General features: G+C 71.0%; 47 protein-coding genes and 1 pseudogene. 23 read left to right on the plus strand and 25 right to left on the minus strand.

The window, feature by feature from the left end; genetic code table 11:
* Positions 1–38: 38 nt before the first annotated feature.
* Both ACX114_RS03130 and ACX114_RS03135 read left to right on the plus strand, forming a co-directional pair.
* On the plus strand, positions 39–458 hold the full coding sequence (locus tag ACX114_RS03130; RefSeq protein ID WP_459294550.1) for a hypothetical protein: 420 nt from the start codon (positions 39–41) through the stop codon (positions 456–458).
* A gap of 118 nt (positions 459–576) precedes the next feature.
* Positions 577–1,626: a chemotaxis protein CheB gene (locus tag ACX114_RS03135; RefSeq protein ID WP_459294552.1), complete on the plus strand. Its 1,050-nt coding sequence runs from the start codon at positions 577–579 to the stop codon at positions 1,624–1,626.
* Between the two features lie 12 nt (positions 1,627–1,638).
* On the opposite strand, the gene ACX114_RS03140 is transcribed toward ACX114_RS03135, so the two are convergent.
* On the minus strand, positions 1,639–2,898 hold the full coding sequence (locus tag ACX114_RS03140; protein ID WP_459294554.1) for a sensor histidine kinase: 1,260 nt from the start codon (positions 2,896–2,898) through the stop codon (positions 1,639–1,641).
* Positions 2,895–4,832, minus strand: coding sequence for a CheR family methyltransferase (locus ACX114_RS03145; RefSeq protein ID WP_459294556.1), 1,938 nt, complete (start codon positions 4,830–4,832; stop codon positions 2,895–2,897). The genes ACX114_RS03140 and ACX114_RS03145 overlap by 4 nt, the downstream gene beginning before the upstream one ends.
* A 234-nt stretch (positions 4,833–5,066) precedes the next feature.
* Here ACX114_RS03145 and ACX114_RS03150 point away from each other — a divergent pair, with 234 nt between their 5' ends.
* Positions 5,067–5,756, plus strand: a complete 690-nt coding sequence (locus tag ACX114_RS03150) for a response regulator transcription factor (protein ID WP_459294558.1) — start codon at positions 5,067–5,069, stop codon at positions 5,754–5,756.
* A 10-nt stretch (positions 5,757–5,766) separates the two neighbouring features.
* Here the strand turns inward: ACX114_RS03150 and ACX114_RS03155 are convergent, their stop codons facing one another.
* From ACX114_RS03155 to ACX114_RS03195, 9 genes are all read right to left on the minus strand, one after another.
* Complete coding sequence (locus tag ACX114_RS03155; protein WP_269012953.1) at positions 5,767–6,429, minus strand: dienelactone hydrolase family protein; 663 nt, start codon at positions 6,427–6,429, stop codon at positions 5,767–5,769.
* A 290-nt stretch (positions 6,430–6,719) separates the two neighbouring features.
* The gene (locus tag ACX114_RS03160) at positions 6,720–7,766 is read right to left on the minus strand and encodes a methyltransferase (protein WP_459294561.1); all 1,047 of its coding nucleotides are present in this window, start codon (positions 7,764–7,766) and stop codon (positions 6,720–6,722) included.
* Positions 7,763–8,902, minus strand: a complete 1,140-nt coding sequence (locus ACX114_RS03165; RefSeq protein ID WP_459294563.1) for an aminotransferase class V-fold PLP-dependent enzyme — start codon at positions 8,900–8,902, stop codon at positions 7,763–7,765. The genes ACX114_RS03160 and ACX114_RS03165 overlap by 4 nt, the downstream gene beginning before the upstream one ends.
* A gap of 2 nt (positions 8,903–8,904) precedes the next feature.
* A complete protein-coding gene (locus ACX114_RS03170) occupies positions 8,905–10,506 on the minus strand; it encodes a tryptophan 2,3-dioxygenase family protein (RefSeq protein WP_459294565.1) in 1,602 nt (533 codons plus the stop codon).
* 212 nt (positions 10,507–10,718) lie between these two features.
* Complete coding sequence (locus tag ACX114_RS03175; RefSeq protein WP_459294567.1) at positions 10,719–11,138, minus strand: response regulator; 420 nt, start codon at positions 11,136–11,138, stop codon at positions 10,719–10,721.
* Entirely contained in the window at positions 11,131–14,097 is a 2,967-nt protein-coding gene (locus ACX114_RS03180; RefSeq protein ID WP_459294569.1) for a response regulator, read from the minus strand. The genes ACX114_RS03175 and ACX114_RS03180 overlap by 8 nt, the downstream gene beginning before the upstream one ends.
* Before the next feature lie 12 nt (positions 14,098–14,109).
* Positions 14,110–15,273: an FIST signal transduction protein gene (locus ACX114_RS03185; RefSeq protein ID WP_459294571.1), complete on the minus strand. Its 1,164-nt coding sequence runs from the start codon at positions 15,271–15,273 to the stop codon at positions 14,110–14,112.
* Positions 15,274–15,300: 27 nt separating this feature from the next.
* Positions 15,301–17,172, minus strand: a complete 1,872-nt coding sequence (locus ACX114_RS03190) for a cytochrome c3 family protein (protein WP_459294573.1) — start codon at positions 17,170–17,172, stop codon at positions 15,301–15,303.
* Positions 17,173–17,440: 268 nt separating this feature from the next.
* Entirely contained in the window at positions 17,441–19,297 is a 1,857-nt protein-coding gene (locus ACX114_RS03195) for a sensor histidine kinase (RefSeq protein WP_459294575.1), read from the minus strand.
* Between the two features lie 340 nt (positions 19,298–19,637).
* On the opposite strand from ACX114_RS03195, the gene ACX114_RS03200 reads away from it, so the two are divergent.
* The 5 genes from ACX114_RS03200 (at position 19,638) to ACX114_RS03220 (ending at position 26,819) form a co-directional block, all read left to right on the plus strand.
* Entirely contained in the window at positions 19,638–22,694 is a 3,057-nt protein-coding gene (locus tag ACX114_RS03200; RefSeq protein WP_459294577.1) for a helicase-related protein, read from the plus strand.
* Positions 22,695–22,796: 102 nt separating this feature from the next.
* Positions 22,797–23,591, plus strand: coding sequence for a TadE/TadG family type IV pilus assembly protein (locus tag ACX114_RS03205; RefSeq protein WP_459294579.1), 795 nt, complete (start codon positions 22,797–22,799; stop codon positions 23,589–23,591).
* Positions 23,570–25,108, plus strand: coding sequence for a pilus assembly protein (locus ACX114_RS03210; RefSeq protein WP_459294581.1), 1,539 nt, complete (start codon positions 23,570–23,572; stop codon positions 25,106–25,108). Before ACX114_RS03205 ends, ACX114_RS03210 begins: the two co-directional genes overlap by 22 nt.
* Positions 25,108–26,094 carry a hypothetical protein gene (locus tag ACX114_RS03215; protein ID WP_459294583.1) on the plus strand — a complete coding sequence of 329 codons (987 nt, stop codon included), beginning with the start codon at positions 25,108–25,110 and terminating at the stop codon, positions 26,092–26,094. The genes ACX114_RS03210 and ACX114_RS03215 overlap by 1 nt, the downstream gene beginning before the upstream one ends.
* Positions 26,095–26,117: 23 nt before the next feature.
* A complete protein-coding gene (locus tag ACX114_RS03220) occupies positions 26,118–26,819 on the plus strand; it encodes a hypothetical protein (RefSeq protein WP_459294585.1) in 702 nt (233 codons plus the stop codon).
* A 58-nt stretch (positions 26,820–26,877) separates the two neighbouring features.
* On the opposite strand, the gene ACX114_RS03225 is transcribed toward ACX114_RS03220, so the two are convergent.
* Together ACX114_RS03225 and ACX114_RS03230 are read right to left on the minus strand one after the other, a co-directional pair.
* A complete protein-coding gene (locus ACX114_RS03225; RefSeq protein WP_459294587.1) occupies positions 26,878–27,432 on the minus strand; it encodes a hypothetical protein in 555 nt (184 codons plus the stop codon).
* 2 nt (positions 27,433–27,434) lie between these two features.
* Positions 27,435–28,196: a hypothetical protein gene (locus tag ACX114_RS03230; RefSeq protein ID WP_459294589.1), complete on the minus strand. Its 762-nt coding sequence runs from the start codon at positions 28,194–28,196 to the stop codon at positions 27,435–27,437.
* Positions 28,197–28,302: 106 nt separating this feature from the next.
* Between ACX114_RS03230 and ACX114_RS03235 the strand changes: the two genes are divergently transcribed.
* Positions 28,303–29,034, plus strand: a complete 732-nt coding sequence (locus tag ACX114_RS03235) for a hypothetical protein (protein WP_459294591.1) — start codon at positions 28,303–28,305, stop codon at positions 29,032–29,034.
* On the opposite strand, the gene ACX114_RS03240 is transcribed toward ACX114_RS03235, so the two are convergent.
* From ACX114_RS03240 to ACX114_RS03250, 3 genes are all read right to left on the minus strand, one after another.
* Entirely contained in the window at positions 29,003–29,935 is a 933-nt protein-coding gene (locus tag ACX114_RS03240; protein ID WP_459294593.1) for a hypothetical protein, read from the minus strand. The two genes, ACX114_RS03235 and ACX114_RS03240, sit on opposite strands and share 32 nt — an antisense overlap.
* A gap of 82 nt (positions 29,936–30,017) precedes the next feature.
* Positions 30,018–30,410 (minus strand): hypothetical protein, encoded by a 393-nt coding sequence (locus tag ACX114_RS03245; RefSeq protein ID WP_459294595.1) that lies wholly within the window; start codon positions 30,408–30,410, stop codon positions 30,018–30,020.
* Positions 30,411–30,536: 126 nt separating this feature from the next.
* Positions 30,537–32,300, minus strand: a complete 1,764-nt coding sequence (locus tag ACX114_RS03250; RefSeq protein WP_459294597.1) for an ABC transporter ATP-binding protein — start codon at positions 32,298–32,300, stop codon at positions 30,537–30,539.
* A gap of 158 nt (positions 32,301–32,458) precedes the next feature.
* Between ACX114_RS03250 and ACX114_RS03255 the strand changes: the two genes are divergently transcribed.
* From ACX114_RS03255 to ACX114_RS03270, 4 genes are all read left to right on the plus strand, one after another.
* Positions 32,459–32,899, plus strand: coding sequence for a hypothetical protein (locus ACX114_RS03255; RefSeq protein ID WP_014393482.1), 441 nt, complete (start codon positions 32,459–32,461; stop codon positions 32,897–32,899).
* A 126-nt stretch (positions 32,900–33,025) separates the two neighbouring features.
* A complete protein-coding gene (gene dnaJ, locus ACX114_RS03260; protein WP_014393483.1) occupies positions 33,026–34,147 on the plus strand; it encodes a molecular chaperone DnaJ in 1,122 nt (373 codons plus the stop codon).
* A 189-nt stretch (positions 34,148–34,336) separates the two neighbouring features.
* Positions 34,337–36,481, plus strand: a complete 2,145-nt coding sequence (locus ACX114_RS03265) for a penicillin-binding protein activator (RefSeq protein ID WP_459294599.1) — start codon at positions 34,337–34,339, stop codon at positions 36,479–36,481.
* Positions 36,478–38,118, plus strand: coding sequence for a WD40 repeat domain-containing protein (locus ACX114_RS03270; protein ID WP_459294601.1), 1,641 nt, complete (start codon positions 36,478–36,480; stop codon positions 38,116–38,118). The genes ACX114_RS03265 and ACX114_RS03270 overlap by 4 nt, the downstream gene beginning before the upstream one ends.
* On the opposite strand, the gene ACX114_RS03275 is transcribed toward ACX114_RS03270, so the two are convergent.
* On the minus strand, positions 38,112–38,804 hold the full coding sequence (locus tag ACX114_RS03275) for a ferredoxin reductase domain-containing protein (protein WP_459294603.1): 693 nt from the start codon (positions 38,802–38,804) through the stop codon (positions 38,112–38,114). The genes ACX114_RS03270 and ACX114_RS03275 overlap by 7 nt on opposite strands.
* 50 nt (positions 38,805–38,854) lie before the next feature.
* On the opposite strand from ACX114_RS03275, the gene ACX114_RS03280 reads away from it, so the two are divergent.
* A complete protein-coding gene (locus tag ACX114_RS03280; protein WP_459294605.1) occupies positions 38,855–39,646 on the plus strand; it encodes a transglycosylase domain-containing protein in 792 nt (263 codons plus the stop codon).
* Positions 39,647–39,653: 7 nt separating this feature from the next.
* Here the strand turns inward: ACX114_RS03280 and ACX114_RS03285 are convergent, their stop codons facing one another.
* The 5 genes from ACX114_RS03285 to ACX114_RS03305 all read right to left on the minus strand — a co-directional run bounded on the left by ACX114_RS03285 (position 39,654) and on the right by ACX114_RS03305 (position 46,618).
* Entirely contained in the window at positions 39,654–40,136 is a 483-nt protein-coding gene (locus tag ACX114_RS03285) for a hypothetical protein (protein WP_459294607.1), read from the minus strand.
* A gap of 8 nt (positions 40,137–40,144) precedes the next feature.
* Complete coding sequence (locus ACX114_RS03290; protein ID WP_459294609.1) at positions 40,145–41,866, minus strand: serine/threonine-protein kinase; 1,722 nt, start codon at positions 41,864–41,866, stop codon at positions 40,145–40,147.
* A gap of 562 nt (positions 41,867–42,428) precedes the next feature.
* Complete coding sequence (locus ACX114_RS03295) at positions 42,429–43,733, minus strand: hypothetical protein (protein ID WP_459294611.1); 1,305 nt, start codon at positions 43,731–43,733, stop codon at positions 42,429–42,431.
* Between the two features lie 14 nt (positions 43,734–43,747).
* Entirely contained in the window at positions 43,748–44,719 is a 972-nt protein-coding gene (locus ACX114_RS03300; RefSeq protein ID WP_459294613.1) for a hypothetical protein, read from the minus strand.
* Positions 44,720–44,899: 180 nt separating this feature from the next.
* The gene (locus tag ACX114_RS03305; protein ID WP_459294615.1) at positions 44,900–46,618 is read right to left on the minus strand and encodes a CpaF family protein; all 1,719 of its coding nucleotides are present in this window, start codon (positions 46,616–46,618) and stop codon (positions 44,900–44,902) included.
* 371 nt (positions 46,619–46,989) lie between these two features.
* On the opposite strand from ACX114_RS03305, the gene ACX114_RS03310 reads away from it, so the two are divergent.
* From ACX114_RS03310 to ACX114_RS03335, 6 genes and pseudogenes are all read left to right on the plus strand, one after another.
* On the plus strand, positions 46,990–47,556 hold the full coding sequence (locus tag ACX114_RS03310) for a hypothetical protein (RefSeq protein WP_459294617.1): 567 nt from the start codon (positions 46,990–46,992) through the stop codon (positions 47,554–47,556).
* Between the two features lie 57 nt (positions 47,557–47,613).
* Positions 47,614–48,293, plus strand: a pseudogene (gene ung, locus ACX114_RS03315) (uracil-DNA glycosylase).
* A 38-nt stretch (positions 48,294–48,331) separates the two neighbouring features.
* Positions 48,332–48,961 (plus strand): TPM domain-containing protein, encoded by a 630-nt coding sequence (locus tag ACX114_RS03320; RefSeq protein ID WP_459294619.1) that lies wholly within the window; start codon positions 48,332–48,334, stop codon positions 48,959–48,961.
* A complete protein-coding gene (locus ACX114_RS03325; protein WP_459294621.1) occupies positions 48,958–50,586 on the plus strand; it encodes a TIM44-like domain-containing protein in 1,629 nt (542 codons plus the stop codon). The genes ACX114_RS03320 and ACX114_RS03325 overlap by 4 nt, the downstream gene beginning before the upstream one ends.
* A gap of 3 nt (positions 50,587–50,589) precedes the next feature.
* The gene (locus ACX114_RS03330) at positions 50,590–51,804 is read left to right on the plus strand and encodes a hypothetical protein (RefSeq protein WP_459294623.1); all 1,215 of its coding nucleotides are present in this window, start codon (positions 50,590–50,592) and stop codon (positions 51,802–51,804) included.
* A gap of 19 nt (positions 51,805–51,823) precedes the next feature.
* Positions 51,824–52,627, plus strand: coding sequence for an acyl-CoA thioesterase (locus tag ACX114_RS03335; RefSeq protein ID WP_459294625.1), 804 nt, complete (start codon positions 51,824–51,826; stop codon positions 52,625–52,627).
* Here the strand turns inward: ACX114_RS03335 and ACX114_RS03340 are convergent, their stop codons facing one another.
* From ACX114_RS03340 to ACX114_RS03350, 3 genes are all read right to left on the minus strand, one after another.
* Positions 52,628–53,353, minus strand: a complete 726-nt coding sequence (locus ACX114_RS03340) for an endonuclease/exonuclease/phosphatase family protein (protein ID WP_459294627.1) — start codon at positions 53,351–53,353, stop codon at positions 52,628–52,630. It abuts the gene before it with no gap.
* Positions 53,354–53,356: 3 nt separating this feature from the next.
* Positions 53,357–53,716, minus strand: a complete 360-nt coding sequence (locus ACX114_RS03345) for a response regulator (RefSeq protein WP_459294629.1) — start codon at positions 53,714–53,716, stop codon at positions 53,357–53,359.
* A gap of 147 nt (positions 53,717–53,863) precedes the next feature.
* A complete protein-coding gene (locus tag ACX114_RS03350; protein WP_459294631.1) occupies positions 53,864–55,198 on the minus strand; it encodes a M24 family metallopeptidase in 1,335 nt (444 codons plus the stop codon).
* Between the two features lie 196 nt (positions 55,199–55,394).
* Between ACX114_RS03350 and ACX114_RS03355 the strand changes: the two genes are divergently transcribed.
* The 3 genes from ACX114_RS03355 (at position 55,395) to ACX114_RS03365 (ending at position 57,655) form a co-directional block, all read left to right on the plus strand.
* A complete protein-coding gene (locus ACX114_RS03355) occupies positions 55,395–55,820 on the plus strand; it encodes a hypothetical protein (RefSeq protein WP_459294633.1) in 426 nt (141 codons plus the stop codon).
* A 164-nt stretch (positions 55,821–55,984) separates the two neighbouring features.
* Positions 55,985–56,830: a class I SAM-dependent methyltransferase gene (locus ACX114_RS03360; RefSeq protein WP_459294635.1), complete on the plus strand. Its 846-nt coding sequence runs from the start codon at positions 55,985–55,987 to the stop codon at positions 56,828–56,830.
* A 60-nt stretch (positions 56,831–56,890) separates the two neighbouring features.
* Positions 56,891–57,655 carry a tetratricopeptide repeat protein gene (locus ACX114_RS03365; RefSeq protein ID WP_459294637.1) on the plus strand — a complete coding sequence of 255 codons (765 nt, stop codon included), beginning with the start codon at positions 56,891–56,893 and terminating at the stop codon, positions 57,653–57,655.
* Positions 57,656–57,671 lie beyond the last annotated feature (16 nt).

Here is a 57,671-nt window from a genome sequence, read left to right on the forward strand (position 1 = left end):
CGGCAGGTGTGGGTGGCCTCCCGACCTGGAGGGACCCGATGACATCCCAGCGGAAGGGACAAGGCCCGGAGTCGCGGGCGCACGCCATGGAGGCCCGCGCGGAGGCCCGGCGGCTGGAGTCCCTGGCGGCGCAGGCGCAGGCGGAGGCCTACACCGCGCTCTCCCAGGCCTGCGCGCGGCGGGCCCAGGCATTGAAGGCCGTGGTCCTGGCGGATCAGTCCGTGGCCCGGGTGGGGGGGAGCGAGTACGAGCGGAACTGGGCCTGGCATGACGGACAACGGGCGGAGCTCCACGCGGAGCTGATGGAGCGCGAGGCTTCCATCCACGCGACACAGGCCCGCCGGGCGGAGGCAGAGGCGGGCCGGGCGGAAGCGGAGGCGCAGGTGTCCTCGCAGAAGGCGCAGCTGAGCCCCATCGAGAGGCTCGCCACTCCACCGCCAGGAGTGCAGGGCGCCTGACCGCCGGGCAGGCGGCGATGGTGGGTTCCATCCCCGGGTCTGCATGGGACAGGGGCCCTCCCTAGCTTGAGACAGACGCGCCCGAATCCCCTGGCGCGCCGACAGGGAGCCGCGCCACGTGCAACGCCACGACATCATCGTCATCGGCGCATCCATGGGGGGCGTGGAGGCGCTGACCGCGCTCGCGGGGCAGCTGCCCAAGGATCTGGCCGCCTGCGTGCTGCTGGTGCTGCACGTGCCGGCGCAGCACCGCAGCTACCTGCCGGAGATCCTCACCCGCTCCGGCCCGCTGCCCGCCCACCATCCCCAGGACGGAGAGCCGCTGTCACGGGGGCGCATCTACGTGGCGCCCAATGACAGACACCTGCTGGTGGAGCAGGACCGCGTGAGGGTGATGAAGGGCCCCAAGGAGAACGGGCACCGGCCCGCGGTGGATCCGCTGTTCCGCTCGGCCGCGAGCGCCCATGGCTCGCGCGTGGTGGGGGTGGTGCTGACCGGCGCGCTGGACTGTGGCACCAGCGGCCTCATGGCGGTGAAGCGGGAGGGGGGGCTGGCGGTGGTGCAGGACCCGCGCGACGCGCTCTGTCCGGACATGCCGCGGAGCGCGCTGGAGTACGTGGCGGTGGACCACTGCGTGCCCCTGGAGGACATGGGGACGCTGCTGACGCGGCTGGTGGAGATGCCCGTCGCGCCGCGCTCGCGCAAGCGGTCGCGGCAGGTGGAGACGGAGGTGAAGGCGATGAAGGTGGACATTCCCTCCATGGACGACCCGCCTTCGCCCATGGTGTACGCGAAGCCGTCCTATTACGGCTGCCCCGACTGCGGCGGCGTGCTCTTTGAATTGGAGGAGAACGGCCTGCTGCGCTTCCGCTGCCGCACGGGCCATGCGTACACGGCGGAGGCGTTGTCCGGCTCGCAGCAGAACCAGTTGGACGGCGCGATGTGGGCCGCGCTGCGCGCGCTGGAGGAGAGCGCGTCCCTGTCGCGCCGGCTGGCGGCGCAGGCCCGGCAGCGCAGCCATGAGCGCTCCGCGCTGCGCTTCGAGGAGCGCGCCCGCACGGCCGAGGCCCAGGTGCAGCTCTTGCGTCAGACGGTGCTCGCGGCGCCTCCGTCCGGCGCGGCGTCCCTGGAGGCCGACGCCTCCGACGAGACGGAGCAGTTGGGCTGAAGACCCCGGGCGTCAGCGCGCTCCGCCGCGCGCCGGAGGGGGCGCGGCCTTCAACGCGGGGAAGGTGAGTGTGAACACCGCGCCGCCTTCAGGACGGTTGGCCGCGGTGAGCGTGCCGCCCGACTGCGTCACCACGCCGTGGGCCATGGACAGCCCCAGGCCGGTGCCCTTGTCGCCCTTGGTGGTGAAGAAGGGCTTGAAGATGTCGCGCAGGTGCTCCTCCGGGATGCCGGTGCCCTCGTCCTCCACCGTGAGCCGCACCGTCCTCCCGAACCGGAAGGCCCGCACGCGGATGACGCCGCCCCGGGGCATGGCGTCGCGCGCGTTGATGATCAGGTTGATGATGACGTAGCGCAGCTCCATGGCGGAGCCGCACACCTGGGGCAGCCCGTTGGGCAGCTCCACGTCCAGGCGCAGGGCATGGCCGCCCTGGCGCGCCTGGTGCTCGATGCCGCCCCGGACGATCTCCACCGCGTCGCGGACCACGTTCATCAACTGGACGCGCTCCAGGACGGTGCCGGGCTTGCTGCGGGAGAAGTCCTGGAGCCGGTCCACGCGCGCCTCCGCGTCGGACACGACGCGCGCGAGCGCTTCCAGGTGCTGCTGGCCCTGGCCCGTGGGGGCCACGTCGCGCTGGAGCAGCTCCAGCCGCAGCCGCATGGCGTCGAGCGTGGAGCGCAGGTCGTGCGCGATGCCCGCCGCCAGCTCCCCCAGGGCGCGCACCTTCTCGCGCTCCAGCAGCGTGGCGCGCGCGGTCGCCAGCTCCTCCTCGGCGCGCGCCTGCTCGGTGATGTCGCGCGCGAGCACCAGCACCTGCCCCTGCATGTGGCCGGTGACGCGCTCGGCGCGCACCTCCAACACCTGGGGTTGGGCGTCGCGCACCTGCCGGTAACGCATGACGCGCGCGCCTTCGGGGAGCGCGAGCACCGCCGCGGCCTCCGCCTGGCCCACGTCGCGCAGGGCCATGCGCTCCGCGCCGTCGTCCTCGCGCCGCCAGGGACCTCGCAGCCGTCCCAGCTCGTGCCAGCGGCTGTTGGCCAGCACCACGCTGGAGGCGTTCATCACCGCGAGCGCGCTGTCGCTGGTCTCCAGCGCCCAGCGCGACAGCTTGAGCGTGATGACCTGGCGCCGGGTGTGCTCCCCCAGTTTGCGCACCAGGGCGGAGTGCTTCTTCATGAGCTCGCGGTACTTGTGCAGGAGCCCCTGGGGCTCCCGCGTGACCGTGTCCTCGCCGGTGGAGGACCCGGGCGGAGGCTCGCGGTGGGGGCTCATGCCTTGAGCTTCTCCTGCAGGAGCCGGTTCTCTTCCAGGAGGGCGGTGGCGCGGGTGGTGTCCTCGAAGAGGATGATGGAGCCCAGCACGTGCGTGTCGGTGATGAGCGGCGTGGACACCAGCGTGGCGCTGCCCTTGCCTCCGTGCGGCAGCTGGTAGGGGATGCTCTCCATTCGCAGCGAGCGCTTCTCCTGCAGGTGGCGGCGCAGCTTGAGCAGCAGCGCGCGCTTCAGCGCGGGCACGTGCAGGGACCACAGGAGCTGGCCCACCGTTTCGCGCTCGGTGAGGCCCAGCAGCCGCTCCGCGGCCAGGTTCCACGTGGTGATGCGGCCGTCGCCGTCCAGCACCAGCACCGCGGCGGAGAGGGTGCGGATGATGGTGCGCTGGCAGAAGGTGAGCGCGTCCATCTCCAGCGTGCGGTGCGCCAGCTCGCGGTTGGTGGCGTCCAGCTCCGAGTTGGCGGACTGGAGCTCCTCGTTGGTCGTCTCCAGCTCCTCGTTGGTGGACTGGAGCTCCTCGTTGGTCGTCTGCAGCTCCTCGTTCGCGGACTGGAGCTCCTCGTTGGTCGTCTCCAGCTCCTCGTTGGACGCGCGCAGCTCCTCCGTGGAGGACTGCATGCGCAGCTGCATGGCCTGCAGCTCCTCCTGCGCCGCGCGCAGGTTCTGCTCCACGCCGCGCAGGTGGGTGATGTCGTGGACGGTGTACAGCAGGCCCTGATGCCGGCCCCCCCCCGCCTCCCGCAGGGGCACCACCTGGATGCGCAGGGCGAGGGGGTCTCCGTTGGAGACCTCCATCACCCCGTCGGCCACCTCCCGCTCGGAGTTGCCGGAGCGCACGCGCTGGCTCTGTTCGATGAGCAGATCGCCGCTGAGGCCGGGCAGGCCCAGCGTCGCCAGCTTCTTGCCCAGCATCTCGCCCTCGTTGCGGTTCCACATCCGGGCCGCCGCGCGGCTCCACAGCGTCACCGTGCCGTCGTTGTCCGTGGCGATGTGCGGACAGGGGTGCGAGTCCAGGAGGTTGCGCAGGAACGAGCGTTCGGTGTCGAAGGTGGGCTCGAGGAGGCGCGGCAGGGTCGTGGGCTCTGGAGGCAGACGGTCCTGCGTGGTGCTGGTCACCTCCGGCTGGCCGTCCTTGCGGTAGATGCGCCGGGCCAGGTCGATGGGCCGGAAGAGCCGGGCCGCGAAGGGGATGAGCTCCGAGCGGCCCAGCACCATCAGGCCGTTGCGGCGCAGCGCGAACTGGAAGCGTGCCAGCACCCGCTTCTGCAGCTCCGAGTCCAGGTAGATGAAGACGTTGCGGCACAGGATGATGTCGATGCGCGACACCGGCGCGTCCGACACCAGGTTGTTCACGCCGAACACCACCGCGCGGCGGATCTCCTTGCGCACCGTGAAGCTGTTGCCGGTGCGCACGAAGAAGCGCGCCAGCCGCTCCGGGGAGACGTTCTCCAACTGCTCCGGCGAATAGATGCCCCGGCGCGCGGTGGCGATGGCGTCCTCGTCCACGTCCGTGCCGAAGACCTTCAGCTCCGCGCCGGGATAGCCCGGCCCCATCGCCTCCGAGGCGATGATGGCCAGCGAGTACGCCTCCTCACCGGTGGCGCAGCCCGCGCTCCAGATGCGCAGCTCCGTGTCCGGCCGCTGGCGGACGAGCTCCCCCACGCTCTGCTCCAGCGCCTGCCAGACCTCCCGGTCCCGGAAGAAGGTCGTGAGCTTGATGAGCATGGATGAGACCAGCGTGCTCACCTCGGTGGGGTCGCGCTCCAGCAGCGACAGGTAGGCCGCCCGGCTCCGGCAACGCGTGGCCTGCATCCGCCGCTCGATGCGCCGTTGCAGCGTGGCCCGCTTGTAATTGCGGAAGTCGAAGTTCCGCACCTGTCGAACCTTCTCCAGGATGGCTTCGAGCTCGCTGTCTCGTGGAGGCTTGGTCGCCATGCGAGAGGACGTAACCCAGTGGGGGTGAAACGGGCAAGACCGGGATCCCCCTCTCTGAGAAGCACTGTCGGCCATACTCTTCGTCTGGGTCTCGGATGATAAAACGTTCGCTGGCCTTCTTCTTCGCCGTTCCCATGCGGGGAGTGGTTTCACAGGGGGCGGCGGGATGGCATAGGGTGGATGGCCCTTCCCAGGGGGTGATGACCAGACGATGGGAAGGCGAGGGTGTCATCCATGGAATTGAACTCAACGGGGCGGGAGATCCGCGTCGCACTGCTGGAGGATCAGCAGGTGTTCCGCGAGAGCCTGGTGGCCCTACTCGAAAGCGCGGGAATGAAGGTCGTGGCCCGGTGCGCGGAAACGAGCTCGTTCCTGTCCAACGTGCGCGCGGCCGCGCCGGACGTGGCGGTGGTGGACCTGCGGCTGGAGCACGTGGGCCGCGAGGGCGCGGAGGACGGCTTGAACGCGCTGAAGTACCTGCATGACTTCCATCCACAGGTGCGCGCGCTGGTGCTCTCCGGTCGTCAGGAGCCGGACGTGGTGGAGCGCTGCTTCCAGGCGGGAGCGGCGGGCTACCTGTGCAAGCTGAACGTGGGCGTGGATGACGTGGTGCGGGCCGTGGGCCGCGTGGCCCGGGGCGAGCGGCTCCTGCCCGTGGACATGCTCCAGGCCAGCGCCATGCACCTGGATGACCTCCAGATGCCGGCCTCCGCGCTGTCGCGGCTGACGCTGCGCGAGCGCGAGGTGCTGGGCTACGTGGCGGCCGGCGCGGACAACCTGAAGATCGCCGCGCACCTGGGCATCACCGAGCGCACGGTGAAGGCCCACCTGACGAGCATCTACCGCAAGCTGGGGCCGGAGAACCGCGCCCAGCTCGCGGTGATGGCGTGCGAGCTGGGCGTGACCCGTCCCGTGCTGGCCTGAGGCCTCTGCCTCAGGGCGACGCGCCGTCCTCCAGCGCTTCCCGGGAACCGCCCAGGTGCTGGAGGAACCACTCCCCGGCGAGCTCGGCCACCTGTTCCAGCTCCGAGTCCTCCTGGAAGTGGTGGGTGGCGCCCGGGATGATGTCCATGCGCTTGTCGGCGCGGAGCGCCTCGTAGGCCCGGCGGTTGATGTCCAGGCCCAGCGTGTCCGCGCCGCCCACCAGCAGCAGCGTGGGGGCCTGCACCTTGGGCAGCACCGCGCCAGCCAGGTCCGGACGGCCGCCCCGCGACACGACGGCCTCCACCTGATCAGGCCGGAAGGCCGCGGCGGAGAGCGCCGCGCCCGCGCCGGTGTGCGCGCCGAAGTAGCCCACGTTCAGGCCCGCCGTGGGGCCCTCGCGTCTGAGCCACCGCGCCGCGCCCGCCATGCGCATGCCCAGCAGGCCCACGTTGAAGCGCAACTGCCGCGTCCTGCGCTCCTCCATCTCCTCGCGGGTGAGCAGGTCCATCAGCAAGGTGCCCAGCCCCATCGCCTGGAACAGGCGCGCGGTCTGCGCGAGCCGTGGACTCTGGAGGCTGCTGTCGCTGCCGCGCGCCAGCACCACCACGCCCCGGGCCCCCGAGGGCACCGCCAGCCGTCCCCGGACGAGGACGGCGTCATCGACCGGCACCATCACCTCACGCTCCAGATGCGTGCGCGCCGCCGGTCTTCCACCACGTTGCGCCTCTGACTCCCGCGCTTCTTCCCACCCGTGGTCCTGCCCTACCGCATTCAACCCCGTTCGTGACCGGGGACCTGGCATACAGGCTCCTCCCGTCTGCGTGTGGCTGGTTACCGCGTCTGGCCAAGACACAGTCTGAACATCACCCCTCCCGTTGTGACCTGCCGGATGGGGCTGGGTGTCCAGCGTAGGACAGGGCCGGCGGGGCAGGCCAGGACGTCCCGGGGCGGGGCTCCAGGGCTTCAGGGCTTCGTGGCCACCACCAGCTCGAAGGGGCCGGGCAGCACGTGCGCGTGCGTGAAGCCCGCGGCGGTGAGCGCCTCCAGGTAGAACTCCACCTCGCGCAGCCGGCTCACGCACGTGTCCACGCCGATGAGGAAGTAGGACCAGAAGAACTGGGCCGCCAGCCGCTCCGGGGTGCGGAACTCCTCGCAGATGAGCACGCGTCCGCCGGAGGGCAGGGCGGCGAACGCGGCCTGCATCAGCGACCGCGCCACCTCCGCGGGCCAGTCATGCAGCACGCGCACGAACGACAGCGCGTCGTAGCCCGTGGGCAGGGGCTCCTTCAGGAAGTCTCCGCCCACGAAGCCCATGCGCTTGTCTGACAGGCCCGCGCGCTCGCGCGTGCGCGCGACAAGGGCTTCCGTGGCGGGCAGGTTGTAGACGTCCACGGCGAGCGTCGGATGCTGACGCAGCAGGGCTTCCGCGAGCGTGCCGTCCCCGCCGCCCACGTCGAGCAGCCGGGACTCGGAGGGCCACAGGGTGCCCGCGTGAGCGCGGAACGTCTCCAGGATGGGGCCCAGTCCCGCGGCCATGCTGGCCTCGAAGCCCTCCACCTGCTCGGGCGTGCGCGGAGGCCAGTCGAACGACGCGGCGGACATGGAGTGCTGGCCGCGCAGCGTCTCCGGCAGTCGGCCGTGCAGCGCCTTCCAGTCGTACTTCTCCCGGTCGCGCTCCAGCGACTTCGGTCCCAGCACGGCCTCCGCCGCCGCGCGCAGGCCGGGCACGCCGCGGTAGCGCGCCGCCTCCAGCGCGTCGCTGGTCTGCTCGCGCTGCACCAGGCCCAGGCTCTCCAGGCAGTCGAGGAACTTGTAGAGCCGCTTGGGGACCAGGCCGTGCTTCGCCGACAGCTCGCCCAGCGTCACCGGGCCGGGCTCCAGCGCGTCCAGCAGGCCCATGCCCAGGGCCGTCTCCACGACGTCCAGCGCGCGGGCGCCGTTGAACAGCAGGTGCAGGAGGGCGCGAGGCGACGGCGCCTCACGCGTGAAGGGAGGCATCTGGCTGCTCATGCGGCTTCATTGTGCTGCTCTTCGATGAGCGCGTCCATGAAGGCGTCCACTTCCTCGGGCGTGTTGTAGAAGTGTGGCGCGGCGCGCAGGAAGCCCCGGTGGCTGCAGATGAAGCCGCGCGCCACCAGCCGCTGGGTCACCCGGGCATCACCGGGGAAGCCCATCGCCACCACGCCGCCGCGCTGGTTTGGTTCGCGCGGCGTCACCACGCGCAGGCCCGCGGCGTCCGCGCGGGCCATCAGCCGGTCGGTGAGCTTCAGCGAGTGCTCGCGCACGGCGTGGATGCCCACGCCCTTGAGCAGCTCCAGGCCGGGCCGGGACAGCAGCACCATCAGCGGCGCGGGCGTGCCGCCCATCATCCGGCGCGCGTCCGGCGCGTAGTCCGTTGTCTGCTGGAAGCCCAGCGGTGACGCGCCGGCCAGCCAGCCGGTGACCGCGGGCCGCAGCGTGGGCAGCAGTCCCGGGCGCACGTACAGGAAGGCGGCCTCGGAGCCGCCCAGCCACTTGTGCGCGCCGCCCATGAGGAAGTCCACGTCCAGCTGGCGCACGTCCACGGGGACGGTGCCCACGGTCTGGTACGCGTCCGTGGCGATGAGCGCCCCGGCCTTGTGCGCGGCCCTCGCGATGCGCGCGACGTCCAGCACGGCGCCGGTGGCGAAGGCCCCGTGCGCGACGCAGACGATGAGTGTCCGCTCGTCGATGGCCGCCTCCAGCGCGGCTTCGTCCACGCGGCCGTCCTTCGACGGGACGACGACCAGCTCCGCCCCGTAGCGCGCGAAGCCCTTCCAGATGAAGGGCACGGTGGGGAACTCCAGGTCGGTGATGACGACGCGGCGGCGCTCTCCGGAGAAGTCCAGGCACGAGGCCAGGCGCGACAGGTGCGCGCTCAGGTTGGTGTCCAGCGCGACGGAACCGGCGGGTGCGCCGATGAGGTCCGCCACGCCGTCCGCGTACGCCTGCATCTGGGACAGCCAGGTGTCCCAGGTGTCATCGCGCCACGCGCGCATCGTGTTCCAGTACTGCGCCAGCACGCCCTCCACCGCCCGGGGCAGCGCCCCGGTGGAGTTGCTGTTGAGGTACGTGCAGGTCTGGAGCAGCGGGTACTCCGCGCGCAGGGCTCCCGGGAGTGCCGCCACGGTCACGACTGGCTCCGCAGCTCCTGGGCGTGGGCGTACGCCGACACGTGGGCGGCGTGCGAATGCGCGTGAGGCCCGTGAGGTGTCGGAGCGTGAGGCGCCGCATGCGGCCCGTGCGCCACCGGCGCGGGAGCCGCCGCCGCATGGGGAGCGGGCGCGTGCGGGGCGTGGGCCACCGGCGCGTGCACCGCGTGCGGAGCGTGGGCCGCCGCGTGCGGAGCGTGTGACGCCGGAGCCGGCTGGGCGTGGACGGCCGGAGCATGGGCCGCCGCGTGCGGAGCGTGTGAAGCCGGGGCCGGCTGGGCGTGGACGGCCGGAGCGTGGGCCACCGGAGCGTGCGCCGTCGGCGTGTGCTGGGCGTGCATCGGGCAGCCGCCCGTGCGCGCCTCATGCGAGTGGGCCGTGACGGCGTGAGCCATCGAGGCGAGCTGCGCGTGCGTCGTGGCCGCGTGCGCCTCCGAGGCATGCGCCATGACGGCGTGAGCCACCGAGGCGTGCGCCGGGGCCGCGTGGGCCGAAGCGGAGTGCGCATGGCCCGGGGCCGCGTGGGCCACCGGAGCGGCGTGCGCGTGCGCCGGGGCCGCGTGGGCCACCGGAGCGGCGTGCGCGTGCGCCGCGGACGCGTGGGCCGCCGGAGCGTGCTGCGCGTGCATCGGGCAGCCGCCGCCGGTGCGCGCCTCGTGCGCATGGGCCGGGGCCGCGTGCGCCGTCGCGCCGTGATGCACATGCGCGTGCGCCGCCTGCGCCTGGGCCACCGGCGCGTGCACCGCCGTGTCCTTCATCGCGTTGATGGCGGCCATCGGGCAGCCGCCGCCCGTGCGCGACTCACCCGGCGTGTAGCCACCCTCGCGCTTCCAGCCCGCGGTCAGCTCCACGCGCACGTCCCACAGCGCGCGGAACAGCGGCAGCGTCATGCGCGCCTGCAGCACCTGAGAAGGCAGCCCGTCCAGCGCCTTCACCGTGCGGTCGATGCCAATCGTCCGGCGCACCAGCTGGTAGTGCGCGTACAGCCATCCCTGGAAGCTCTCATCCACCGTCACCAGCTGCTCGCAGACGTGCTGCAGGTCCTTCGGCCCCCCAGCCGAATAGACCTGGAACAGCGTCAGCCCGCGACGCGCCAGCATGCGCTCCATCGCGGACTCCAGCCCGTCCGCCGCGTGGCGCAAGGTGTTGTAGCCCGGCGACTCCTGGCCGCTGCCGTTGCCCAGGCTGCGGCGGATGACCTGGTACTCGGCCGGGGTCATCGTCTCCAGGATGGCCATCTCCGCGCTGATGCCCGCGAGGATCTTCTGCACCCGGACCAGCCGCGCGGACACCGCCCACAGCGCGTCGCGGTCCATCTCCGCCACCACCTCCACCATCTCCCGCGACGCCAGCTTCAGGTACAGCTCCTGAGACTGGTGGACGATCTGGAACATCAGCTCGTCGTGGGACACCAGCTCGCCTTCCGGAGATTGCAGCGCCAGCAGGGTGCCCGTGTGCAGGTAGCGCTCGTAATCCAGCTCGCCCTTCCCAACCCACTTCTTCAGCATCACGTTGAACAGGGGTTGAGTCAGCTCCTGCTTAAGCTTTTCCGCGTGGCTGTAATCGGTCGACGTGTGCAAGGTGCCTCCGGGGGGACGCAGGCAGTTCGTGGTGGGTAGAGCGCGCCCCAGTCACAGGGAACAGTGAGCGCGTAAATCTCTAGAAGCGACTACCTTACAGCCCTTTTGGTGAACTTCAAGTCATACAGGGCTTGCGGGTTATCGATTTTTGAGATTCCCATCCGTCCGGAGTACGGGGTGGCCCGAGGGGTCGGGCTCACCCAGGGGGTGGGTCAGCTCTCAACCGGTGAGGGATTCCGGTTGGGCGACGCCGGGCGAGGCTTGAGGCGCATGGCGTTGAGCTTCTGCGCCAGCTCCGCGCCCTGAACGCTCTTGGAGATGTAGCCGTCCGCGCCGGAGGCGATGGCCAGCGAGCGCAGCTTGGCCTCATCCGAGGCGGAGTAGAGGATGAAGCGGGTGCCGGGGGGCGCGTACTGGCGCGCCAGGTCCACCACCTTGTCCCCCTTGAGGGCGGGGAAGTTGACGTCGATGAGCACGAAGTCCGGCTCGGAGGCGCGCACGATGTTGGACACGCCCAACGCAGACGTGTGGGTCTGCACATCGAACCCGTACGCGCTCAGCGAGCGCTGCACGAGGTCGAGCAGGTCCGGATCGTCGTCCACGACAAGGACGCGCGGTTTTGCTTCAGCCATGGCTTCTCCCTAGGTACTGACGAATCGTCTCGATGAGCTGATCGCGGTCCAGGGGCTTGGTCATGTAGGCCGTGCAACCGGCCGCCTGAGCCTTGTCCTGGTACTCGCGACCCGCGTGCGCCGTGACAGCGATGACGGGCACGTTCTGCCCATCCGGCAACGCGCGGAGCCTGCGGGTGACTTCCCAACCGTCGAGCCGCGGCAGGGACAGGTCCATGAGGATGAGGTCCGGCGCGTCATTGCGGGCCCGCTCCAGCCCCTGCTCGCCGTCCTCCGCCTCGATGAGGTCATACAGTCCGCCCAGATACCTGCGGACGATGTCGCGGTTCTGCTCGCTGTCCTCCACGTACAGCACGCGGGGCAGCTTCCCCGCGGACGCCGCCCGCTGGGACATCAAGAGGCCCTTGGCCTGCGCGATGACGTCCTCCAGCGCGTGGCCACCCTTGCGCACGAAGCCCGCGAAGCCGTCGCGCAGGAGCGTCTCTTCTTCCTTGGACAGCGTCTTGCCGGTGAGCACCACCACCGGCACGGACAGCTTCTCCGCGCGCAGCCGGCGCAGCACTTCGAAGCCGTCCAGGTTCGGCATCATCAGGTCCAGCACCACCAGCGACGGCGGCGACACGCGCGCCTTGAGCAGCGCGTCCTCGCCGTTGCGCGCCTCGTTGGTGGAGAAGCCCGCGCGGCGCAGGTTGCGGCTGACCAGCTCGCGCGTGGCCGCGTCGTCGTCCACCACCAGCACGTCGCCCGTGGCGGCGGACGCGCCCGCGGACGCCAGGCTCTTCTGCACCACGTCCACCAGGCGCTCCGGCTCCACCGGCTTCACCAGGTACTCGCACGCCCCCAGGCTGAAGCCGCGGGCGCGCTGCTCCTCCACGGACACCAGGATGACCGGGATGGCCGCCAGCGCCGGGTCGCTCTTCAACTGGCTCAAGACGGACCAGCCGTCCATGCGCGGCAGGTGGATGTCCAGCAGGATGGCCTGCGGCTTCACCTCGCGGGCCAGCTTCAGCGCGGCGATGCCGTCGTTGGCCGTCACCACCCGGAAGCCCGCGGGCTCCAGCTGGCCGGTGACGAGCTGCTGGATGAGCACGTCGTCATCCACCACCATCACCGTGCTGCCCGGCCGCGCCATGGGCGCGAGCTTCTGGGCCACGTCGTGGAAGGGGACCAGGCGCTCCGTGGCGTGCGGGCTGTCCGCGCCCACCGTCGTCGCCAGCACGTCCGGCAGCCGCACCGTGAAGGTGGAGCCGCGGCCCAGCGTGCTCTTCACGTCCACCGTGCCGCCCAGCACGCGGGTGAGCTCGCGCACGATGGCGAGCCCCAGCCCCGTGCCGCCCACCTTGCGCGTGGTGGTGCCGTCCACCTGGCGGAACTTCTCGAAGATGAAGGGGAGCTGATCCGACGGGATGCCCACGCCGGTGTCCTCCACCGTCATCAGCAGCTCGCCGCTGCCCGCGGGCACCACCGTGAGCGCCACCTCGCCCGTGTCCGTGAACTTGGCCGCGTTGCTCAACAGGTTGAGCATGATCTGCCGCAGCTTCAGCGCGTCGGTGCGGATCTCCTTCGCGTCGTTGTCCACGTTCACCGTGAGGGCCACGTCCTTGCCCTTGAGGTACTCCTTCACGGTGGCCATGCACTCGTCGGCCAGCTCCTGCACGTCCACCGGCTCGGTGACGACCTCCACGCGGCCCGCTTCGATCTTGGACAGGTCCAGGATGTCGTTGATGAGCGCCAGCAGCGTCTTGGCGTTCGTCTTCACCACGTTGAGGTCGCGCCGGCCGTGCGGCGTCAGGCGGCTGCCCTCCTCGCGCATGAGCAGGTCGCAGTAGCCGATGATGCCGTTGAGCGGCGTGCGGATTTCATGGCTGAAGTTCGCCAGGAACTCGCTCTTGAGGCGCACGGCCCCTTCCGCCTCGCGGGCGCGCTCCTCTTCGTTGCGCTTGGCGACGGAGAGCTCCTGGGCCAGCCGGTCCAGGTCCTCGTTCTGCTGGCGGATGATCTCCATCTGGAGCGCGCGCTGCTGGTAGCTCGCCAGGGAGCGGGCGGACACCGCGCGCGTCTTCTTGATCTCCTCCAGGCTGGCGGCCAGCTGCTTGTTGGCGGCCTCCAGCTCGTCGCGGGAGGCGCGCAGGGCCTCCTCGTTCTGCTTGCGGTCGGAGATGTCCTCCGTCACGCCCATCACGAAGCGCGCGACGCCCTGGTCGTCCAGGAGCGGAATCTTGCGCGTGGCGAAGATGCGGTCCACGCCGTCCGCGCGGGCCACCTCCTCGAACGTCTTCATCTTGCGCGTCTCGAGGATCTCCGTGTCGATGGCGATGAACGACTCGGCCTGTTCCTTGGGGAAGTAGTCGTGGTCCAGCTTCCCCAGCAGCCACTCCTTGGTGACCTTGAAGGCGTCCGCGAACGTCTTGTTCACCACCACCAGCCGGCGCGTCTCCGCGTCCTTCACGAACAGCACGAAGGGCAGCGCGTCGATGATGTTGCTGAGCAGGTAGTTGGTGCGCTTGAGCTCCACGCCCGTCATCTGGTGCTGGGCGCGCTCGGCGTGCAGGCGCAGCTCCCGCGCCACCACGAAGGGCAGGTGGCCGTAGCGGTCCTCGCTGACGTAGTCGCGCGCGCCGGCGCGCATGACCGCGGCCAGCGTGTCCGCGCTCCAGGTGGGCGCGCTCACCACGAAGGCCGTCTCCCGGCCGCGCTTCACCCAGGCGGCCTGGATGTCCTCCCAGGTCATGCCCGGCAGCTCGGACCCCGCCAACACCAGGGCCCAGGGGCGCTCCAGCGCCTGCTCCAGGGCTTCCCGCGTGTTGGCGGGCTCCAGCGTGAGCATGGAGAGGATGTCCTCCCTCTCCAGTGCGTCGCGCATGGCGCGCGTCTCACGCTCGCTGCCCACCAGGAGCAGCGACAGGGTGTAACCAAGAGGCGCTTCGGCGTCGGCCACGTCGAACGGGTGCTGGGCCATGGTCTGGGGGACTTAGTTGGAGCCGAACGCGAGCACGGTCAGCGTGGTGTTGATGTGGAAGCCCGAATAAATCTCGAATTGCACGTTCATCCCAGCAGCGGAGGGTGCAAGCTTCAAGGATTCCGAGAGCTTCGGCAGCTGACCCTGGGCTTGCGCGTACCACAGGCGTCCGCTGCAGTGGAACAGGAGGGCGGCCTGGGGGTTCTGTACCCGCCTGGGCAGCTCCTCCTCGAAGAAGCTGCGCGTCATGCCCGCCAGGTCGCCGGCCTTCATCAGGTCCAGCTCGCTGCCCTCCTCCAGGAGGTTGGCGAACAGGATGGAGCCGTCCTCCAGGGGGCGCCACGCGGCGCGGATGAAGTACTCGCGGCCCACCTTGAGCGCGGTGGGGCGCAGCGCGAAGCCACCCGGCCGGCCGAACTCCAGGTCCGCGATGTTCTCCACGCCCAGGATGTCCGCGTAGCGCCGGGCGGCGGGCTGGCCGTCGATCTCCAGGGCGCGCGTGTGCGTCTCATCCACCTTGGTGATGGTCATGCGCTCGCCGGTGGGCACGTACCAGTGCGAGCGCAGCGCGGCCCAGGGCGCGTTCGTCTTGAACAGGGCCACCAGCACGCCGTCGCCGGCCACCTCGCCATCCACGTGGATGAGGGCGGACTGGCGCGCGGGGTCCGTCTCTGAATCGCTGGCGCCGCCGCCCACGAGCACCAGGGTCTGGTTCTTCTCCAGGATGCCCAGCAGCAGCTCTTCCTTCTTGTAACGGAAGCCGTCGTCAATCACGAGGCCCACGTACCGGCGCGCGTCCAGGTCCTGCTGGCGCACGCCCAGCTCCTCGCACGCGCGCTTGATGGCCTGCGCGCCCGCGGCGATGGCGTCCCCGGTGAGGCCGCTGCCCAGGCCCAGGCCCACCTCGAAGTCACCGGAGAGCGCGCCCAGCACCACGCTGTTCTCGTGGATGCCGTTGTTGTCCAGCTCCCCGGCGGTGGTGGCGCCCACCAGCCGGGTGTCCTTGGGCAGCCGCTCCCGCACCGCGCGGTTGAGCGCGCGCTGGTCGCGCTGGCGCGCCGCGAACAGCGTCACCAGCTTCGGCGGCGGGCCGTGCAGCTGGCGCAGGAGGTCCTCGGCGACGGCGACCGGATCCGTGAGGGTGGAACGAGCCGTCTGCATCTTCACGTGCGCCATGAGGACCTCCGTGCGAACCGGCGGCGGCTAGAAGCCGGCGCCGGGGTGTGTCTTGTGACAACTGCCGGTGCACTGCTGGAACGACTCGCGGCCCCCGCCGACGTACATGGACTCGATGGGGCCGAACTTCTCCACGTGGCTCTCAGGGTAGCTCTTGTGGCACGACAGGCACGCGGCCTTGCTGGTGCGCTGCGTGGTCTCCTGCTTCAGGTGGCAGGACGAGCACTTCTCCAGGGGCGCGTCGAAGCGGTTGGAGCGCGAGTGGATGAAGTGCGTGCGCACGAAGATGGGACCTTCCAGTTCGAAGCCCAGCGGAGCATGGCACGACGCGCACGCGGCGCGGTTGTCGTTCGCATGGAGGACTTCACCCAGCTCGCCGCCCTTGCTGTGGCAGGTGTTGCACGGACCCGTGGTCAGCACCGCGCTGGTGTGCGTCTTCGTCCCCACCTGGATTTCGATGGTGCGCGACGCCGGCACGTCCTCACCCATGAACACACGGCGCGCCTTGGCGGTCACCAGGTAGGTGCCGGGCTTCACGTCCGCGGGAAGGGTGTAGGTCCAGGTGTCGCTCACGGGCGCGTCCCAGCGGCCGTCGTTGGGGAAGAAGGCGCCGCCGAAGAGCTTGTTGGAGGGCGGGAAGGTCATGAACTGCGCATAGACGCCGTCGCGCGCCGGGGTGGCGATGGTCTGCACGTCCTGCGAGTCGTCCAGGAAGGCCTCCAGGTCGACGATGGTCCGGATGGGCTGGATGTCCTGCGCCGGCCCGATGAGCTGGGTCATCATCATCCGTTCCTGGTGCTTGCGGCGATAGTAGGTCGTCGTGGGGTTGAAGAAGGCCTGATAGTACTGGATCCCCGCCGGGCTGCCGGGAGCGCCCGGAGGTGCGACCTCATTGTAGGTTGGGAGGCTCCCGGCCGGGTGCAGGCGCTTGCCCTTGCCGTCCTTCAGGGTCATCTGGAAGGTGACCTGCGACCCGGGGGCGTACGTGCCGTCCTTGCGGGGCGCCGTCAGGGGCTTGATGTCGATGCCGAAGCCGTAGCTGAACTCCGGCTTGGACACCTGGGTGACCGGGATGAAGTAGGGGGCGAACGGGCGCAGGCTCCAGCGCAGGCGCAGACCCACCGTGCGGGAGTTGAAGGTGAGGGTCTGCCGCTTCGCGTGGTCGTACGCGTTGCGCAGCTCCACCAGGGCCTCTTCCTCATAGGCCGTGGCGCCGGTGCAGTCCGTGAGCGAGCGGCAGTCGCGCGTCCACTGGATGGCGCGCATGCGGCGGATGAAGAAGTCGTCACGCTCCGTGCGGCGGGTGTCGTCGCTGCCGATGTTCAGGAGCACCGGGGCGCCCGTCAGCACGCCGCGCGCGTCCACCGGCTCCACCGTGAAGAGGCTGGTCGCCTTCATCCACGCGGCGTCACGGTAGAAGCGGCGGCGGGTGAAGGTGCCGTCCGGGTTCGACAGGCCCACGAACTCCTGGTCCGCCAGGCGCACACCCGACCACCCGATGGCCAGGAAGTCGCTGTTCTGGCGCAGGCCGTCCACGCCCTCGTCCTTCGACGCGGTGATGGAGGCGCGCAGGTCAATCTGGTTCACCCAGAAGGTCTGGCCGGCCTTCACCTTGAGGGGCACGCCCTGGCCGTTGTCGACCTCCAGCGCCAGGCCCACGGGGGCCTCGCGGTTGCCGCCACCCAGGAGGTCGCCCAGCGACAGGTCCTGGCCCTGCACCGCGAGCTGCGGCTCGACATGGGACTCCACGCTGGCGGAGGACTCCAGCTCCGTGGACTCCGGACCGCCGCACGCCACCGTCAGGCTGGCCAGGGTGGCCAGCAGGCTCGCGCGGCCCGCCGTGAACAGGCGGGGGGAAGTGCGAGAACACCGCTCCCGAATCGTGTCAGTTCCACCCATGAGGGGACTCCTCCGAACGCGTATGTGCGGACGGCTGCCGGAGCAGCGTCGCGGCCAGTGGACCCGGGTGCCCTTGCGTCGGGGGGACGCTGGCGGAGGGTCGCTCTCAAATCCGGCTTTTGCCGAAAACGAGCAGTTCTAGCCACACGGAGAATATCCACAATCAACAGAGCGATTCAACTTCTGAGAATAATTCTACTCAGAGGCGAACTCGGACTGTTCGTGACTGGATGGGAAGGGGTTATGGGGCGCAACCCACCCGGGAGGGTCAGACTCGAATCGTGTTTCCCACCTCCTCCTGTACTTCCGGGGTGAACGGGAGTTCGACAGTGAACTCCGAGCCCTCTCCGGGCCGAGAGTGGACGCGGATGGTGCCGCCGTGGGCCTCGACGAGCTGGCGGACGATGTAGAGGCCCAGGCCGAAGCCCGGCGCGCGGCTGTCCGTCGTGACCCGCTCGAAGCGGGTGAACAGGCGCTGCTGGGCTTCCGCGGGGATGCCGGCGCCGTGGTCCCGCACCGACATCCGGACCCGATGTGAGTCCTCATCCGCGTTCACATGCACCTCCACCGGCTGACCCCGGCCGAACTTGAGGGCGTTGCTGACCAGGTTGGTGAGGACGCGGTCCAGGCGCTGGCGGTCCCAGCGGCCCGGGGCCGCGTTCCGGGCGTGGACGGTGAGGGCGCAGCCGGCGGCGGCGGCCTGGTCCTCGTGGCGGGCGGCCACCTCCCGCGCCAGCTCCGCCAGGTCCATGGGCCGGGACTCCAGCACCAGCCGGCCGCCGGACAGGCGCGACAGGTCCAGCAGGTTGTGCACCAGCTGCCCCAGCCGCTTCGTCTCGTCCTCGGCCAGCAGCAGCCCCTCGCGCAGGCGCGGATCCTCCGCGTGCGCGGGCGCGCACTGCAAGCGCACGCGGCGCAGGCGCAGCTGCAGCGAGCTGAGCGGCGTGCCCAGGTCGTGCGCCGCCACGCCAATGAGCTCCAGCGCGTTCTGCGTCGCCGCCAGCAGGCGGGCGTTGTCCAGCGCCAGCGCGGCGCGGGCGGACAGCTCTTCGATGAAGGCCTGGTCCACCGCGCCGTAGTGGCGGTGCGGCCGGGTGGACAGCAGGCACAGCGCGCCCAGCACGCGGTTGTCCACGACGAGCGGCACGCTCAGCGCGGAGCGCACGCCCAGCGCGCGCCACAGCTCCGCGTAGGTGCTGTCGCTGACGGAGGAGGGCAGCCGGTCCGGATCCACCTCCGCGAAGCGCTCGGCGCGGCCGGTGTGCATGACGCGCGCGGGGCCGGGCTCATCCAGGGACGGCCTGCGCATCAGCGGCTCCCACAGCCGCGTCTGGGTGGCCAGGTCCGCGCACGCCACCGCGCCGGGGCGCACGCCGTCCTGGCCATCCGGCAGATAGAGCACGCACGCGTCCGCGATCTCCGGCACGCACAGGCGGGTGAGCGCGTTCCCCAGCTCCTTGGCCCCGGCCTGCGGCTGCAGCACGCGTCCGGCCTCCGCGAGCAGCGCCTGCATGCGCTCGGTGCGCTTGCGCTCGGTGATGTCGCGCGTCACCTCCGCGAAGCCCTGGAGCGTGCCGCCCTCCGCGTAGAGCGCGGTGAGCAGCGTCTCCGCCCAGAAGCGCGAGCCGTCCTTGCGCATCCGCCAGCCCTCCGACTGGAGGCGCCGCTCGCGCGCGGCCCGCTCGCGGTGGGACGCGGGCAGCCCGTGCGAGACGGCATCCGGCACGTGCAGCACCTCCACGCGCTGGCCCACGATGTCCGAGGACGTCCACCCGGTGAGCCGCTCCGCGCCCGTGCTCCAGCAGGACACCGTGCCGTCCGGCTCCAGGAAGCACAGCGCGTAGTCGCTCACGCCATCCATGAACAGGTGCAACCGCTGCTCACTCTGCACGGCCTCCGCGTGCATGGGGCCCAGCGCGTTCTTCAGCACCACCACCAGCGCGACCAGGGCGCCCAGGCCCAGGAGGCCGGCGAGGATGTCCGCGACATGATGGCCCAGGGCCCCGTCGTCCAACGTGAGCGTGTGGGCCGTGGACACCAGGGTGGCAAGCAGGATGAGTCCGGCCAGAAGGCACGCGGACAGACCTGCCCCGACCCGCTGAGCGAAGGTCCAACGTCGCAGCATGTGGCACTCCCCCCCGACGGCACCGAGCGCTTCTGTGCAGAAGGACGCTCAACATCACCGAAAAGGTGGGGTGAGCGACATCGCACTGTCGGGCAGGGTATCCTATAACCCGGTTTTTACCTGTTTGTCATGAAATCATGGACCCTACCTCCAGGGATGGGAAATTTCTGGCGGGCAGGACGCGGCGGGGCTGTCGGATGGTGGACGGTGGCCGACGCTTTTTCGGGAACCGGGCCTGGATTCAAGGGGTTGGGAGGAGTGGAGGCGCCTGCGAAATGGCCTTCCGGGCGTTGGGACGTTATGAGCGCCCCCTCCTCGTCACCCAGGTGTTGCACGGCATATGGCGTCTCTCGTCGAAGGTCTGAAGGTCCGCTACCTCCCGCAGCCCGAATGGGGTGTGGGGCATCTGGTGTCGCTGCAGGAGCAGGGGGCCAAGGCCCTCATCGCCTTCCCGTCCCGCGAGGATGCGCCCGTGCTGGTGTCCACGCGCGGCGGTGCGCTGGTGCCGTACCCGTTGCCCAAGGGCGAGCCCATCCAGACGCCGAAGGGACGCAAGGCCACCATCCTGGGCGAGGAGCCGGGCGCGCGCGGGCTGCGCCGCTACGTGGTGCGCTTCGAGGACACGGGCGAGGAGGACGAGCTGCCGGAGTCCGAGGTGCGCGCGCTGGCGCCGCGCTCCGACCTGCTGTCCACGCTGCGCGACGGACGGGTGGGGGACGCGAAGGCGTTCATGCTGCGCAAGCAGGCGCTGGTGCTGGACGACGAGCGCCGGGGTGACGCGCTGGGCGCGCTCCTGGCCAGCCGGGTGATGGTGAAGCCGCACCAGGTGGGCGTGGTGCAGCGCGTGCTGTCCGCGCGCCGGCCGCGCTTCGTGCTGGCGGACGAAGTGGACCTGGGCAAGACGATTGAAGCGGGCATGGTGTTCAGCGCGCTGCGGCTGGTGGGCCTGGCGCGGCGGTGCATCGTCGTGGCGCCCAGCCACCTCACCGTGCAGTGGCTGGTGGAGCTGTTCCACAAGTTCAACCAGCTCTTCACGCTGATGGACTCGGACCGCTACGAGCAGTCGCTGAAGGAGGCGCCGGACGTCTCTCCGTGGGCGCGCTTCCCGCTGGTGGTGACGAGCCTGGAGCTGCTCAGCCGCACCCGCGAGCACCGCGAAGAGGTCGCCGCCGAGGACGCGTTCTGGGACCTGGTCATCATCGACGAGGCGCACCACCTCAAGGGCGAGAAGGCCTTCGCCGCCGCGAAGGGGCTGGCCGCGAACTCGTGGGGCCTCTTGCTGCTCACCGCCACGCCCATGCAGTTGGACCCGGCGGAGTACCACGGCCTGCTCACCCTCATCGACGCGGCGACGGCGCCGTCCGTGAAGGGCTTCGAGGCGCGGCTCCAGCGCCAGGAGGAGCTGTCCACCGCAGTGCGCGCGCTCATGGAAGGCAAGGCCGACGGCAAGGACGCGAAGGCCGCCGTGGCTTCATTGGCGAAGCGCTTCCCGGAGGACGCGCGCCTCCAGACGCTGAAGGAGAAGGAGGCGCTGCTCGCGCACCTGGCGGAGACGTACAGCCTGTCGGACCGGCTGGTGCGCAACCGGCGCGCGGTGGTGGGCGGCTTCTCCACGCGCAGGCTCCACCGGCACCCGGTGCAGCTCACGCCGGAGGAGCTGCAGGCGCGCGACACGGCCCTGGCCACGCTGGCGAAGGGCACGCTGCGCGGCGCGCCGCTGGCCAACGTGCTGCGGCGTCTGGAGTCCAGCCCCGCGGCGTTCACGGGCGCGGTGAAGTCCAACCCGGCGCTCAAGGGCGCGGACCTCAAGCTGACCGGCCGGGACGCGAAGCTCATCGCGTTCGTGGGCGTGCTGCGCGGCATCTGGAAGGCGGAGCCGCGCGCGAAGGTGCTCGTGTTCACGGAGAGCCGCGACACGCTGGAGTCGCTCCAGTCGGAGCTGTCTCGCGAGGGCGTGGAGGCGCTGGGCTACCACGGCGACCTGCCGCTCGTGGAGCGCGACCGGCAGGTGGCGCGCTTCCGCGACCCGGAAGGCCCCCAGGTGCTCCTGTGCACGGAGGTGGGCGGCGAGGGCCGCAACTTCCAGTTCGCGCACCACCTGGTCCACTACGACCTGCCGTGGAGCCCCTCCACGGTGGAGCAGCGCATCGGCCGCCTGGACCGCATTGGCCAGGCGCACCCGGTGGACATCCACGTCTTCGACCCCGCGGGCACGCTCGCGTCGGACGTGCTGATGCTGCTGGCGGATGCCGTGGGCGTCTTCGGTGAGACGGTGGGCGGCCTGGACGCGGTGCTGGAGGAGGTGGAGGACCGCATCGCGGACCTGGCCCTGCTGCCCCGCGAGGCGCGCGTGGAGTACGCCGCGGAGCTGAAGGCCCGCGTGGAGGCGGCGCGTGAGCAGGTGAAGCGCGCGTACGACCCGCTGCTGGACGTGCGCAGCTTCGACAAGCCCGCCGTGGCCCGGCTGGTGGCGCGCGCGCAGGAGCGCATGGGCGAGGAGCCGGAAGAGGATTCCGACGAGGAGGCCCCGCCGCTGGAGGACGGGCTGTGGAGCGTGGCGCGCGACCTGGACGAGCGCCTGGAGGAGACCGTCACGGAGCTGGCGCGCCGCGTGGGCATTGGCGTGGACACCGACGAGCAGGTGGAGGCCTTCCAGGTGGCCTTCCAGTTCGGCCACGCGCTCAACGTCGAGGGCCTGCCCGGCATCGACGTGATGCAGGACCGCACCGTGCTGGGCACCTTCTGGCGCGACACCGCCGTGGAGGCGGAGGAGCTGGAGTACTTCGCCACCGGCCACCCGCTGGTGGAGGCGCTGTTCGGCTTCCTCAAGGACGGCCCCTACGGCCGCAGCGGCTTCCGCCACATCGAGAAGCGCTCCGTGAAGAAGCCCGCGCGCGGCCTGGAGCTGCTCTTTCACGTCCAGCTTCCAGAGCCCCAGGACACGACCCCCGGCGCCCGCGTGCCCAGCCGCCAGTTGGCCCGCTTCCTCACGCGCACGCTGCTGCCCGTGGCCGTGGTGGACGGCCCCCAGGGCCCCGTGGCCGACGCTTCCGTACTGGCCGCATTGGAATCCGACGGCAAGGCCCTGAAGGGGGATGAGGTCCACCAGGCCTTCCCCGGCTTCGGCGCCTTCGTGGACGCCGCGCTGCCCGTGGCCCAGGCCGCCGCCGAGGCGGAGCTCGGCCGGTCCGCGAAGAAGGCCCGGGCCGCCATCGAGGCCGAGCGCGACGCCGCCGCCGCCCGCCTGCGCCTCTCCCTCTCCCACCAGGGCCTGGCCCCGGAGGCGGTGGAGGCCCAGGTTGACGCGGAGCGCCATCACTATGAACGCCTGCTCCAGGCGCTCGCGGGGGCGAAGGTGGTGCTGGACGCCGCCTGCGGCTTCACCCTCAATCGTTGAGTAAACAGTTGTGTCACAATGGAATCGGTCCTGGCGGCGTTCCGGCCATTTGACCGATTCCCCAATCATCGAGAATCTAGGAGGAAGGCAGCCTCCCCCGATATGGCCTTCCCCCACCCCCAGCGTCGGAAGCATGAGTCCGGTCAGGCCGCCGTGGAGGCGGCGCTGTGCATGCCGCTCGTGGTGTTCATGGTGCTGGGCACGCTGCAGCTCTTCATGCTGTTGCAGGGCCGCATCCTGGCGCAGGTGGCGGTGTACCGCGCGGTGCGCGCGGGCAGCCTGAACCACGGCAGTTGCGAGGCGATGACGCACGCGGCGCTGGTGACGATGCTGCCCACGGTGGAGCACACGCGCACGCCCGCGCAGCTGGCCAACGCCTTTGACGAGCGCAAGCGCAACTACCTGCGCGTGCGCGGCTCGAAGGGGACGCTCTTCTCCGAAGGGCCCATGGTCGAAATCGTCCGCGAGTCCCCGGGCGTCGCGTGGGTGCGCAGCCATGGGGACGAGGACCTGCTGTTCGACGTGCCCACGGACGACCCGGCGCTGATGCGCCAGCGCACGCTCGAGATCCGCATGGTGGCCTGGTACTACATGCGCATCCCGTTCGCGGACTGGGTGATGAGCCGCATGTTCCTGGCCCAGTTCCACCTCAAGAACTACACGGACGCGAACCCCCTCAACCCGGCGCAGAAGAAGTCGGACTGGTGGGCGGACACGGACGTGGAGCTGGGGCCGGATGACTGGCCCGGTGGGGACCTGGGGGACCGGATGGTGCGCTGGAACGCGCAGGGGCACTACCTGTTCCCCATCCAGGTCCACGCGGCCATGAAGATGATGACCCCGGTGAAGGCGTCGAACTTCAATGGAGGTGCCGGATGCAGCCTGCACGGCTTCTGAAGTCCGGCGCGCGCGGCCAGGCGCTGGTGCTGTTCTCGCTGACGTTCCTCCTGTTGACGCTGATGGTGCTGGGCACGCTGGGCTTCGGCATGCGCGCCAAGGAACGCGTCGAAATCCAGATGGCGGCGGACGCGGCGGCCTACAGCCAGGCGGTGTCCACGGCGCGCACGTTCAACGCCATCGCGGTGATGAACCGCGCCCAGATTGCCCACATGGTGGCCATGGCGGGCACGCAGTCGATGATCAGCTACGGCAGCCAGCAGTACGCCGCGCGGAGGCTGTCCCCGTGCCAGATGCCCGCGAACGACTGGTCCGCCCTGGATGAAGCGGCGGGGCAGCAGGTGATATCGCTCCAGGGGCGCGCGGGCTCCATGTTCCGCGCGGAGCTGTCCATCTACAACCGGCTCATCGGCACGCACCTGGCGCAACAGGGCCTCACCAGGCTCATCGCCAAGGAGGTCAACCCCGAGCTCGCCGCCCCGGAAGAGGGCGACGCCAAGTCCCTGGCGGAGGTGTCCGGCGGCGCGTCCTCCGGCACCAGCTACGACGACCTGATGCAGCAGGTGAAGACCGGCACCGTGCCGGACACCGCCGGCGCGGTGATGACCACCGGTGGAGGCCAGGGGGATGCCATGCGCAACGCCACCATGGGCAGCCTGGGGTGGACGTGGGTGCACAACCGGGAGACGGGCAGCGCGGGCTTCGGCTCGGGCGCCGCCGCGCACAACCCCGGCTTCCAGTTCTATGCCAGCGCGGGGGCGATGGACTCCTCCACCTACCAGACCATCTCCGGCCGCAACTCGTGGGCGCACGACCACGGCCGCGCGGTGACGGGCACCTGCCCGGACGGCACCCCCTACACCGCCGCGGCGACGGACGCGTGGGTGATGTCCGACGAGCGCCAGTCCCACGAGGACCAGCACGTCTACGGCGCGAAGGCGCCGCCCGGCCAGGGCGCGGAGAACAACACCACCGTGGATGAGCGCCACACGCTGGGCACCTGCATCGTGTGCCCCGGCATCTGGCCCTACTCCGTGGGCTTCAACGCGGGGCTGCTGCACGGCAACGCCGCGGAGAACGACTACGGCCAGCCCAAGCTGTACGCGATGCTCCGGCGCGACTACGCGAGCGACTCGCGCCGCGCCCGGCCGGACCCGTGGAACCTGGTGTTCACCTTCAAGTTCGCCAACAAGGAGACGGAGTTCGACAACGCCGCGCCGCTGGGACGCATCCAGCCCACCGGCCGCGAGGACGTGCAGCGCAACCAGGTGGCGCTGGCCGCGGGGCTCGCCTACTACCACCGGCCCCGGCCGGCGGCGGTGGGCGGCGGCTGGGAGGAGCCGCCCAACTTCCTCAACCCCTTCTGGCGCGCCACGCTGGTGAGCACCGAGGGCGCCCGCGACGACAAGCCCGCGAACAGCCTGCAGGCGGCCGGCTTCTCCGAGCACGCGGAAGCGCTGCGCCGGCTGGACAACGCCGGCTACCGGGGCGGCAGCAGCACGGGAGCGAAGTACTGATGCGCGCGCACGCTTCCAGGCAGCGCCGGGGACAGGCGCTCGTCGAGACGGCCCTGGGCTCCATGGTGTTCGTCACCATCCTGCTCTTCGGCATCTACTTCGCGGAGGTGGGCGCGTTGTCGCTCAAGGTGCAGGAGGCCGCCAACTTCGCGCTGTGGGAGTCCACCGGGCACGTGATGCACAACCCGCAGAACGGCGTCTTCCAGCGCTCCAACGCGGAGGCCCTGGGGTCGTCGGAGGCCGCCGGGCGCTACCAGGACTTCGACGGCCGCTCCGGCCAGAACAGCGGCGCGATGACCTTCCAGCAGGCGCTCGCCCGCGCCACGCGCATCCAGGTGGACTGCGAGCCGACGCGGCCCACGGGCAGCCCCGTCACCATCCTGGGCACCCGTCCGCAGGACGCGTCGACCGCCGAAACGGGGGCGCTGGCGGCGGCCATGGACACCCAGTCCGAGGGCATCTCCTGCACGGCGTTCACCACCCTGCGCGCGGAGCGGCTGGGCAACTTCATGGAGCCGGAGTTCTTCAAGGTGTCGCACCGGCGGGCCTCCGACCCGTTCCGCGTGTGCGCCGCCGGGCGCGCGTCCGGCGGGCGCTGCCCCGGGCGCTTCTTCATGCTGTTGGACGACTGGGGACTGTCCAGCGTGGCGGAGGGCCGCGAGTGCCCGCTGATGATCGACAGCGGGGGCTCCTGCGCGAACGTAGACTACTACGGGTGGGCCCAGAGCGTGTACCAGGAGAACGGCGGCGGCGGGAGCGCCGGCAGCGCGCTGATGGCGGGCGTGGGCGCGATGGGCGGCGTGAATGAAGACCAGTTCTTCATGAGCTTCCGCGGCTCGGAGAGCAACTACGAGCAGAGCATTGGCGCGTCGCACGCGGGCAACCAGACCATCTGGGAGACCACCCCCTTCGTCGCGGACAACCTGTCCCCCACCTACCGGAACGACGGCCGGCGCAACAAATGGCTGGGAGGCGTGCCGCATTGATGCGGGCCGGGAGTCGCGGACGCGTGGCGGGAGCGGTGCTCTCGCTGGTGCTGGGCCTGTCCGCGCGGGCCCATGCGGCCCCTGACGCGGGAGTGCCGGACGCGGGCGTGCAGCAGGCCGCGCCGCGCTTCGCGTGGCCCCAACTCCAGGTCATCGCCCACGTGGAGTCCAGCGACATCGTGGAGGCGGGTGGCATCCCGGTGGCGCTGCGCGCGGTGCATGTGAAGGAGAACATCCGGGAGCTGGTGCAGCGCTTCGCGGACGCGTTCCGCGACGGCGGCCTCTACGTGCCGCCCGGCAAGGAGCAGGCGCAGTACGCGAACAACGCGGCCATGCTCACCGCGTTGGATCCGAAGCGGCGCATCACCTACACCGTGGTGATGATGCCGCAGGCGGATGGCACCACCACGCTGTATCTGGGGGAGGCCAACCACGCGCTGGCGCGTCCGCAGGAGGCGGCCGGGGACTTCGCGCCGCTGCCGCCGCGAGCGAGTGGCGTGCTGCGCGTCAACGCGGAGGGCTCGCGCACGCTCACCTTCCAGGTCCCGCTCACGGGGCCGCAGGTGGATGCCTTCTACGATGACGCCCTGGCGAAGGCCGGGTGGAAGCGCGGCGACGAGGCGGGCCTGTACTCGCGGCCCGGCGCGGAGCTGCGGCTCACGCACCAGCCCGACAAGGACGGCCAGCAAGGCGTGGTGCTTATCTATCAGCAGCGAGCGCGCTGACGCGCTCGGGGCAGCAGCGAGCGCGCTGACGCGCTCGGGGCAGCAGCGAGCGCGCTGATCAGGCGCGCAGCTTCTCGCGCAGCGCCTTGGCGCGGCCCTGCATGTCGGGGTCCAGGCTGGTGATCTCAATGGACTTCAGCCGCTGGTCCAGGCTCTTGGGCAGCTTCTTCTGGAGCGTGCCCGCCTCCTGAAGCGACTCCAGCTTCGCCAGCGCCTTGTCCACGATGCGCTCGCGCGGGTGGTCCAGGAGGCTGTCGAGGAAGTACGCGTCCTCGGGCATGTCCGGATACTTCTCCAGGTAGTCCACCACGCCCTTCACCCAGTCCGCGCGCGTCTCCGACTCCTGCACCTTGCGCAGGGCCTCCTTCTGGGCCTTGCGCTTGCCTTCCGGGTCGAACGTCTTCGCGAGCCCTTCCGGCAGCTCGCCGCCGGTGAAGAGGGCGTCCGCGGCGGACTTGTATTTCTGGTAGCTGGCGCTGCGCTCCAGCTTCTGCTGCGCCGGGTCGTCCTGGCGCGAGTGGTACTTGCTCTTGCCGCGCTGCGCGTCCAGCTCGCGGTAGGACTTGTTGCGCTTGCCGGTGAAGCCACCACCGTCGTTGTCGTCTCGGGCCATCTTCATCTCCCCTTGCGGGCGCGCCACAGCGCCGCCAGTCCCCGCCGGACGAGGGTGCGCACCTGCGCCAGCTCCTCGGGGGCGAGGGGGTGCTCCTCGTCCTGCTCCGCCTCGAACAGCGCTTCCGTCACGTATTCCTGGAGGGCATCCGGCGCGGGCGGCGCATCCGGTTCCCTGTCCAGGGCCCTGGCATCCACGGCCGAGAGCCCCGGCGGCCAGCCCAGCTCCAGCATGGCGTGCAGCTCGAAGAGCAGGTGGCGGGCGACCCCATAACCTTCGTCCGTGAGGCCAGCGGCGTCAAGCGCACCCAGCAGGCCGTCCTGCCGGTTCTCGTAGGCATGCATCAGCCGCGTGCGCGCCTTGTCGTCGTCCTCCAGATAACGCCAGGCGGCCTCCACGAATTCGCCCGTGGGCTCGTCAGGATGGAAGGGCGCGGGTGGCTGCAGCCGCTCCTTCTTCGGGCGCGGCGGGCGGGGGCCGTCCTCCAGCCGCACCGCCTTGCCCTCCAGCACCGCGTCCCAGAGGCCCAGCAGGTTCTGGTACAGGCGGCGCGCCACCTCCGGGTCCGGGAAGCGGGGCTCCCCCTCGAAGAGGGTGGGAATCACCTGGCTGGCATCGGCGCCTTCCGCGCGCGCCTCGCGCATGCGCTCGAGCACGTCGGCGGTGTCGCAGGGACTGCCAGACAGCTCCAGCAGTCCGTCGAGCGTCTGTGCACCCTCGAACTGGCGGACGAAGTCGGGGGCTCGGTTCTTGGAGCGGCTCATCGTGGAATGGACGGTAGGCACAAGGCGGGCATCCGCGCACGGGGCAATCACGCCGGAGCGTGCGTGGCTTCCGTTTCGGACGCGGCGCCCCTACTGTGCGGCAGTCATGGCCGTGGAAACCTCGTCCGACCCCTTGAAGTCCGCGATGCAGGAGCTCTACCGCGCCCGCGCGGTGGAAGGCCCGCTGGGGGAGAACGGCCTGCGCACCGTCTGGCACCTGTCCCCCCAGGGCGCGGAGCTGATGTCGCTGGTGGACGAGGACGGCCGGGTGCGCCGTCAGGAGCTGACGCTCCTGGATGAACACTGCATCTGGGCCAGCGGCCAGGGCGTGCGTACCGGCCGGGTGGAGGCGGGCGAGGCGCGGCCCGTGTCCACGGAGGTGCGCGCGGACCCGGAGCTGGTGCCGCAGCGGCTGGTGCGCGCCGCGCAGGCGCTCGCCACCTACGAGGACCAGGACCGTTACATCCTGCACATGCAGCGCGTGCTGGCGCTCGCTCGCGAGGGGCTGGAGATGTCCAGCGTCACGCCGTCGGAGCACCTGGTGAAGCCGCCGGGCCGCGACCCCGGCACTCGGGACACCGTCGCCACCCGGGCCGTGACCTTCACGCCGGTGGCGCCGCCTCCGCGCGAGGCCGCTCCGACCGCCGCTGCTTCAGCGCCCGCGCCGCAGGCGGCCCCGGAGCCGGAGCCCGTGCTCTTGCGGCACGGTCAGCCGCTGCCCAACGAGGTCCTGCCCCCGGTGGTGCGCAAGTCGGAGGGGCTGGTGATGGTGGCCGTCTTCGGCTTCTTCGTCGTGGTGGGGCTGATCATCCTGTTCGTGCTGTCTCGGGGAGGCTGAGCCGCAGGGGCGAGCGCTCGCCCATCAGGTGTGTCACGTCCGCGTCGGTGGGAACGGGGCCGGACGTCCTGCGGCCGGTGGTGACGCGCTCCGGGCCCAGCGTGGTGTGCAGCGGGTGCGCGTCCAGCAGCAACAGGACGGCCACTGCGGCGGTGAGCACCAGGCCGCCCACCCACTCCAGCGCGCGGGTCCGCCGGGCCTCCGCCGCGCGGTACGTCATCAGCCAGGCGAAGCCCAGCACCAGCAGGCAGGAGAAGCAGCTCCAGCGCACCGTGCGAAGCCGCGCCGCCTGCGCCATGCCCTCCGCCATCAGGTCCGGGCGGAGGTCGCCGGGAGCCCGTGACAGCCGTGACAGCAGCGTGAAGAGCTGGTGCGCCTCCAGCGTGGCCACCACCGCCATGCCCGCCAGCGCCGCGGACACCAGGCTGCCCAACAGCAGGCTGCGGCGCGTGTTGTCCTGCAACGCCCGCGCGGTGTTGTAGCGCGCCATGCCCAGCGCCACCGACAGCGCGCCCAGCAGCACCGCGCTCGTCCAGGCACCCAGCAGCCGGGGCGCCATCGCCTTGCCCAGCCCCGCCGTCAACGCGATGCCCGCGTCCGTGGCGGACACCATGGGCAGCGCCGCCTGCATCCGCTCCAGCGCCACCTCCGTGCCCAGAAGCCCCAGCGTCCACGGCACCGTCGCCATGCCCACCATCACCGCCAGCGGCACCGTGCGGCCCAGCAGCGTGGAGCCCGTCGCCAGCATCAGCAGGGGCACCTCCACCACCAGCGCCAGCACCAGCAATACGGAGAAGGGTCCCGCGGAGCTCACCACGCTCACCAGTCCGGCGGGACTGCCCAGGAGCACCGGCAGCGTGCCCCCCAGCATGCACACCGTGGTGGGGACGGCCAACGCCACGACGAACGGTCCGGGCGCGACGTGAGGTCTGACTGGAACAAGCATTTCCAGTGAGGATAGGGGGTCCGTGATTCCTTGTAATTCAGACGGGGGGACGGCCCACGAGCCAGTACACGACAGAGCAGACGGCGCCGGCCACGGGTGCCAGCACGATGCTCCAGAGAAGTGTCTGGCCGCAGTCCGCGCCCTCGCATCCGATGCGCCCGTAGGCGAGCACGCCGCCCGCGAGCATGGGCACGTGCATGCCCGCGATGAACAGGCCCAGCCCGCGCAGCACGAGCCCCCGATACCAGGGCCGCGTCCACAGCCGGAAGACGAACGGAACGAGCACCAGCGTGCCGGTGAACGCGGCGGCCAGCGTGAAGTGCCGGGCGGCCACCGCGACGCACGCGCCCGCGGCCAGGAGCAGGGCGGGCACCAGCAGGAGCGCGTTGAGCGACAGGGGCTCTCGTTCGCGGGGCGGCGTCTGAGGCATGGGCCAGGGCGGAAGGCTCGCAGGGCATGCCCGATCGCGCAAGGTCGGCAATGGCGTGGAGTGGCTGGGCACGGGGCCCATGAACACCCCTTCGCGAACGAAGACCATGGCCCCGCGGGGCGGCGTTCAGGCGGCGACGGCGCCTTCGCCCAACAGGCGCGCGTAGCGGCCCCGCAGCGCGAGCAACTGCTCGTGCGTGCCTGCCTCCACCACCTGTCCGCCCTCCACCACCGCGATGAGGTCCGCGTCGCGCACGGTGCTCAGCCGGTGCGCGATGACCAGCACCGTGCGGCCCTTCATCAGCGCCGCGAGCCCCGCGCCCACCGCCGCCTCGCTGGTGGCGTCCAGGGCGCTCGTGGGCTCATCCAGGAGCAGCAGTGACGGGCGGCGCAGGAAGGCGCGCGCCAGCGCCAGGCGCTGCCGTTGTCCGCCGGACAGCCGGCTGCCCCGCTCGCCCACGGGCTCATCCAGGCCGCCGGGCAGCGCCCGCACGAAGTCCTCCGCGTGCGCCAGCCGCAGCGCTTCCCACAGCGCGTCGTCCGTCGCGTCCGGCTGGCCCAGGCGCAGGTTGTGGCGCACGGTGCCGGAGAAGAGCACCGGCTCCTGCGGCACCCACGCCAGCTGCGCGCGCACGCTGGACGCCTTGAGCGAGGACAGCGGCACGCCGTCCCACTTCACCTCGCCGCCGCTCGGCGGCAGGAAGCCCAGGAGCACGGAGAACAGCGTCGTCTTGCCCGCGCCGGACGGGCCCACCAGCGCCACGCGCGCGCCCGCGGGAATCGTCAGGTCCACGCCCTTGAGGGCCTCGCGTCCGTCCGAGTAGGTGGCGCGCACGCCGGACAGCTCCAGGGCGCGCGACAGGGGCGGGGCCTCCGCGCCCACGTCCGGCGGCACCGGCGAGTCCGCGAGCGCGAACAGGCGCTCCGCCGCCGCCAGCCCCGTGAGCACCTGGGACAGCGTGCCGCTCAGCGACTTCACCGGCTGGTAGAGCAGGAGCGCCGCCGCCATGAAGGACAGGAGGCGCCCGGCCAGCGTCGGATCCATGGACACCGCGCGGGCGCCCCACGCCACCGCCACCGCCACGCCGACGATGCCCAAGAGCTCCACCGTGGGGCTGAAGGCGCCGCGGATGAAGAGCGAGCGGCGCATCTCCGCCAGGTACGCCTCGGCCTCCGCGTCGAACGACTCCAGCGCGCGGGGCACCGTGCCGTAGGCCTGCACCACGGGGAGGTTCTGCAACTGCTCGGCGGTGATGGCGCTGAGCGCGCCCAGGTTCGCCTGCGAGCGGGTGGCCACCTTCTTGAGCGACCGCGCGAAGCGGCTCACCGGCACCACCGTCACGGGCACGACGACGAACGTGAAGAGAAAGAGTTTCGCGTCGATGAGGAAGCAGGTCGCCAGCAGTGCGCAAATCTGCAGCCCATCCCTCACGTACGATGACAGCGCCTGGGTGACAGAGAACTCCACCAGGGGTACGTCCGAGGTGAACCGGGAGACAAGTTCGCCCGAGTGCCGCTGCTCGAAGAAAGATGGCGGCTGGGCGAGCAGCCGGCCGTAGAGAAAGCCCCTCAGGTCGGCCATCACCCGCTGGCCCAAGCGCTGCATCAGGCCGCCCTGGAGGAACTGGGCCGTGGCCTTCACCAACGCCACCGCGACGACCAGCAGGGGCAGCCGAGACAGCAGGGCCTCCGGCGCCAGGGTCATCCCCGCGACGGTGACGGGGGCGCCGGTGAGGACGGCGCGCAGCAGGGGCCCGACGATCCAGGCGTACGCGGCGGTGGCGGCAGCGGCGGTGAGCGAGGCCAGCGTGCCCGCGAGCAGCAACCGGCGGTAGGGGCGGAGGTAGCCCAGGAGCCGGCGATAGACGTGCGCGGAGGGACGGGGTGCCACGGAGGGGGCGCACTCTGTCACCGAGGCGACGGTGCCGTCCAAGCCAAAGGGACGTGGGAAGCGCGCGTGCATGGCCGCCCGCCCCACGGCCGGTCAGGGAGCGCTCGCGCCCGCCTGCGTTGCCGCATCCCACACACGCGGACAGCTTGAGATGCGCCATGGAAACCAACTCCGAGAAAGAAGTCCTGTTCAATCCCGGCTGCGAGTCGGTCGTGGATGATGAAGAGCGCCGCCGTCTGCTCTGGCTGATGGCCGAGTACTTCCGCACCATCGGCTACTCGGACATCAAGGCCCGCCTCCCTGGCTTCATGCCGCCGCCCGTGCTCTCCGGCACCATTGAAGACCACCGGCCGGACTTCACGTGTCGCCAGTCCGACTCCGCCCGCACGCCCATCATCCTGGAGATCGTCACCCCGGGCATGGTGGATGATCCGACCGCGGAGAACCGCTGGAGCCTGCTGGCGAGCGCCGCGAAGCTCTACAACGCGGAACTGCACTTCGTGGTCCCCAAGTGGTCCATGAACGGCCCCGTGGACCCGGCCCTCAAGCGCCGGCTCGCTCGCATGGAGCTGACGGTCAACCGCGTCTGGACCGTGTAGCGCACAACCCCTGCTTCACGAAGGGTTGGACCCGGGCCTGGATTGCTGGCGTGTTTCGCTGCGTTATAGTGACTCCGATTCTCTACGCAGCTTGAAAACGCCAGCAAATTCCAGGGGTTCGATTCGATGGCAGGGGCCGCAGGGCAGAAGCGCGACTACTACGAGGTCCTGGGCGTCCAGAAGAACGTTACGGCGCAGGACCTGAAAAGCGCGTTCCGGAAGGTCGCGTTGCAGTACCACCCGGACCGCAACCCCGGGAACCACGAGGCCGAGGAGAAGTTCAAGGAGGCCTCGGAGGCCTATGAGGTCCTGAGCGATCCGGACCGGCGCACGAAGTACGACCGCTTTGGACACGCGGGCAACCCCTTCGGGGACGCGGGCGGCGGCTTCCAGGGCGTCAACATCAACGACATCTTCGGGGAGATCTTCGGCGACATCTTCGGGGGTGGCGGTGGTCGTGGCCGGCAGCGTCAGAGCCGGGGCGCGGACCTGCGCTACAACCTGGAGATCAGCTTCGAGGAGGCGGCCTTCGGCTGCCGCCCGAAGGTGACCATCCCCCGTCCGAAGAAGTGCGAGACCTGCTCCGGCTCTGGCAGCAAGAGCGGCGCGGCGCCCCGGCAGTGCGCGGCGTGCGGCGGCAGCGGGGAGCTGCGCTACTCGCAGGGCTTCTTCGCGGTGTCCCGTCCGTGCGGTGACTGCGGCGGCTCGGGCGCGACCATCCCGGATCCGTGCGCCAAGTGCCGGGGCTCCGGGAAGACGCCGTCCGAAGAGGTCATCGAGGTCGCCATCCCGGGCGGCGTGGACAACGGCACGCGCGTGCGCCTGGCGGGCATGGGTGAGCCGGGAGACCGGGGCGCGCCCGCGGGCGACCTGTACGTGACGGTCATCGTGCGCGAGCACCCGCTCTTCCAGCGCGAGGAGTACGAGGTCTTCTGCGAGGTGCCGGTGTCCTTCACGCAGGCGGCGCTGGGCGCGAAGATCGACGTGCCCACGCTGGACGGCAAGGTGAAGATGACCATCCCGGCCGGCACGCAGTCCGGCAAGGTGTTCCGCCTGCGCGGCAAGGGCATCCCGCACCTGCACAGCCAGCAGCGCGGGGACCAGCACGTGCGCGTCATCATCGAAACGCCCACGGAGCTGTCCTCCAAGCAGCGCGAGCTGCTGGAGCGCTTCGCGGAGGTGTCCGGCGAGGAGACCCATCCCCAGTCGAAGTCCTTCTTCGACAAGGTGAAGGAGCTCTTCGGCTAGCTGGCCGGGCGTGCGTCCCGGGCCGCGCTTCAGGCGTGGCTCCGGGGCCGCACGAAGCGGGGGGAGGGCAGGGGCTCCCCTCGGTGACGCACGCGGGCATGCGCGGTGCATTGAAGCGGACGTTCCAGGGGAATCTTCCCCCCGCTCAAGTGTCGACGGAGCCGCACCCGCGCTGCTATGCACTTCGCCATGGAAGTCCTCTCCGCATCGCGCCGCGCGCTCGTCGCCGCGCTGGCCCTGACGTTGACCGCCTGCCCCAAGACGCCTTCCCGCACCGACAGCCGGGACGACACCTCCGGGGGAGACTCCACCCAGCCCAACCGCCCGCGCGTGGAGGTGAAGCAGGACGCCACCGCGAACGCCGCGCTCGCGCAGGCCCGCACCCAGGCGCAGGCGAACCCGGACAAGAAGCAGGCCGCGGAGGCCTACCTGTCCGTGCGCAAGGCGTACCCCGCCACCACCGCCGGCCAGGACGCGCTCTACAACGCGGGCGTCCTCTATTTCGAAGCGAAGGACTACGCGAACGCGCGCAAGACCTTCAACGAGCTGCTCTTCGAGAACCCCCTCCACGCCCAGGCCGAGGACGCCAAGCACAAGCTGGCCGTCTCCGCCATGGAGGTGGGCGCCTACCGCGACGCGTACCAGACGCTCACCAGCCTGGCCGAGCGCGCCGAGGGTGCCGAGAAGGAGCAGCTCCTGAAGGAGGCCGCGCGCGCGGCGGAGGGCGCGGGCCTGTACACGCAGGCGCTGTCGTCCGCCGTGAAAGAGGCGGGCGACGCGCGGACGGATGAGGAGAAGGCCGCCGCGGTGAAGAAGGTGGAGCAGCTGGTGGAGGGCCGCGCCAGCTTCCTCGACATCGCCCGCGTGCAGGAGGGGCTGTCCACGTCCAACCCCGCCTGGCCGGTGCTCCAGTTCAAGCTGGCGCGCATCTACTACCACCTGCGTGACTGGACCCGCCTGGAGGAGACGCTTCAGACGTACCTGCGCGAGGCGCCCAACAGCACCTTCGCGCCGCAGGCCAAGGAGCTGCTCGCGCGCGCCACCCGCCGCGTGGAGGTGCGTCCGCGCACCGTGGCGGTGCTCCTGCCCATGACGGGCCGCTACCAGCCCATTGGCGAGGCGGTGCTGCGCGGCGTGAAGCTGGGCCTGCAGGGCAGCGACATCGAGCTGGTGGTGAAGGACACGCAGGGCGACGTCAACAAGACGGGCACGGCGATGGAGCAGCTCGCGTTCGACGACGGCGCCATCGCGGCCCTGGGCCCGCTCTTGGTGGACGACACCAAGCGCGCGGCGCTGCTCGCGGAAGAGCTCCAGGTGCCGCTGCTGACGATGAGCCGTCAGGAGGGCGTCACGGACATTGGCCCGTACGTCTTCCGCAACATGCTGACGAACTCCGCGCAGGCGCGCGCCATCGCGGACTACGCGATGAACGTGAAGGGCTACAAGCGCTTCGCGGTGCTCTACCCGAACATCCCCTACGGTGTGGAGCTGGCGAACGAGTTCTGGGACGACGTGGTGTCGCGCGGCGGCGCGGTGCGCGGCGCGGAGTCGTACTCCTACGACCAGACCACGTTCACCAGCGAGGCCAAGCGCCTGGTGGGCCGCTACTACCTGGAGGACCGCGGCGACTGGGCGGAGGCCGTGCGCGACGTGCAGGGCGAGAACATCACGGACGCGTACCGCCGCCGCAAGGCCATGGAGAAGGCGAAGAGCGGCGTGGAGCCCATCATCGACTTCGAGGGGCTCTTCATCCCGGACGACTGGCGCCGGGTGAGCCTGGTGACGCCCGCGCTCGCGGTGGAGGACATCGTCACCAACGCGTGCGACCCGCGCGACCTGGAGCGCATCCGCAAGACGACGGGCAAGAAGGACCTGAAGACCGTCACGCTCTTCGGCACCAACCAGTGGTCCAGCCCCAAGGGCCGCTCGGGCCTGCCGGAATTGCTGGAGCGCGGTGGCAAGTTCGTCACCTGCTCGGTGTACGTGGACGGCTTCTTCGTGGACTCGCAGCGGCCGGCCACGCAGAAGTTCGTGAAGAGCTACCGCGACGCGTACAAGGAGACGGGCCGCGACCCGGGCCTGCTGGAGGCCATCGGTTACGACTCGGCGCGCATGGTGCGGCAGGTGCTGGACAAGCAGCGCCCCAACACGCGCGCGGCCATGCGCGAGGCGCTGGCGGGGCTGAAGGACTTCGACGGCGCCACCGGCCGCACCTCGTTCAACGACAAGCGTGAAGCGGACAAGCAGCTGTTCCTGCTGTCCGTGGACAACAAGGGCGTGAACGAGATCAACGTGGACAAGGAGAAGGCCGCCGTCCGCGGCTCGGGTTCATGAGCCCGCGCACCGGGGGCTTCGTCCTCGCGGGCGTGCTGTCGCTCACGGGCTGCGCGCACACGTCCGTGGGCCTGGCGCCGGACACGCGCGGCCGGTTGGAGTCCACCGCCGGAGGCTTCCTCTCCGGCGCGGTGGAGGGCTTCGACGGCGAGCCCACCGTGCTCAACCGCAAGGACTTCATCTGGGCGCTGGACTTCGCGCCGCGCGGCCAGCGCGTGGCGTACACGCGCCTGGGCGACAAGGCGTACCACGTGTCCATCTGGGACCTGGCGCCCGCGCCGGCGAAGCCCGGTGAAGCCAGCGCGCCGGTGATGCGCGCGGATCCCTCGGTCAACGCGCAGCAGTACGACCTGGAGGGCGTGGCCTTCTCTCCGGACGGCTCTCGCGTGGCCACGGTGAGCCGCAGCGGCGCGGTGCAGCTCTTCGACGCGGCGACGGGCTCGCAGGTGGGGGCGCTCGCCACGGAGGAGCCGCTGGTGTCGGTGGCCTTCCATCCGGATGGCCGGTGGCTGGCGGTGGGCAGCGCGCAGGGGCTGGTGTCCCTGCTGTCCGTGCCGGAGCTTTCCTTCGGCGCGGAGGCGCGGCTGCACGCGGGGCCGGTGAGCGCGCTGGCGTTCGCGGCGGACGGGACGCTGTATTCGGGCGGCTGGGACGGGCACGTGCGCGCGTCGGACACGCCGGAGCAGACGCTGAAGCCGGACGTGGCGCGCACGCACTTCGAGCGGCGCGGCGGTTTCGCGGCGGTGCAGGGCCGCGTGGACAGCGGACCGCCGGTGGTGCTGGCGCTGGACTCGCGCACGCCGGTGGTGGTGCTCACCACGGCGGCGGCGACGGCGTCCGGTATCGACGTGGCATTCCTGAAGGACACCGTCACCGTGCCGGGTGCGCTGGGCAACACCGTGGCGCGGCTGTCGCGCGGGCGCACGCTGCGCTTCAAGCAGCTGACGCTGCCGGGCGTGGACGTGGCGGTGTGCGACGCGTGCGTGCCTCAGGGCAGCCAGGGCGTGCTGGGCGCGCCCTTCGCCGAGCGCGTGGACACGGTCTTCGACGAGACGACGGCGGAAGCCGTGCTCACGCTCAAGGGCGGCGCTCCGGAAGGGACGGCCACGGCGACGGCGCGGGCGCTCACGCCGAAGCGGGACTTCACCTTCCCGGCGCACGTCAACGACGTCACGGTGGACGCGCGGGGCCAGCGGCTGGGCGTGGCCTTCAGCCAGGAGAAGGCGGAGCGCAACCGCACGGTGTACGAGCGCGAGCGCAAGGGCATCCAGGAGCCCCAGGGCCCGTGGAACGCGGGCGCGCTGGTGGACGCGGCCTCCGGGCAGGTGCTGCGCAAGTGGGAGCTGCACCACGGCGTGGTGTCCACCGCGGCCATCGCGCCGGATGGGCGCTCGCTGGCGTCGGGCGGATGGGACCGGCGCGTGTATCTCTTCGCCGAGGGCTCGCCGGACGCGAAGGGCGAGCTGGAGTTTGGCTGGTCCGTGCGGCGCGTGCGCTTCTCCCCGGAGGGGCACCAGCTGGGCGTGGCCGCGTGGACGCCGCAGAAGGCCACCGGCAGCCAGGAGAGTGACCCGGCGGCGGTGGTGGTGGACGTGCGCTATGCGTCCCCCACCGTGGAGACGCGCGCGGCTCAGTAGTTGAGGAACACGGCGCTGCGCGGAACGCCGCGCTGGGCCAGCTGGGCCATCACGTCCTGCACCATGTCCGAGGGGCCGCACACGAAGGCGATGGCGTGCTCCAGCGGCTCCTCGCCCAGGTGGGACTGCACGTAGCCGGTGAGGCCCTGCCAGCCGCTGGCGCCGGGGCGGCTCACGGTGCACAGCACGCGCACGCCGTCCTCCATCCACTGCTGCAACTCATGCCGGTACGCGAAGCCGCCCGCCGTGCGCGCGCCGAAGTACAGCGTCACCCGGCCATACGCGCCGCGGTCCTGGCGCACGGCGGCGATGACGGGGCGGATGGCGGAGATGCCGGAGCCGCTGGCGAACAGCAGCAGGTCTCGGCCGCGCGCCTTCTCCATGGGGAAGCCGGGGCCCGCCGGACGCGTCACCTCCACCCGCGCGCCCAGGGGCAGGTGCAGGAGCGCGGACGGCAGTGAGCCTTCGTCCTTGAGGAGGAACTCCCACCGCGTGCCGCCAGGAGCGGGCGGCGAGGCGATGGCGAACATGCCCGGCTGCCCACCGGGAAGGCGCAGCTGGACGTACTGCCCCGGGTGGGCGTGCGAACCCACGAGCGGCGTGCCGCCGATGTCGAGCACCCAGTCGGTGAGGCCATCCGCCGAGGGGGTGCGGGCGGTGACGGTGGCGGTGTGCCAGTCGCTCATGGGGGACTTTCTAACCCGTCCTCCTGGCGCGTGCCTGCCCTGCTAGAGTCATGCCCGTGAAGACTGTGTTCTGGCTGTTCATGTTCCTCGTCGGTCTGGCCGGCGTGGTGATTCCGATCACGTACCTCTACACGGCCAGCAAGCTGCCGCGGCTGGAGAGCGAGTTCGACGTCGAGAGCCAGCTGCGCCATCGCATCGAAGGCGACCGGATGAGCGTCCTGGCCGGCCGGATGGACCAGGGCATCCGGGAGCGCTCGTCGGTGACGTTCACGCGGCCGGACTTCTCGCGGATGCCCAAGGACCTGGTGGCGCTCTACATCCGCCAGATGGAGTGCCCCACCTACTTCCAGACGCCGCGCGAGGATGGCCGCGCGTGGGCGTGGCGCCTGTTCGCCGGTGTGACGCTGGGCACGGCGCCCCCGGGGGACGGGGCCTGCGAGCGGCGGCTGGCCATGCGCATCGCGCGGGAGATGGGCATCGAGGGGGACCTGCAGCTGTCCGTGGCCGCGCACCGGCTGCACGCGTTCTTCCAGAAGGACCAGCTCGTCGCGTACGACCTGTCCATCATCCGCTTCGAGCGCGGCGTCGTGGGCGTGGAGGACGCGGCCCGCAAGCTGTTCAACCGCGAGCTGGGGGAGCTCCAGTTGTCGGAGCTGGCGGAGCTGCAGTTGGCGCTGCCGCCGTACGGGTATTACGGCGACATCAAGGCGTGCAAGAACGCGAGCCTCATCCGGCAGAACCGCGACCTGCTGCTGCAGGACCTGGCGGGCTACGCGCTGGTGAGCGAGGAGCGCGCGCGCAACGCCATCGCGCAGCCGGTGGCGTGCACGTCGGTGAAGTAGCGGGCGCTCAGCGCCGGACCTCCGCGGGCACCTGCGGAAGCCAGCCCACCTCCAGCGCGCCCCACAGGCCCAGCAGGATGGCCTCCGCGGCGTCGTGGCGCAGCGAGGTGGGGCGGGGCGCGTGGGACCAGTCGATGACCCTCCGCGCGAGCGTGTCCGCGGCGTCCTTGGCCTGAGAGCCGCTGCGCTGCTCCCGCGCGTAGAGCAGCCGGTGGCGCCAGTCCTCCGCGGCCACGCGAAGCACGGGCAGGGCGCGCCGCAGGGCCTCGCGCTCCCAGACGTCCGCGATGGGGCCACCGCCCTCCAGCACGAGCCACGCGAGCGGGGAGGCGTCCTGGAGCACGGCGGGCACCGCGCGCTTGAGCCGCGCGTGCGTGCCGAGGTTCTGCGAGCGGTACCACTGCAGCCGCCCGTCCGCGCCGAAGCGCGCGAGCCCGCAGCGCAGGCCCAGGTCCACCGCGAGCAGCGCAGGACCTGGGGGCGCGGTCATGGCGAGGGCTACTTGAGGTACTGCTGCTTCCAGCCGCGGAGTTCGCTGAGGATCTCCGTGCGGCCCGCCGCGTCGTCCGCGTTCTCCAGCCGCTTCAGTTGCCGGTCCAGGTAGTTGCGCGCGGCCTGCCGGGTGAGCCCCTTGTGGACCTTGTTGTCGGCGTACAGGGGGCTGCTCTCGACCTGGCTCACGGCGGCCATGATTTGATCCCGCACGGCGGACTCGCTCGCGGACTCCGTGCGCTTGGGCGCGGGCGCCGGGACGTCGCGGACGGGCTTCGCGGCGGCCTTGGCGACGACCGGCGGCTCTTGCTTCACCGGCGGGGGCGGCTCGGCGACGGGCTCGGGAGCCGGCTCCTGCACGGGCGCGGCGACGACCTCTGGCGCGGGAGGCGGCGGAGGTTCGGCCTTCGGCGCGGGAGGCGGCGTCGGGGCCGTGGCGACGGCGGGCGGAGGCGTCTCACCGCCGCGCGTGGCGACGACCACGCCCACGGCGGCGAACAGCACGGCCGCGCCCACGGCGATGGGCACCAGGCGGCGCAGGGAGGACGTCTCCTCCTGCGGCACCAGCAGGTCGTCCGGCGGGAGGGGCGGCGGCACCTGGGTGGTGGGGCGGCGCGCGTCCGCGTCGCTGACGACGACCGCCGCGGCGGGGGCGGGCTTGGGCGGCGCCGAGGCCTCGACGGGGGCGGGCGCGGTGGGGTTGGTGCGCGTGGCGCGCAGGGTGCGGCGCAGCTTGGCCAGGTGCTGACGCAGGGGATCCGCGGAGTTGGGGCGCGTCTCCGGGTCCTTGGTGAGCATCTGCAGGATGAAGGCGTCCACGGCGGGCGGCAGGTCGGGGACGAACTCCGACGGCCGGGGAGGGCGCGCCTCCACGTGCTTCATGAGCAGGTCCACCGGGGAGCTGCCGATGAAGGGCAGCCGGCCGGTGACGATTTCGAAGGTGACGACGCCCATGGCGTACAGGTCCGTCATGGGGCCCACGGACTGGCCGCGGGCCTGCTCGGGCGCCATGTACTCCGGAGTGCCGACGACCATGTCGGTGCGCGTCTGCGCGGTGCGGCCGGTGGGGCCTTCGCCGCGCTTGGCGAGCCCGAAGTCCAGCAGCTTCACGTAGCGCGAGCCGTCCGGCTGGCGCACGAGGAAGATGTTGCTGGGCTTCAGGTCGCGGTGCACCACGCCCGCGCCGTGCGCGGCGCCCAGGGCGGCGAGCACCTCATCCAGGAGGGACAGGGCCTCCGGGACGGGGAGGCGGCCCTTCTCCGCGAGGATGGCGTCCAGCGGCTGGCCTTCCAGGTACTCCATGACGATGTACTGGCGACCGTCCGGGAGCTGGCCGAAGCCGAAGATGTCGATGATGCCGCGGTGGCGGATGGCGTTGACGGCGCGGGCCTCCGCGAGGAGGCGGGCCACCTGTTCGGACGAGTGCGCCAGTTCGGGGCGCAGCACCTTCACGGCGACGCGCTTGCCGATGAGGGGCTGGATGCCCTCGTAGACGAGCCCCATGCCGCCCACGCCGATGCGTGCGCGCAGCTCGTACTCGCCCAGCTTCAGGCCGATGAGGGGGTCGGTGATGGCGGTCGCTTCGGTACCGGGGTGCTCCACGATGACCTTCGGTTCCGGTGGAGTCGGCTGGAACGACGACAGCACGACGGTGCCATCGCGAGGGCACACCGCCGTCTCGGACGGAACGGTGAGGCCGCAGGTTTCGCAGATCAGCTCGGAAGACATCTCCACCACGGGGGAGCGTAACAGGTGAAATCCCGGGAAGCGAAGTCAGGGCCCGGGGGACGCCGGGCAAGCAAACAGGCACCTGCCCCCGGGTCGCGTTTTCTCACCCACTGGTGTCACCCAGCGGGCGATGCAGTGAGTCAGGGCGTTGCCGAGAGGAAGTCACAATCCACGAAGGCGCGTGACTCCCCAGGGACGCCTGCGATGCCTCCATCCGCCTGTCCACCCGCGCCTCCCTGACCCGGCTGCAGCTCTGGGGCAGGATTCACCGTTCCCTTTGCGCTCTGGCACCAGATTGCGACCGATGGGCCGCCACCTCCACCACCGCCCCGGCCACCGTTACCGCCGTTGCCACCACGACCGCCCCTGCCTCCAGCCCCGCTGATGCTGGTGTATTCCGTCGATGTGGAGCTCGGAACGCCGGAGACAACTCGATTGGAAGTGCCACCGGAGCCACCCGCTCCACCCTGACCTCCCTTTCCACCCTCGCCGCCAGGGCCTCCGGCTCCGCCGCCCCGGGTGCGAAGCGTGGAGGAGCCTTCGAAGGCCACCTGCGAGTCAATCACCAGCACTGCGATGGATGCGCCGCCACCCCCGCCGCCTTCACCGCCCATGGCCCCGCAGCCACCGCCACCCCCGCCGCCGCCTCCTCCTCCACTGGCGACTTGATCTGCGGCCGGGGGCAGGTTGCAGCTACCGCCGCCACCACCCCCGCCGCCGCCGCGACCTGATAGGCCAGGCTTCCCGGTGGCCCCCGTCTGGTCCGCCTGCCAGCTTCCGTTGCGCAGCCCGCCCATTCCGCTACCGCCGTCTGCGTCAGTTCCTGCGTCGCCGTCGGCGCCGCGAACGCCCGCGAGCCCATCGGAGCTCGTGCAGGCGCAATACATGGTTGGCGAGGAACAGGTATCGGGCGTCTGGGGACCGCCGTCTCCTCCACGCGTGTCGGGCTCGCCCGCGTCTCCCGGGTCGCCTCCCTTCCTTTCGTAACCGTTGCCGCCCGGTCCCCCTTGTAGGCGGTTGCTCCGACGCACGTCGCGCCTCCGCCCTCGCCACCAACGCGGGTGTTTACGCCTCCGTTCCTGCCATCACCGCCGTCCATGCCCGAAGCGGCTGGGCCAGGCGCTTCACCGGGTCTTCCAGGCCCCCCGAGTCCTGCCTCGATCTGGACGCCATGGAGCCGGACGCTGGCTTGTTCCAGGACTCGCAGCGCGATGGACGGCCCACCCACTTCGCTCGCATCTGCGGATGCGATCTGGACGCTGTCCAGCAGCACGCCTGTAGCCGTGGCCGTGCGCACCGTGAACGCCAGCGCACCTCCAGTCACCAGCGTGGGCGTGGTGCTCTTGAATCGGCTCCAGTACCGGTCCATGCCGTTCCACTGGTAACCGCCGTGCAGCGACACCGGCATGGTCACCACGGTCTCCGGTTCGCCGTACGTCCCAACGCCCAGGTACACATGCGTGCGCGTCGAGTTGGGGCCTGCGGCCTGGATCAACTCCAACGCCTTGCGCAGGGTTTGCAGCGGGGCTTCGTTGGTGCCGTCCTGCGAGTCACTGCCACGCACCGGATCCACGAAGTATCCGTCCGTCGCCACGCCGTCCACGCCGTCGCAGTTCAAGTCCCGGCCTTCGGGGTCGGGCTCGTCCTCGTTGGAGACGAAGGTGCAGGTGGGCTCCACCTCACCGCCGTCACCCGCATCTCCCGCGTCCACGCCGCCATCGGTCCCGGCATCCTCGGTCACCTGCGGTCCGCAGCGGCCCTCGTCCTCACAGTTTTCAAAGGCCGCGTCGAAGTTGCTGCAACCGCCCGCGCTGAGCACCGCACCGAACACCGCGCCCAGCGCGCCGACCTTCCAGAGGTTCCGCATGGCTTTCCCCGTGCTCACTGCCACGTCCCGGCGAAGCTCAAGCCACCACCCTGCGGCGTGAGCGTCACGGACGGCTGAACGTTCGTCTGCTTCACCGGCAGGAAGTACATCAGCGCGCCCGCCGCGATGGCCGCCGCGCCCACCCCGATCCCCACCGCGCCAATCGTCTGCGAGCGCTTGCCGGAGTCGCGAACATCCTTCGCTTCCTCCAGGTCGGGATACTCGTTGTTGTTCAGGTCGCTGAGCTTGCCGCGCGACTGCACGAAGAACACCGTGCCCACGCCCGCGAGCACCACGCCGCCCGCCGCCGGCACCCATGCCCACTTGCGCCGTCCCGGCGTCTCCACCGTCGGCGTGTCACTCAGGCCCAGGTCCGTGGGCGGCTGCACGCCCGGCGTCAGGTCCGGCCCTGGCACCGGCTGCTTCTCGCCCGGCGTCACGTTGGGCGTCTGCTGCGCCACGGGAGGCGTCACCGGCGGCGGCGCCACCGGCTCCGGACGCAACACCCGCAGCGTGCGCGGCACCACCACGTCCAGCGACTTGTTGAGCGCGTCCAGCACCTGGTCCTCGCTCACGCCAGGGACCGACTCCTCCACGAGCGGCGCGCCGTCCTGCGCCGTGTACACGCGCACGCCCGCCTTGTACGCGTTCAGGTACGGGCCAATCTCCGTCACCATCACCACGTCCGTCTTCGCCGCCACGCCCAGGGAAGCGATGCAGGACGGCTGCGTGCGGTTGCAGCGCATCATCGCCGTGCGCTTCTTCTTCGGCAGCGTGCGCGTCACGTCCTCCACGCGGATCACCTCCATGCCGCGGGCCTTGAGCTGCTCGGCCACGTGCTCCTGGGCGGTTCCAACGAGGTAGCGCGGCGTTCCCCGCGTCACGTCCGTGGGTGCCAGCAACACGGTGACGGGTTTCGCGGAGGAGGCGGGTGCGGGCGCCTGGGCGACCACCAGGGTGAGCGCGGCGAGGAAGGGGATCAACACGGGAGCACTTTCTCCCTGACCCGCCCTCCTCGCAAGGTCAGGATTCGCGGACCCGCGTGGTGGGACAGGGCCCCACCCACCCGGGGGCGACACCGGTGTCCGGCGCCGGGCTCCCCGCGTGGATGTTTCACGGTGCCCGCGGCCCGGCAAACCCGGAGGGTCTCCCGCTCCGTCAGACGGCTACCGGCGCGGACGCTCCGGCGCCGGGCGGATCTGCGTCTTCTCCGACGTGTTCAGCTCCGTCTTCGGCCGGTCGTCGTCCTCGTCCTCATCCTCCGAGGGCGGTGGCGGCGGACCCGGCGGACGGCGCGTGGGCGTGGCACCCGCGCGCAGCGTGTTGGACAGGGGTGTGCCGGGACGCACCGGGGCCGGCGGCGGACGCCGCGGAGGCGGCGTGTTGCGCGCGGGCGGGGCCTCCGCGAGCAGGTCCTCGGACACCTGCACCAGCGGCTCGGACGTCGGCGTGGCGCGGGTGTCCTCCTGCTCCGCGAACGGGTTGCGCGTGGGCGGCGGCGTCTTGTCGTCGTCCTGCGGAGGCGGCGGGCGCGGCGGCAGCGACGGGCGCATCGCCGGAGCGGCCTTCGCGGGCGGCGGCGCGGCGGGCTTGGGCGGCGGGGTCGCCGAGGGCTTGGGACCGCCGACCGGACCGTCCGGGGCCGCGTTGCGCAGCACCTGCTCGAACTTCGCCCAGTCCTCCTTGAAGTGCGCCGGGTCCGGCAGCCCCTGCTCGCGGTGCTTCAGGGACGGGGCCCAGCGCAGGGCGTACGCCTCGCCCACGTGGAAGCTGGGCGGGGGCGGCACGCCGTAGGTGGCCGGGTCGAAGAAGGCGTCGTCCAGGTCGGTGAAGCCGTACGCGCGCGCCTTCTGGATGAAGTTGGGGATGATGCCGGTGGGCGCGTGGTAGCCCAGGATGTTCTCGTGCTCGTCCTTGGCGACGGGCGTGAAGACGAAGATGTCCTGGGTGCGGTACTCGCCCTTCTCCGTGAGGGGCAGCACCTCCGACAGGGCAATCGTCTTGCGGCTGCCGTCGTGGAGGCGCTCGCAGCAGATGATGAAGTTGATGGCGCTGGCCACCTGGGCGCGCACGGCGACCATGGGCAGTTCCACGGACGACATGAGGCACAGGGACTCGATGCGGCGCAGCGTGTCCGTGGGCGTGTTCGCGTGCGTGGTGGCCAGCGAGCCGCCGTGGCCGGTGTTCATGGCCTGCATGAGGTGGAAGGCCTCGCCGCCGCGCACCTCGCCCACCACGATGCGGTCGGGGCGCAGACGCAGCGCGGAGTGCAGCAGGTCACCCATGTCCACGGCGCCCTTGCCGAACTTGTCGGCGGGGCGGGATTCGAAGGCCACGATGTGGGACTGGTTGAGCTGGAGCTCGGCGGAGTCCTCGATGGTGAGGATGCGCTCCTCGTCCGGGATGAGGGACGAGACGATGTTGAGCAGCGTCGTCTTTCCGGAGCCCGTGCCGCCGGCCACCAGCATGTTGAGCTTGGTGGCGATGCCGGCCTCGATGAGGCGCGCCATGGGCTTGGTCAGCGACTTGAACTTCAACAGCGAGTCGATGGTCAGCTTGTCCTTGAAGAACTTGCGGATGGAGATGGTGGTGCCGTTGCGTGCGATGGGCGGAATCACCACGTGGATGCGGCTGCCGTCGGGCAGGCGCGCGTCCAGGCGGGGGCGCTCCTCGGACAGGGGGCGGCCCACGAACTGGGCCATGTTGCGCGCGGCGCCCAGCAGGCCTTCATCGGAGAAGGAGGCATCCGTCTTGATCAGCCGGCCCTTGCGTTCGATCCACACGTCGGTGGGGCCGTTGATCATGATTTCCGACACCGACTCGTCGTCCAGGTAGGGGAGGACGGGCTTGAGGAAGGCGCGGAGCGACTCGGTGTACATCGTCATGGCGGGCGCAAGGCTAGCGCGGCCCGGCCCGGGCCCCAAGCTCCCGCCTTGAGTGCCTGCTCGCTTTCCGGTGCGGCGTTCCGGCACGATGCCGCCCAGGAGGGGGCATCCACCCTCCGTTCCCGAGGAAAGGGCGCCAGCCCATGCGCGGTCCCTGGTGGTGCTGCCTGGTGTGCTGGCTTGGAGGCTGCGCGTCCTCCACCGCACTCGACCCGGACCTCGTGCGGCCCGAGCCAGTTGCTGAAGTGGACACGCACCTCGTCGGCGGGGTGGCAATGCGAGCAGACGGGGCGCGTCACATGGCACGATGCGGACGCATTGGACTTCACCCTCCAGAAACTCCAGGGCCCCTGCTTGAGAGGGGCGGGCCCATGATGCGGCTGCTGCTCGTGGGCGCGGTGCTGTGCGCTGGATGCATGCGGCGCGAGGCGAATCCGTCCGATTCGCGGGTGTCGGAGGATCGCTCCATCGTCTTCCCGGAGATGTTCGCGCGAGAGGCGCTGACCATCGGGGCGCCGGGGCAGCCGTACTCGCTGGAGGGCAGCCTGCTTCGGGCCATGGCCGTGGCGGCCGATGACTTCCTTCCCCGCCAGCAGGAGGGCCAGTCCTGTTGGAGCAGGAGGGAGGCCCATCGCTTCCGGATCCTTCGTGAAGGAGACATCGTCTTCATTCGCATGGACCTGGACCCTCGCGCCTGTGAACCCGGTGGGCTGCTGCTGGACGGAGGCGCCACCTATGCGGTCCGGTTGTCGGACGGACGCATCCTGCGGCGGCTCCACGATGGCGAGCCGGATGGGGCGCTCGCTCCCGCCGGCTTCGATGCGGGTGTGCCCACCGGCCCTTCGGACCCGTCCATCCCCGTGGGGGACACCTCCTGGGGCGAGCCGCAGCCCTCGTTTCCAGTTCAGTGGCTGGACGCCGGGAGCCCCAATCCCTGAACGGGCCGCCTCGGGACGCGCGCGCTGGTCTAGGGTGCGGCCCACGGAGGGACGTGAATGAGCCTGGCGGATGGGTTGCCCGAGGATTGGAAGGAAGTACTGCAGGACGCCATCCAAGCTCCGTCGTTCAAGGAGCTGGAGAAGTTCGTGCTCAAGGAGCGCCAGGAACACACCGTGTTCCCTTCGGAGGACGACGTGTTCTCCGCGTTCCGCTTCACGCCCTACGCGGACGTGCGCGTGCTGCTGCTGGGCCAGGACCCCTACCACGGCCCGGGTCAGGCCCATGGCCTCGCCTTCTCCGTCCAGCCCGGCGTGCCACCCCCGCCCTCGCTCGTGAACATGTTCAAGGAGCTCCAGAGCGACGTGGGCGCGCCGAAGCCTCGCGATGGGTCGCTCATCCCCTGGGCGAAGCAGGGCGTGTTCCTGCTCAACACCGTGCTCACCGTGCGCCAGGCCTCCCCAACAGCCACGCGAAGCACGGCTGGGAGCCCTTCACCGACGCCGTCATCCGCGCCGTCAGCGCCAAGGAGGACCCCGTCGTCTTCCTGCTCTGGGGCAAGCCCGCGCAGAAGAAGAAGGCCCTCATCGACGCGAAGCGCCACGTCGTCCTGGAGGGCGTGCACCCCTCGCCGCTGTCCGCCAGCAAGGGGTTCTTCGGCAGCAAGCCGTACAGCACCACCAACGCCGCGCTGAAGAAGCACGGCCAGCACACCATCGACTGGGAGCTGCCCTCGTAGGAGCGTGCCGCGTGGGTTGGCTATAGTGCCCGCCCACGATGGCCACGACCTTCCTCGAAGAAGCCGCACGCACCCAGGCCGCGGAAGCCGTCGCGGCCATTGAGTCCCAGACCGCCGCGGAGGTCGTGGTGTCCGTGCGCCGCGCCTCCGGTGACTACGCGCACACCGATGCCCGGCTGGGCGCGGCCGTCGCCTTCGTCATGCTGTTGGTCCTCCTGTTCATCCCGCAGGAGGTCCACCTCTTCGCCTTCCCGCCCGTCGTGCTCCTGTCCTACGCCGCGGGCGTGATGGGCGGACGCCTGCTGCCGTCGCTGCGCCGCGCGCTCACCCCGCGCAAGCTCCAGGAGGACTCCGTGCGCACCGCCGCGAAGGCCGCCTTCACGGAGCTGGGCGTTTCGCACACGTCGCGCCGCACCGGCATCCTGGTGTTCGTCTCCCTCTTCGAGCGCCGCGTGGAGGTCGTCACCGACTACGGCGTGGACACCTCGCTCATGGGCGCCGAGTGGCAGGACGCGCTCACGCAGCTGTCCGCCGCGCTGTCCGCGTCCACCGCGCCCGAGCCCTTCCTCCAGGCCCTGCGCCGCATCCAGACACCGCTTTCGCGCGTGCTGCCCCGCCTGGAGGATGACGTGAACGAACTGCCGGACATGCCCGGAGCCGTGGCGTGAGGCGCTCCCACTCCGTCCTCCTCCTCGCCGTCGCGCTGTTCCTCGGGCTGGGGCTCGCCTCCCTCCCGGACGCCGAGGCGCGCCCCGGCGGTGGCAGCTCCTACCGGGGCTCCAGCCGCAGCTCGTCCAGCAGCCGGAGCTCGTCGAGCAGCCGCAGCTCGTCCAGCTCCAGCAGCCGGTCCTCCTCCTCCGGCTCCAGCAGCAGCCGGTCCTCGTCCTCGTACAGCTCCGGCCCCCGCTACTACGGCAGCTCCGGTGGCTCGTCGTCCTCGGATGGCGGCGGAGCGTTCGGCGGCTTCTGCCTGCTCATCGTCGTCATGGGTGTGGTGGCCATCGTCGTCATGAACCTGAAGTCGAACTCCGGGCAGCAGGACTGGAGCACCACCACGCCCCATGCGCCTCCGCCGCCTCAGCGCCAGGGCTCGCTGCGCACGAAGCTCGCGCGCCTGGCCCGCGTGGGGCCCAAGGGGTCGGACGGGTCGACGCAGCCGTTGGATCCGGAGTTCTCCATCGTCCTCTTCGAGGACTTCGTCTACTCGCTCTTCGCCCGCGTGCACGAGGCGCGCGGCGGCGGCCGCCTGGACACGCTGGGCGGCTGGCTGTCCGACGGCGCCATCGCGTCGCTCGAGCGGATGGGCACCCCGGACGCGGTGAAGGCCGTGGTGGTGGGAGCCGTCACGTACGAGGCCGTGGAGGGCATCAGCGCGAACAGCCAGCGCGTCCGCGTCGTCCTGCGCTTCGAGGCCAACTACACGGAGGTCACCTCCGGCTCCGAGCAGAGCTGGTACGTCGCGGAGGAGTGGCTCTTGGAGCGCGACGCGTCCGCGAAGTCCCGGGCGCCCGAGGACGCACGCGCGTTCAAGTGCCCCCACTGCGGCGCGCCGCTGGAGTCCGTGCACGGCCACAAGTGCTCGTACTGCGACACGGTGGTGAACACCGGCGAGTTCGACTGGGTGGTGACGCGCGTGGCGTCGCAGGAGCGCGAGCGGCGCGGTCCGCAGCTCACCGGCACCACGGAGGAGCAGGGCACGGAGCTGCCCACCATCAAGGACTCGCGCGCGCAGGAGCGGCTGAACGCGCTCTTGCATGACGACCCGGAGGCGACGCCGCTGGCGCTGCGCAAGCGCCTGGAGTTCATCTTCCACGAGATGCAGACCGCGTGGGCCGCGCGCGAGTGGAAGGGCATGCGGCCCTTCCTCAGCGACAACCTCTTCCAGACGCAGCTGTACTGGATCAACGCCTACCGTGCGGCGGGCCTGCGCAACATCACGGAGAACGCGCACATCACCAACATCGTGCTCGCGCGCGTGACGCGGGATGCGTACTTCGACGCCGTCACCCTGCGCGTGTTCGCGTCCAGCCTGGACTACACGGTGCGGGACCGGGACGGGCAGGTCGTGGGCGGCAGCCGTTCCCGCGAGCGCGCCTACAGCGAGTACTGGACGCTCATCCGCGGCCGGGGCGTGCAGGGCAAGCCCTCCACGCAGAAGCAGTGCCCTTCGTGCGGCGCCCCGCTGTCCATCAACATGGCGGGCCACTGCACGCACTGCCAGGCGCGCGTGACGTCCGGCGAGTTCGACTGGGTGCTCAGCCGCATCGAACAGGACGAGGCCTACCAGGGTTGATCCATGTACACGCCCCATTGGCTTTCGTTGTTCGGTCTCCTCGTCACGGCCACGCCGGCTCCCCAGTCCTTCGGCGCCTGGTTCGACGCGCGCGTGAAGGCGGAGAGCGCCGTCGTCCGTGAGCGCTTCCAGCTCGACCTGGATGGGGACGGCCAGGAGGACGACGTCGTCTGTTACGACTTCAAGGAGCCAGCAGGGCCCGGCACCACGACGCCCGTCATCCTGGTGGGACTGGCCACCGGCGAGCGCTTCGCCATGCGTGGCGACGGGCTGGGTCCGATTGCCCATGTCGGATGTCCCAGCGCGCCGGAATCGAAGACGAAGGGCCGGCCGAGCTCCCTCCGCCTCGGCGGCAATGGACTGACGGGCTACGTGGGCGGCGTGTCCCTGCTGTTCGACAAGAAGGGGCCCCTGCTGGTGGGAGGCGACACCGGTGACAGGTACCACGCGTGGAGCATGGACCTGGTCTCCCAGCGGACGGAGCTCTCGTCCTACGAATACTCCGAAGCGCAGACCGAGGACCCTGTCCCGAGCCGGTCCGCCGCGATGCTCGCCTCCGGTGCGCAGGAGCCCGCGCCGCCCGCGCCCGTCTGGGTGAGCTGGGGGAAGAAGAACTGGAACGGCGACGCGGACGCGGGACTCAAGATTCAGTGGCTGCGCAAGGGCGCCACGGTGACGCTCATCGCGACGCTCCAGGACGACCAGCCGGTGCCCGCCGCGGATGCCAGCGCGAAGGCCATCCTCGGCGCGGATCACCTGGAGCTGTGGTGGAGCGAGCCTGCCGCGGACGCCACGCGCGCGGTGCAACTGGGCGTGGCGCGCACCGCTGACGGCAAGCCCGTGGCCACGTGGTTCCAGCCTCCCGGCCGCAAGAACAAGGCGGCGCTTCCCTCCCTCCGGTGGACCGCTCCCGACCGGTTCGAGGTGGACCTCCCCGTGAGCTGGCTGGTTCCCAAGCCGACGGAGGGGGTCACCGTCCATGACGGCGACATGGAGCCACCGTCGGCGCTGGCGGCCTTCACGGTCGTCTTCTCCGACAGTGATGGGAAGGGACAGGAGACGCTCGTCTCCACCACGGAGAAGCGGCCGGGCGCCGGAGTCCTCGGCTCGCTCTACCTGGCGGAGCCCGGAAGCCCGTACCCCCGGTTGAGCAAGGGCGTCTTCAGCTGGGTGCCGCTCAAGCAGGGCGTTACGCTGCGCGAACTCGTCATCGAGTAGCACTAGGATGCGGTGCATCATGACCTCGCCCTTCCTCGTCGCCACCCTCGTTGAACCGCTCGAACCCGGGCACTACCGCTCGCGCTACGAGGCGCCCTGGTATCAGGGCCGGGGGGCCTACGGCGGCGTGGTGGCGGGACAGGTCCTGCGCGCGCTGGAGCACCACCTGAACGATCCGCAGCGGCAGGTGCGCTCGTTCACCGTGCACTTCTGCTCGCCCGCGGCGGAGGGCGTGGCGGACCTGCACACGCGCATCGAGCGCGCCGGCAAGTTCGTCACCCACGCCACCGCGCGGGTGGAGAGCGGCGGCACGGTGGTGGCCGTCGCCACGGCGACCTTCGGCGCCGCTCGCGGTGGCGCCCCCGAGTACATGGACTTCGTCATGCCGGAGGTGCCCGCGCCCGGGACGCTCACGCCCGTCCACGAAGACACGCCCATGCCGGACTTCTGCCGCTTCTTCGAGTACCGCTACTGCGTGGGCTCGCCGCCGTACTCGGGTGGGCCCACGGCGGAGGTGGGCGGGTGGCTGCGGCCTCGCGTGCCCACGGCGCTGGACACGGCGCTGTGCGTGGGGTTGATGGACGCGTATCCGCCGTCCGTGCTGTCTCGGATGGATGGCTTCCGCGCGGCGGCGTCCGTGGACTTCAGCGTGCAGTTCTTCCAGACGTTCCCGGTGAAGGGCATCGCGCCGGACGCGCACTACCTGCGCACCGGCCGCTCGCGCCAGGCGGCGGACGGCTACACGGAGGAGACCCAGCTCCTCTGGGCGGAGGACGGCACGCTGCTCGCGCAGTGCCGTCAGCTCGTCGCCGTGCTCGGCTGATCAGGACCCCAGCTCGGCCACCACGGCGTGGTGGTCGGAGACGGCGTCGGGCAAGCGCTCGTACCGGGTGAAGCGCAGGCCACGGGAGATGAGCACCTGGTCCAGGCGCTGACGTGCGTGCGGAAGGGGATACGTGGGCTCGCCTTCAGCGGGCGTGTGCAGCCCCAGCTCCGCGCACAGGCGGGCCACGGGACCGTCCACGCCCTCCGCGTTGAAGTCGCCCATCACCACGCGGTGCCGCGGTGGCCGCTGGCGCAGGGCATGGATGAGCTGGTCCACCTGCCGCAGCCGCACCGCCGCGGAGAACGGATCCAGGTGCAGGGACACGGCCTCCAGCCCGTGCTCCCCGGCGAGCGCGGCCACGACGTAGCCCTTGTCCACGCGCCGGTCCCGCCCGAAGTGCGCTGAGTCGCAGGACTCCAGCGGCTGCCGGCTCAGGAGCGCGGTGCCCTGCGCGAACAGCCCGGGCACGCCGGAGTGCACGCCGTGGAGCACGTGTGGATAGCCGGCCTGCTCCGCGATGCGGGCCACCTGATCCACCCGGCCGCTGAAGAGGCTGTACCGGTCCGCCTCCTGCAACGCCACCACGTCCGCGCCTTCGCGCGCGAGCAGCGCCGCCACCCGGTCCAGCGTGCCCAGCAGCGCGGACCGGCCGCGCAGGAAGGGCATGGGCACGGCGAACGGCGCGCCGTGCGCCACGTTCAGGGTGAGGACCTTGAGTCGCACCACTCAAGCGGCGATCTGCTTGCGCAACAGCCGCGTCAGCTCCGCGGGGTCCACCGGCTTGGGCAAGAGCTCCGCGCCGTAGCGGATGGCCACGGGCAACAGGTCATCCAGCTCCGAGTGGCCGGTGAGGAAGATGAACGGCGCCTTGCATCCCTGCAGCTCGCGCATGGCGGCGAGCACGTCGGAGCCGTTCATGTCCGGCATGTTGTAGTCGCACAGGATGGCCGCGACGCCGTTGAGGTCCAGGTGGAAGGCCTCGGCGGGGGACTGCACCGTGAGCACCGTGTAGCCCGCGTCTCGCAGGGTGTCTCCCACGGTCGCGAGCACGAAGAGGTCATCGTCGATGACCAGCACGGTTGGCATGGCGGTCCTCCAGCGCCTGAGCGGCGCGCGCGATGCACGCGAGTGTATCCGAGCCCGCGCGTCCGCGCGCCACACCCCATCGGGCAGGTCGCCGGGGTCTGAGTCACCCCCGTCGCAGGGTGTGGGCGCTCGGCGGACTTCAGGCCCTCACTGTTTCGCGGCTGTGACAGGGGAGGGGATGAGGATGAGCTGTTCCTGGGGTGGGTTGAGGTACTCGGCGCCGGTCTCCGTGATGACGGCCATCTCCTCCACGGAGAGGATGCGCAGCGCGTCCGGGCTGCTGCCGTCCTTCCACGCGTAGAAGCCGTCGAAGGCGAACACCTGCCCGGGCTGGAGCTTGCGCAGCGCGGAGCCCGAGGGCGGCTTGCCGGACGCCGCGCCGGACAGGGCGGGGCCCGCGTCATGCGCCCAGTAGCCCACGGGATGGCCGGTGCCCCACATCACGGGCTCGGAGCCCGCCTCGCGCATCCAGTCGCGCTGGGCCTTGTCCACGTCGTAGCCGCGCACGCCGGGCTTCATCGCCGCGAGCGCGATGCGGCTGCCCTTCTTCGACTTCTCCCACTTCGCCAGCGCCTCCGCGGGAGGCTGCTTCTCCCCCGGCGCCAGCACGTACGCGAAGCGCTGGATGTCCGTCACCCACGTGCCGCCCACGCGGATGCCGAAGTCCGTCTGGATGAAGTCCCCCGGCTGGATGACGCGGTCGGTGGCGTTCGAGTGCCCGCGCGTGGGCCCGCTGTTCACGTTGGGGTTCTGGTCCGGCTGCCACCCGTCACCCACGCCCAACTCCGCGATGCGCTTCTTGAGGAAGCGCGCCACGTCCGAGTCCCGCGTCTTGCCGGGCACCACGGTGCGGTACGCCTCCTCCTCCAGCTTCGCGGTGATGTCCGCGGCCTTGCGCATGATGTCCACCTCCTCGGGCGTCTTCACGGACAGCCACTCGGAGACCAGGTCCTCGGAGGACACCAGCTTCTTGCGCAGCGCGGGGGACAGCGCCGCCTCCAGCTTCGCGCGCTGCGTGGCGGACAGGCCGTCCGCGATGGACATCCGCTCCGACGAGTTGATGGCCACCTTCGAAAGCTTCGCCTTGGACAGCCGCGCGGCGATGAGCGCATTCACGTCCGCGCCGCGCTCGAAGGCCACCACCTCGTCCACCACGCCCATGTCCTTGAGCGCCGTGGCCTCGCCCTCGGGGGAGAGCGCGGTGGAGCGCAGCTTTTCGCCGTCGCGCAGGAACAGGAACGCGGCGGTGCCGCCCGCGTTCTCCCCGCCCACGTGGGATGCGAGCGGGTCGTTGTCGTTCTCGCGGCAGAGCACCACCCACGCGTCCACGCCCGCGCGGGCCATGGCCTGGGGCAACAGCTTCTGGAGGCGCTCCTTGCGCACGCGAGGCCACGCGCCCTCCGCGGCGGGCACGGCGGGCGCCGCATGGGCGAGGGAGGCAAGGAGCAGGGCGGAGAGAAGGACGGGCCGGACACGCGTCATGGATGCGCTCTTCCTGGTGCGGGGAGGACGCGGATTGTTTCACGGCCGCGCCGCGCGACAACCCACGCGCCGTGCGCCGCGCGGACGCTTCACCCGGAAGTCCCGGAATCAGGAGACACTGTCAGGGAATGCCGGTGGCGCGGGCCCCCCGCGGCGGGATGAAGTCCTTCGAAACGCAATCCGGAGGAGGGAAATCATGAAGGCAGTGCGGATGCCCCTCGTGATGGCGCTCACCACGGCCTTCGGGCTCGTCGTGCACCCGCTGGGCATGGTCGTGGCCTCGATGCTCGGGCGGCGTCACGCGGGCCTGTCCTTCAGCGGCTACTCGCTCTTCACGGGGTTCGCCCTGGTGCCGCTGCTGGTCCTCGTGGGGCTTGGAGGGGGACTCGCCCTGGCGATGCGGCCGGGCCGGGGACGGACCTGGGCGCTCGGCGCGGGGTCCTGGAGCGCGCCCCTGCTCGCGTTGGCGGCGCAGGTGGTGGGCTGGATGGTCGCGCCCAGGGATGCCCAGGGCGCGTTGGCATTCCTGTTCCTGCCCGCGTACGCCGCCGTGGCCAGCGGGCTCCTGTCACTGCTCCTGTTCGCCGCCGGATGGCTGTCGGAGCGCCTGCGCCCCGCCTGAGCCACCGCCTGTCCGGGACGTGGGCCTGTTCGTGGATGGACGCGGCCCTGCCCTCGGGTCGGTGACGCGGATGGCTGTCTGTCATTGCGTCGGGACCTCCGGGAGGGCGCCAACGGCGCCAGGGCTTGCGACCGTGCGCGTCGTCTCCAACCCCGGAGTCGCACATGCGTGTCGAAGATACCGATGCTTCCGCGGAGTACGTCCTGGGCAACGAGGACCGGGAGCTGCGACGGCTGATGCTCCAGGCCCAGGTGTACGCGCCGCTGACGGAGGGCGTGCTGCGCGCGGCGGGCCTCAAGCCCGGCATGCGCGTGCTCGACGTGGGCTGCGGCGTGGGGGACGTGTCCTTCCTCGCCGCGGAGCTGGTGGGGCCCACGGGCGAGGTGGTGGGCGTGGACCGCGAGGCCCGCGTCCTCGACTGCGCCCGGCGCCGCGCCGGGTCTCGCGGCCTGCCCCACGTGCGCTTCCAGCAGAGCAGCCTGGAGTCCCTGCCCGTCGAAGCCCCCTTCGATTTCATCGTCGGCCGGCTGGTGCTGATGTTCCAGCCGGATCCGGTGACGTTCGTGCGCCGCATGACGGAGCACCTGCGCCCCGGCGGCGTGCTGGCGATGCACGAGCTGGAGCTGGCGGCCATGGGCCTGGCGCACCCGAAGCTGCCGCTGTTCAACCGCGTCTGGGGCTGGATGCTGCCCACCTGCGAGCGCGTGGGCATCAAGGTCCACATGGGCATGGAGCTGGTGTCCACGCTGCGGCGGGCCGGGCTGGTGGTGGACGACGGCGTGGTGGGCGGACGGCTGGGCGTGACGCCGGACGCGGAGACCACGCACGCCCTGGTGGAGACCGTGCGCACGCTGTTGCCCCACATGGAGCGGCTGGGCGTGGCGCTGGCCATGGAGGTGGACATCGACACGCTGGCCGCCCGCCTCACCGCCGAGCTGCGCGCCAACGGCGGCGTGCTGGTGCCCAGCCTCATGGTGGGCGTCTGGGGCCACCGTCCAGGCCCTGTCTGACGCCGGCGTCTTCGCACGACTTCACGAGCGGCGGGGGAGTGGGTCGCTTAGAGTGGCCTCATGGCAAAGACGGCATCCCGCAAGTCCCCCGCGAAGGCCAAGAAGCAGCCCGCGCGCCCCGCCGCGCCCGCGAAGACACCGGCCCGGCCGGTGAAGGCGAAGGTGGAGAAGGTCGAGCCCCGCCGCGCCTCCGCGTCGTCCCCGAAGCCCCCCGTGCTGGAGGCCGAGCCCGTCTTCGACTCCGGCCCCGTGGCCGACCCCCGCGAGTCCGCGCCCAAGAGCCTGCCCGCCGGTGAGACGAAGGGGCGGGTGCTGCCCTTCGAAATCGATCCGGCCCAGCTGGAGGCCGGCTTCCAGAAGCTCCGCGGCGAGCTGGTCCACTGGACCAACAAGGGCCGCTACACCAAGGTCCGCTTCAAGTTCCGGGGCAAGCAGCTGCTGCCCGACCTGCCCCTGGCCGCCGTCGTCGCCGCGGAGGGCCTGTCGTTCTACTGGGGCGGCATCCTGCGCGTGCTCGTGGCCAACGTGGTGGGCAAGAGCGTGTTCGAGGTGGAGCTGGTCAACGACGCGGACAAGCGCGTCCAGGCGGGCCGCGAGGCGCTCCTGTCGGGCGACGTGGACCAGGCGCTCACGCTGTTCCGCGAGGCGCTCGCCATGGACCGCGACAACGCCTCCGCGCACCTCAACGTGGGCGTGGCGCTGAGGCTCCGCGGAGACCGCGAAGGGGCGCTCGCCGCGTTCGAGACCGCGAAGGCCAAGGACCCCGAGGGCGGCGTGGGCGCGGAGGCCGAACGGCTGGCCGCGAACCTCCGTCCGAAGGCCTGAAAAGGCCCCAAAAAAG

It is taken from the genome of Corallococcus sp. M7 (genome assembly GCF_054512695.1).

Coding starts and splice junctions, on each gene's coding strand:
- ACX114_RS03130 (WP_459294550.1), top strand. CDS start 39: ATGACATCCCAGCGGAAGGGACAAGGCCCGGAGTCGCGGGCGCACGCC.
- ACX114_RS03140 (WP_459294554.1), bottom strand. CDS start 2,898: ATGAGCCCCCACCGCGAGCCTCCGCCCGGGTCCTCCACCGGCGAGGAC.
- ACX114_RS03145 (WP_459294556.1), bottom strand. CDS start 4,832: ATGGCGACCAAGCCTCCACGAGACAGCGAGCTCGAAGCCATCCTGGAG.
- ACX114_RS03150 (WP_459294558.1), top strand. CDS start 5,067: ATGGAATTGAACTCAACGGGGCGGGAGATCCGCGTCGCACTGCTGGAG.
- ACX114_RS03155 (WP_269012953.1), bottom strand. CDS start 6,429: ATGGTGCCGGTCGATGACGCCGTCCTCGTCCGGGGACGGCTGGCGGTG.
- ACX114_RS03160 (WP_459294561.1), bottom strand. CDS start 7,766: ATGAGCAGCCAGATGCCTCCCTTCACGCGTGAGGCGCCGTCGCCTCGC.
- ACX114_RS03175 (WP_459294567.1), bottom strand. CDS start 11,138: ATGGCTGAAGCAAAACCGCGCGTCCTTGTCGTGGACGACGATCCGGAC.
- ACX114_RS03180 (WP_459294569.1), bottom strand. CDS start 14,097: ATGGCCCAGCACCCGTTCGACGTGGCCGACGCCGAAGCGCCTCTTGGT.
- ACX114_RS03185 (WP_459294571.1), bottom strand. CDS start 15,273: ATGGCGCACGTGAAGATGCAGACGGCTCGTTCCACCCTCACGGATCCG.
- ACX114_RS03190 (WP_459294573.1), bottom strand. CDS start 17,172: ATGGGTGGAACTGACACGATTCGGGAGCGGTGTTCTCGCACTTCCCCC.
- ACX114_RS03195 (WP_459294575.1), bottom strand. CDS start 19,297: ATGCTGCGACGTTGGACCTTCGCTCAGCGGGTCGGGGCAGGTCTGTCC.
- ACX114_RS03200 (WP_459294577.1), top strand. CDS start 19,638: ATGGCGTCTCTCGTCGAAGGTCTGAAGGTCCGCTACCTCCCGCAGCCC.
- ACX114_RS03205 (WP_459294579.1), top strand. CDS start 22,797: ATGGCCTTCCCCCACCCCCAGCGTCGGAAGCATGAGTCCGGTCAGGCC.
- ACX114_RS03210 (WP_459294581.1), top strand. CDS start 23,570: ATGCAGCCTGCACGGCTTCTGAAGTCCGGCGCGCGCGGCCAGGCGCTG.
- ACX114_RS03215 (WP_459294583.1), top strand. CDS start 25,108: ATGCGCGCGCACGCTTCCAGGCAGCGCCGGGGACAGGCGCTCGTCGAG.
- ACX114_RS03225 (WP_459294587.1), bottom strand. CDS start 27,432: ATGGCCCGAGACGACAACGACGGTGGTGGCTTCACCGGCAAGCGCAAC.
- ACX114_RS03230 (WP_459294589.1), bottom strand. CDS start 28,196: ATGAGCCGCTCCAAGAACCGAGCCCCCGACTTCGTCCGCCAGTTCGAG.
- ACX114_RS03235 (WP_459294591.1), top strand. CDS start 28,303: ATGGCCGTGGAAACCTCGTCCGACCCCTTGAAGTCCGCGATGCAGGAG.
- ACX114_RS03245 (WP_459294595.1), bottom strand. CDS start 30,410: ATGCCTCAGACGCCGCCCCGCGAACGAGAGCCCCTGTCGCTCAACGCG.
- ACX114_RS03255 (WP_014393482.1), top strand. CDS start 32,459: ATGGAAACCAACTCCGAGAAAGAAGTCCTGTTCAATCCCGGCTGCGAG.
- dnaJ (WP_014393483.1), top strand. CDS start 33,026: ATGGCAGGGGCCGCAGGGCAGAAGCGCGACTACTACGAGGTCCTGGGC.
- ACX114_RS03265 (WP_459294599.1), top strand. CDS start 34,337: ATGGAAGTCCTCTCCGCATCGCGCCGCGCGCTCGTCGCCGCGCTGGCC.
- ACX114_RS03270 (WP_459294601.1), top strand. CDS start 36,478: ATGAGCCCGCGCACCGGGGGCTTCGTCCTCGCGGGCGTGCTGTCGCTC.
- ACX114_RS03275 (WP_459294603.1), bottom strand. CDS start 38,804: ATGAGCGACTGGCACACCGCCACCGTCACCGCCCGCACCCCCTCGGCG.
- ACX114_RS03280 (WP_459294605.1), top strand. CDS start 38,855: ATGCCCGTGAAGACTGTGTTCTGGCTGTTCATGTTCCTCGTCGGTCTG.
- ACX114_RS03285 (WP_459294607.1), bottom strand. CDS start 40,136: ATGACCGCGCCCCCAGGTCCTGCGCTGCTCGCGGTGGACCTGGGCCTG.
- ACX114_RS03290 (WP_459294609.1), bottom strand. CDS start 41,866: ATGTCTTCCGAGCTGATCTGCGAAACCTGCGGCCTCACCGTTCCGTCC.
- ACX114_RS03295 (WP_459294611.1), bottom strand. CDS start 43,733: ATGCGGAACCTCTGGAAGGTCGGCGCGCTGGGCGCGGTGTTCGGTGCG.
- ACX114_RS03305 (WP_459294615.1), bottom strand. CDS start 46,618: ATGACGATGTACACCGAGTCGCTCCGCGCCTTCCTCAAGCCCGTCCTC.
- ACX114_RS03310 (WP_459294617.1), top strand. CDS start 46,990: ATGATGCGGCTGCTGCTCGTGGGCGCGGTGCTGTGCGCTGGATGCATG.
- ACX114_RS03320 (WP_459294619.1), top strand. CDS start 48,332: ATGGCCACGACCTTCCTCGAAGAAGCCGCACGCACCCAGGCCGCGGAA.
- ACX114_RS03330 (WP_459294623.1), top strand. CDS start 50,590: ATGTACACGCCCCATTGGCTTTCGTTGTTCGGTCTCCTCGTCACGGCC.
- ACX114_RS03335 (WP_459294625.1), top strand. CDS start 51,824: ATGACCTCGCCCTTCCTCGTCGCCACCCTCGTTGAACCGCTCGAACCC.
- ACX114_RS03345 (WP_459294629.1), bottom strand. CDS start 53,716: ATGCCAACCGTGCTGGTCATCGACGATGACCTCTTCGTGCTCGCGACC.
- ACX114_RS03350 (WP_459294631.1), bottom strand. CDS start 55,198: ATGACGCGTGTCCGGCCCGTCCTTCTCTCCGCCCTGCTCCTTGCCTCC.
- ACX114_RS03355 (WP_459294633.1), top strand. CDS start 55,395: ATGAAGGCAGTGCGGATGCCCCTCGTGATGGCGCTCACCACGGCCTTC.
- ACX114_RS03360 (WP_459294635.1), top strand. CDS start 55,985: ATGCGTGTCGAAGATACCGATGCTTCCGCGGAGTACGTCCTGGGCAAC.
- ACX114_RS03365 (WP_459294637.1), top strand. CDS start 56,891: ATGGCAAAGACGGCATCCCGCAAGTCCCCCGCGAAGGCCAAGAAGCAG.